This window comes from Mycobacterium sp. NGS24, from assembly GCF_059813065.1.
In genome coordinates, this window is sequence record NZ_JCALDW010000002.1 from 403,095 (window position 1) to 460,765 (window position 57,671).

The following is a 57,671-nucleotide window of genomic DNA, read 5'->3' on the forward strand; positions in this document are numbered from 1 at the left end:
CCTTCTGGTCGGGCAGCATGGCCGCGCGCACGTCGGTGATGCCGGCGGCCCGGCCCACCCGTCGCGCCGCGGGCACGTTGTCGCCGGTCAGCAAGACCGGTGGCGTCGTGGTCAACGCGCTCAGCGCAGCCACCGACACCGCGGCGTCGCCGCGAATCTGGTCGGTGAGTCCGAGCAACCCGACCGCCACTCCGTTGACGACGACGACGGCCGCCGTGGCACCATCCGCCAACATCGCCGCCAGCGCGGCCGGCGGTTCCCCCCGATAGCTGTCCGGACTGCACACTTCGACGAAAGCACCGTCCACGGTCGCCCGCACCCCGCGGCCGGGCAGGGCGCGGAAGTCCTCGGCCGCCGCGATGGCGACCCCACGACGGCGGGCTGCCGTGACGATCGCGCGACCCAGCGGGTGCTCACTGAATTGCTCTGCGCCGGAAGCTAATTCGAGTATTCGGCGCGCGTCCGCCAGCTCCGGCCGCAACACCTCGACGGTACTCAATTGCGGTGTCCCACAGGTCAGCGTGCCGGTCTTGTCCAGCGCGACGACGCTGATGTCGGCGAGATGTTCCATGACCAGCGCGGACTTGACCAGGACACCGTGCCGACCGGCGTTGGCGACCGCGGACAGCAACGGCGGCATGGTGGCCAAGACCACCGCGCACGGTGAGGCCACGATCATGAAAGTCATGGCGCGCAACAGAACTGACTGCAGTGGCAGGCCGATCAACAGTGGGATCACGATCAGGGCGAGGGTGGCACCCACCACGCCCACCGAGTAGCGCCGCTCGATCTTCTCCACGAACAGTTGGGTTTTCGCCTTCGTCGCCGACGCCGCTGCTACCAGCTCGACGATGCGGGCCACCGCACTGTGCGACGGGTCGCGCGTGACGACGACGTGCAACACCCCGGATCCGTTGACCGTACCGGCGAACACCTCATCGCCCGCCGACTTGGCCGCCGGCATGGACTCACCCGTGATGGAGCACTGGTCGACCTCGGATGCGCCGGCCAGCACCGCCCCGTCGGCCGGGATGCGCTCTCCCGGCCGCACCACCACCCGGTCACCGACCACCAGTTCGCCGGCCGGCACTGTCTGTTCGTTGCCGTGCCCGTCGACCACCACAGCCCGGTCGGGCGCCAGGTTCAGTAATCCCTTGACCGAGTCCGCCGTGTGCTTGGTGGCGACCTCGTCGAGCGCCCCCGAGGTCGCGAAAATCACGATCAGCAGCGCGCCGTCGAAGATCTGCCCGATGGCCACCGCGCCCACCGCGGCAACGATCATCAACAGGTCGACGTCGAGCTCCCGGTGACGCAACGCCTGCGCCCCGGCCCACGCCGATCCCCAGCCGCCGGCGAGATAGCACGCCAGGTACAACGACCACCAGATACCCTGCGGCGCACCGCTGAGCTGTGCCGCGAAGCCGGCCGCGAAGAGCAGCAGCGCCACCGCCGCCCAGCGCACGGACATCACCGACCACAGCGCCGCGGGCCAACACAACGGGCCTACCGTCGGGCCACGCTCGGCGGCCGCCGCAGCGGGCGCTTCGACTGCGGACACGGTCATTGCGGCGGCCTCGCGGGGACAAAGTTGGGCTGGATGCACCGAGTGTATTGACGCAGGGATCCGCCCAGGTCTCGGTTCCGTTGCGGTATGTCAATGAATTGGCTTCTGCCACAAATGAAAACGACGGTGTGATGAAGTCCGGTGACCCGCGCAGGTCCCGCTGAATTCGATCCGGAAAAAGTTGGATCCATCGGTGCCGAACAGCGTTAAGCTTCGTAGGTCGCTGTCTCAATGTGGAGGTGCGAAATGTCGTACGTGGTCGCTAACACCGAGTTCGTTTCGCAGGCGGCGGGCGATCTGGCCCGGGTCGGCTCGCTACTCAACGACGCCAACGCGGCGGCGGCAGCACGAACCTCGAACGCGCTGGCTGCCGGGGCCGACGAGGTGTCTCGGGCGGTGGCGGCGGTCTTCGGGTCGCACGCCCAGACCTATCAGTCAATCAGCGCGCAGGCCAGCGCATTTCACGCACAGTTCGTGCAAACCCTGGCCCGCAACGCGGGTGCGTACGCCACCGCCGAAGCCACCAACCTCGGGCCGTTGCAGCCGGTGCTCGACCTGATCAACGCGCCCAGCCGCGCGCTGTTCAACCGGCCGTTCTTCGGCGACGGCCGCACCGGCGCAGCCGGCATGGCCGGTGAGGACGGTGGGATCTTCTTCGGGAACGGCGGTGCCGGCGGTGCCGGTGTCGCCCCGGGACAAGCCGGCGGCAGAGGGGGATCCGCCGGGTTGCTCGGGTTCGGGGGTGCCGGCGGCGCCAGTGGTACGGCCGCGGTCGGCGGCGCCGGCGGAAACGGTGGACTGCTTTACGGCGGGGGCGGCGCCGGAGGTACCGGATTCTTCGGTGGTGGCGCCGGCGGTCGCGCCTGGCTGTTCGGCGATGGTGGGGTCGGCGGGACAGCCACCTCCGCGGGAATCGGTGGCGCCGGCGGTGCCGGCGGATTCTTCATCGGCAACGGTGGCGGCGGCGGCAGCGGCGGCGGGCTCGTGTCCAACGCCAGCGGCGGCCCCGGCGGCCAGTCCGGCTTGATCGGTAACGGCGGCGAGGGTGGCGACGGCGGGGCATTCCCGCCCGGCAACGGCGGCAACGGAGGAAACGCGCTGCTGTTCGGCAACGGTGGCGCCGGCGGTACCGGCACGGCCGTCGGTTCCACTGACGGCCTGGGCGGCACCCGCGGCCTGCTCTTCGGCCAGAACGGCGCCAACGGTTAGTACCCCGTACTTACGGTTGCGTACGTTTTCCGACGTCGGACACACTTGAGACCCACCGGTCTGAGTGGAAGGAACCGCAGTGGGGCACTACATCGCCAACGTTCGGGATCTCGAGTTCAACCTGTTCGAGGTTCTCGACATCGGGGCGGTGCTCGGTGCCGGGCGGTACGCCGATCTCGACCTCGACACCGCGCACACCATCCTGGCCGAGGCGGCACGCCTGGCCGAGGGGCCGCTCGCCGAAACCTTCGCGTTCGCCGACCGCAACCCCCCGGTGTTCGACCCGGCCACGCACAGCATCAGCATCCCGCCCGAGGTGGTCAAGACGTTGCAGGCCATCAAAGACGCCGAGTGGTGGCGGCTCGGCCTGGCCGAGGAGATCGGCGGCATGGCCGCACCTCCGCCGCTGACCTGGGCCGTCAACGAGATGATCTACTGCGCGAACCCGTCGGTGTCCTTCCTGAACTTCGGCCCGGTGTTGTCCCAACCCCTCTTCCTAGAAGGCAACGAGGAGCAAAAGCATTGGGCCGCACTGGGAATCGAGCGCGGCTGGCAGGCCACCATGGTGCTCACCGAGCCTGACGCCGGCTCCGATGTAGGCGCGGGGCGCACCAAGGCCGTCGAGCAGCCCGACGGCACCTGGCACATCGAGGGCGTCAAGCGGTTCATCTCCGGCGGCGACGTCGGCGCCACCACGGAGAACATCTTCCATCTGGTGCTCGCCCGGCCCGAGGGCGCCGGCCCCGGCACCAAAGGGTTGAGCCTGTTCTACGTCCCCAACTATCTGTTCGACTCGGAGACCGGTGAACTCGGCGAACGCAACGGCGTGTACGTCACCAACCTCGAGCACAAGATGGGGCTCAAGACCTCGCCGACCTGCGAGCTGACGTTCGGCGCCACCGACGTCCCCGCGGTCGGCTACCTGGTCGGCGGCGTGCACAACGGCATCGCGCAGATGTTCACTGTGATCGAGCACGCCCGAATGACGATCGGCGTCAAGTCTTCCGGCACCTTGTCCACGGGCTACCTCAACGCGCTGGCCTACGCCAAGGAACGGGTGCAGGGCGCCGACCTCACCCAGATGACCGACAAGACCGCGCCGCGGGTCACGATCATGCACCACCCCGACGTGCGGCGCAGCCTGATGACCCAGAAGGCTTACGCCGAAGGGCTGCGCGCGCTGTACCTCTATGCCGCTGCACATCAGGATGACGATGTCGCACAACATGTTTCGGGAGCAGATCACGACATGGCGCATCGCGTCGACGACTTGCTGCTGCCGATCGTCAAGGGTGTGGGCTCCGAGCGGGCATACGAGATCTTGACGGAATCCCTGCAGACACTGGGCGGTTCGGGATTCCTGCAGGACTACCCCATCGAGCAGTACATCCGGGACTCCAAGATCGACTCACTCTACGAGGGCACCACGGCGATCCAGGCGATGGATTTCTTCTTCCGCAAGATCGTTCGCGACCACGGCCAGTCGCTGACCCACCTGACGAACCAGATCAACACAACCATCGAGAACATCGACGAGTCGCTCAAAGATCAGGCCGAACTGCTGCAGGCCGCGCTGGACGACGTCACCGGCATGACGACCGCGTTGATGGGATACCTGATGTCGGCCGCCCAGCACCCCACCGACATCTACAAGGTCGGCCTGGGATCGGTGCGCTACCTGCTCGCCGTCGGTGACCTGCTGATCGGCTGGCGGCTGCTGGTCCAGGCCGGCGTGGCCCAGGCGGCATTGGCCGGCGATCCGTCACCCGGCGACCAGGCCTTCTATCAGGGCAAAGTCGCGGTTTCGGGCTTCTTCGCCAAGAACGTGCTGCCCAAACTGGCCGGGTTGCGCAGCGTCATCGAGAACACCGACGACGACATCATGCGGATGCCCGAAGAGGCGTTCTGACGCACGGACCGACCGCGGGCGGACGTGCGATTATTACGGCATGGATGTCCGTGTCCGGAACAATGTGCACTTCCTCGGCCCCGAGGAGGCGCCGACGCTCATGCTGGCGCACGGATTCGGCTGCGACCAGGAGATGTGGCGCCGCGTCACCGCGCCGTTGAGCCGGCATTTCCGCGTCGTGCTGTTCGACCACGTCGGCTCGGGCGGTGCTGACCCTTCGGCGTGGGATCCGCAGCGTTACGCCAGCCTGGACGGTTACGCGACGGATATCCTCGAGCTCGTCGACCAGCTGCAGTTGCGCGATCCGGTCTTCGTCGGCCACTCGGTTGCCGCGATGATGGGTGTGCTGGCCGCCGCCGAGCGTCCCGACGCGTTTGCCAAGCTGGTGCTGGTGACGCCGTCACCCTGCTACATCGACGACGCCGACTACCGCGGCGGATTCACCCGCGCCGACATCGACGATCTGCTCGACTCGCTGGACAGCAACTACCTGGGCTGGTCGCACGCGATCGCCCCGACCATCGTGGGCAACCCGGATCGCCCCGAACTGTCCGAGGAACTCGCCGAGACCTTCTGCCGCACCGACCCTGCGTGCGCAAAAGTGTTCGCGCGCACGACTTTTCTTTCCGACAACCGCGCGGACCTGTCCCGGGTGTCACTACCTACGCTGGTGCTGGAATGCGCCGAGGACGCCATCGCCCCCACCGGTGTCGGCGCGTACGTCGCTGAACACATTGCCGGCAGCACCCTGGTCACCCTGGACACGACCGGGCACTGCCCGCAGCTGAGCGCACCCGAGGCCACCGCCGCCCAAATCGCAGCGTTTGCTCAGTGACAGATTTCCAACCCGAAGACTTCTTCGACAACGCGCCCTGCGGTCTGCTGTGCGCGACCACCGACCGGCGCATCACCGCGGTCAATGCCGTGCTGGCCGACTGGCTCGGGTACTCGCCGAACGAGCTGGTCGGCCGGCAGTTCACCGAGCTGTTCAGCGCCGGCGCCCGCATCCATTACGAGACCCATTTCGCACCGCTGCTCCAGGTCAATCTCAGCGTCGCCGAGATGGCGATCGACCTGGTGCGAGCCGACGCGACCCGGCTGCCGGTGTTGATCACAGCAAACGCCAAAGGATCGCCGCAACTCATCCGGATGGCGATCCACGATGCGCGCAAGCGGCGCTCCTATGAACGCGAACTGCTGGACGAACGGCGCCGCGCGGAGGCCGAGCAGGCCCGCGCGGAACTGCTGGCCGCCACCTTGCAGCGGTCGCTGCTCCCGCCGTCTTTGTCCCCGCCGCCGTCCGTGCAGGCCATCGCCCACTATCACGCCGCTACCGGCGAGGTCGGCGGCGACTTCTATGACCTGTTCCCCCTGGCGGGCGACACCTGGGGGTTTTTCCTGGGCGACGTCGCCGGCAAGGGTGCGGCAGCGGCCGCGGTGACCTCGCTGACCCGGTACACCCTGCGGGCTGCGGCGGTGATGTCCACCGCCGACCCGGTGTCGGTGCTGCACACCGTGGACAAGGTTCTCAAACAGCGCGCTCCCCGCGATGCACACACCTTCGCCACCGTCATCGTCGGGACCCTTCGCCCCTCCCCGTCCGGCATTGACGTTCATCTGGCCAGCGGTGGGCATCCACCTGCCCTGTTGCTCGGTTCGGCCGGCGAGGTCCGGGAAGTCTCCACCGCGGGCGGCCAACCCGTGGGCATCCTGGCCAGACCGGACTTCGTGGCCACCCGGCTACGTCTGGTCGCCGGCGACACGTTGCTGCTCTACTCCGACGGGCTGACCGAGGCCCGCACCGGACGGGGCCGTGAACGGTACGACGACGACGGCGCGTTGCTGCGGTTCGCGCAAGCGCACGCTCCGTCGACGGCCGCGGACCTCTTGGCCGCATTGCAAGGATTGCTGACCGACCTCGGCCGTGGCGTCGAAGACGACGTCGCCCTGCTGGCCCTCGGGGTTCCGGCTGGCCAATGACACGACACCGTGCGGCTGTCCGCCCGGAGGGCGGCCAACCACACCGCCGCTGAATCAGACGGTGAAACCCAGCGCCCGGAGTTGCTCGCGGCCGTCTTCGGTGATCTTGTCCGGACCCCACGGCGGATTCCAGACCCAGTTAATGCGCAACTCGTCGACCAACCCGCTGCCGATCAACGCCGAGCGCGACTGGTCCTCGATCACATCGGTCAGCGGGCAGGCCGCCGACGTCAGCGTCATGTCGACCAGAGCGATCGTGCCTTCTTCGCCCTCTTCCAGGTTGAGGCCGTATACCAAGCCCAGGTCGACGACGTTGATGCCCAGCTCCGGGTCGACGACGTCGCGCATCGCCTCTTCCATCTCGGCGAGCAGTTCCTCGTCGGGTGCGCTGTTCTCGCTACCGGGCAGTGCGGTTTCGCTCATCTGTCGACCTCCTCGAAAGCTGCGTGGGCCTGCGCGAGCGCATCTTTGAACGCCATCCAGCCGAGCAACGCGCATTTGACCCGCGCCGGATACTTGGCCACCCCTGCAAACGCTACTCCGTCGCCCAGCACATCCTCATCGCCCTGCACATTGCCCCGCGACGACACCATCGCGCTGAACGCGTCGACGGTCTGCAGCGCCTGCGGCACGCTCTGCCCGATCACCTGATCGGTCAGCACCGAGGTCGCCGCCTGGCTGATCGAACAGCCCTGCCCGTCATAGGAGATGTCGGCGACGGTCTCGCCGTCCTCGGACAGCGCCACCCGCAGCGTCACCTCGTCGCCGCACACCGGGTTGACGTGGAACACCTCGGCGCCGAACGGTTCGCGCAGTCCGCGGTGGTGCGGATGCTTGTAGTGGTCCAGGATCACGTCCTGGTACATCTGCTCGAGACGCAAAGTCAGTCTCTCCCAAAGAAATCCACGGACCGTCGCACGCCCGCTACCAGCCGGTCGACCTCCTCGGCGGTGTTGTACACGGCGAACGATGCGCGGGCGGTGGCGGCCAGACCGAACCTGCGGTGCAACGGCAGCGCGCAGTGGTGTCCGACCCGGACCGCCACACCGTCGTCGTCAAGCACCTGACCCACGTCGTGGGCGTGCACGCCGTCGACGACGAACGAGACCGGCGACCCGCGGTCCTGCATGGATGTCGGACCGACGATGCGGACGCCGTCGATGCGGGACAGGCCGTCGATGGCCTGGGCAACCAGTTCGCGTTCGTGGGACTCGACAGCGTCCATCCCGATGGCCTGGAGATAGCGTGCGGCCGCGGCCAAGCCGACCACCTGTGAGGTCATCGGTGTGCCCGCCTCGAAGCGCTGCGGGGCGGGCGCGTAGCTGGAGGCCGTCATGGTGACCGACTCGATCATCGAACCGCCGGTGAGGAACGGGGGCATGGCGGCCAGCAGTTCACGCCGGCCGTACAGCACGCCGATTCCGTTGGGCCCCAGCATCTTATGTCCGGAGAAGGCGGCGAAGTCGACGCCGTCCGCGTGGAAGTCGACCGGCTGGTGCGGTACCGACTGGCAGGCGTCCAGGACGGTCAGCGCGCCCACCGCGCCGGCGCGGGCGACCAGTTCGGCGACCGGCGCCAAGGCACCGGTGACGTTGGAATGATGGCTGAAGGCAACGACTTTGACGCGTTCGTCGAGCTGCAACGAGTCCAGGTCGATGCGGCCGTCGTTGGTCACGCCGTACCACTTGAGCGTGGCTCCGGTCCGGCGGGCCAACTCCTGCCAGGGGATCAGGTTGGCGTGGTGTTCGAGTTCGGTGGTGACGATCACGTCGCCCGGCCCTACCGCACGCTCGAACCGGCTGTCCCCCAGCACATATGACACCAGGTTGAGCGATTCGGTGGCGTTCTTGGTGAACACCAGTTCGTCGGGGTCGGCACCGACGAAGCCCGCAATGTCGGCCCGACCCTGCTCGTAGGCGTCGGTGGCCTCTTCCATCAACTGATGCGCACCCCGGTGCACGCCGCCGTTGGCGGTCAGCAGAAACTCGCGCTCGGCGTCGAGGACTTGCAACGGCCGCTGCGAGGTAGCGCCGGAATCCAGGTACGCCAACTGATTTCCGCCGCGCATGATGCGCTTGAGGATGGGGAAATCGGCGCGGATGGCCGTCAGGTCCAGCATGTTAGGCCCCGGTGGGTGCTGCTTGCTGAAAGCGCTCGTAACCGTTCTGCTCGAGTTCGTCGGCCAGCTCCGGCCCGCCCGATTCCGCGATGCGACCGCCGACGAACACGTGCACATATTCCGGCCGGATGTAGCGCAGGATGCGGGTGTAGTGCGTGATCAGCAGGACGCCGCCGTGCTCGGCCTGCGCGTAGCGGTTCACGCCGTCGCTCACCACCCGCAGCGCGTCGACGTCCAGGCCGGAGTCGGTCTCGTCCAGGATGGCGATCTTGGGCTTGAGCAGCTCGAGCTGCAGGATCTCGTGGCGCTTCTTCTCGCCGCCGGAGAAACCCTCGTTGACGCTGCGCTCGGCGAAGGCCGGGTCAACCTCCAGGGCGGCCATCGCGGTTTTGACCTCTTTGACCCAGTGCCGCAGCTTGGGCGCCTCGCCGCGGATGGCGGTGGCGGCCGTACGCAGGAAGTTCGACACCGAGACACCGGGCACCTCGACCGGGTACTGCATCGCCAGGAACAGCCCGGCCCGCGCACGTTCGTCGACGCTCATCGCCAGCACGTCCGCGCCGTCCAGGGTGATGGATCCGGACGTGACAAGGTATTTGGGGTGGCCGGCGATGGCGTAGGACAGCGTCGACTTACCGGAGCCGTTGGGGCCCATCAGCGCATGTGTCTCACCGGACTGCACGGTCAGATCGACGCCCTTGAGGATGGGGATCTCGCGCTCCCCAGCCGCGGCATCTTTGTTTTCGACGCTGACGTGCAGGTCTTTGATCTCCAGAGTGGTCATGAGGCTGTGTTCTTCTCCGTGATTTCCAGTTCGTGTTCGATGGCTGCGGTGAGGCGTTCCCGTAGCTCGGGCACCGCGATCTTGGCGATGATCTCACCGAAGAATCCGCGGATCACCAACCGGCGGGCCTGCTCCTCGGGGATGCCGCGGGAGCGCAGGTAGAACAGTTGCTCGTCGTCGAAACGTCCAGTGGCGCTGGCGTGTCCGGCCCCAGCGATCTCACCGGTCTCGATCTCCAGGTTGGGTACCGAGTCCGCGCGGGCGCCGTCGGTGAGCACCAGGTTGCGGTTCATCTCGAAGGTGTTGGTGCCGGTGGCCTCGGCGCGGATCAGCACGTCGCCGATCCAGACGGTGCGCGCGTCGGGTCGCTTGGACGACGGATCTCCTTGCAGCGCACCCTTGTACAGCACGTTGGACTTGCAGTCGGGCTGAGCGTGGTCGACCAGCAGCCGCGACTCGAGGTGCTGACCGTCGTCGGCGAAGTACAGACCCAACAGGTCCGCGTCGCCACCGGGAGCGGCGAAACGCACAGTGGCCGACATCCGCACCACCTCACCGCCCAGCGTGACGGTGGCGTGTTTGAGCACCGCGTCCTTGCCGAGCCTGCCGTGGTGGGCGCTGAGGTGCACCACGTCGTCGGCCCAGTCGGCGATCCAGATGACGGTGAGCCGGGCGGCGTCCGCGACGACGAATTCCACGTTGTCGGCGTAGGTTCCGCTGCCCCGGTGATCGATGACGACGACGGCCTCGCCGAGTTCCTCGACACGGATTTGCAGGTGCCCATAGGCGGTGGCGCCCGCACCGGGACCCGCGACGGTGATGTTGATCGGTTCGGCGATCTGTCGGTCACGGCCGACGGTGACCAGCGTGGCGGAGTTAAACGACGAAAACGCCTGCGCCGCAACCCGGTCAGCGGGGACACCGCCCTGACCGAGGCGTTCGTCGCCGCGGCGCACTTTCTCGGTGGTCACGCCGTCGTGTTCGGTGACGGCAAGTTGCGCGCTGCCGGTGGCTTGCGCGGAGCCGTCGTGCAGGCCGCGCAGCCGCTTGAGCGGGGTGAACCGCCACAACTCGTCGCGACCGTGCGGCACCTCGAAGGCGTCGACATCAAAGGAGGAGAACAGCTCCCCCTTGTTCAGGGCAGCTGCTGCGGTGCCGGCCGTCATCCGACCGCACCCTCCATCTGCAGCTCGATCAGCCGGTTGAGCTCCAGCGCGTACTCCATCGGCAGTTCCTTGGCGATCGGCTCGACGAACCCGCGCACCACCATCGCCATCGCCTCGTCCTCGGTCATGCCGCGGCTCATCAGGTAGAACAGCTGGTTCTCGCTGACCTTGGAGACGGTGGCCTCATGGCCCATCGTGACGTCGTCTTCACGGATGTCGACGTAGGGGTAGGTGTCGCTGCGGCTGATCGTATCCACCAGCAGCGCATCGCATTTCACCGACGAGCGCGACCCGTGCGCACCCTTGTTGACCTGAACCAGACCGCGGTAGGAGGTACGACCGCCGCCGCGGGCCACCGACTTGGACACGATGTTGCTCGACGTGTTGGGCGCCAGGTGCAGCATCTTGGCGCCGGTGTCCTGGTGCTGGTCCTCGCCGGCGAACGCGATCGAGAGCACCTCACCCTTGGCGTGCTCACCGGTCATCCAGACCGCCGGGTACTTCATGGTGACCTTGGATCCGATGTTGCCGTCGACCCATTCCATGGTGGCGCCGGCTTCGGCGCGGGCGCGCTTGGTGACCAGGTTGTAGACGTTGTTCGACCAGTTCTGGATGGTGGTGTAACGGCAACGGCCACCGGGCTTTACGATGATTTCCACCACCGCGGAGTGCAGCGAGTCCGACTTGTAGATCGGCGCGGTGCAGCCCTCGATGTAGTGCACATAAGCGTTCTCGTCGACGATGATCAGCGTCCGCTCGAACTGGCCCATGTTCTCGGTGTTGATCCGGAAGTAGGCCTGCAGCGGGATGTCGACGTGCACGCCCGGCGGCACGTAGATGAAGCTGCCGCCCGACCACACCGCGGTGTTCAGCGCGGAGAACTTGTTGTCCCCGGCGGGAATCACCGTGCCGAAGTACTTCTTGAAGATCTCCGGGTGCTCTCGCAACGCGGTGTCGGTGTCCAGGAAGATGACGCCCTGCTTTTCGAGGTCCTCGCGAATGGAGTGGTAAACAACTTCTGACTCGTACTGGGCGGCGACACCGGAGACCAGCCGCTGCTTCTCGGCCTCCGGGATGCCCAGCTTGTCGTAGGTGTTCTTGATGTCGGCGGGCAGATCATCCCAGGTCGCGGCCTGCTTCTCGCTGGAGCGCACAAAGTACTTGATGTTGTCGAAGTCAATGCCTTCAAGGTTGGATCCCCAGTTCGGCATCGGCTTCTTGTCGAAGATTCCCAGCGCCTTCAGTCGGATGTCCAGCATCCACTCCGGCTCGCTTTTCTTGGCAGAGATGTCGCGCACCACCGCCTCGGACAAGCCGCGCTGCGCACTGGCGCCGGCGACGTCGGAGTCGGCCCAGCCGTAGCCGTAGCGGCCCAGCGAGTCGATCGTCTGCTCCTGGGTCAGCGGCTCTCTAGCTGCTTCGAGGGTCATCAGGACGCTCCTTCATTGCTGGTGGTCGGGCGCGGGCTGGGCGCCAGTTTGAGTGGCACGTGGGTGGTGCAGGCACAGTCACCGTTGACGATCGTCGCCAACAACTGCACGTGGGTGCCGAGCACCTCAGACATCGCCTGCTGCTCGGCTTCGCACAACTCCGGGAATTCCTCGGCCACGTGGGACACCGGGCAGTGATGCTGGCAGATTTGCACACCCTGCACCGGCCCACCCACCCGGGTGGTGGTGGCGACGTAACCGGCCTGCGTCAGCGCCTGCGCAATGCGCGACGCGGCAGCTTCGACAGCGGAATCGTCGGCGCCGTCGGCCGGCGCCACATCGGACAACAGCGCGTCGATACGGCGGCGCGCGAACTTCTGCACCGCAGCGTCGCCGCCGATTTCGCGGAGCTGCCGAATCGCCGCGGAAGCCAGGTCGTCATAGGAATGGTCGAGCTTGGCGCGTCCCGCTGCGGTCAGGCGGTAACGCTTGGCCGGCCGCCCCCGACCCACCTGCTGCCAGGACGCGGCGGCCACGGACTCGGCCTCGCCGGCGTCGATGAGCGCGTCGAGGTGGCGGCGCACTCCGGCGGCCGACAAGCCCAGTCGCTCGCTGATCTCGGTGGCGGTGATGGACCCGGATTCCAGCAGCAGTCGCACGATCGCGCGCCTGGTGTGACCCTCCGACCCGGCAGCGCTGACCGCGGGCACCCCGGCAGGGGCGGCCGCAGACACAGCGGCGCCCAGCTCGGATTGGATTTTCACAACACCAGTGTGTCGCAATTCCCGCCGGCGGTCCAGCAAGGGTGCCCTTACGTGACGAGAGCAACAGCAGCTGCCGTTACGCTGCTCAGATGGCAGCCCGCCACCGCACCTTGAGCTCGTCGATCGCCGCCCTGCACGGCGACGAGCAGACGGTGGGAAAGCCACTCAACGCCACCGAATTCGCGGCACTCAAGCGCACCCGGCTCTTCGGCGCCACCGGCACCGTGCTGATGGCGATCGGCGCCCTGGGCGACGGCGCCCGGCCCGTCGTGCAGGACCCGACCTTCGGCGTCCGGTTGCTCAACCTGCCGTCGCGCATCCAGACCGTCGCGCTGACGATGACCACCACCGGCGCGGTGATGATGGCACTGGCCTGGCTGATGCTGGGCCGGTTCGCGTCGGGCAAGCGGCGGATGTCGCGCGGCGACCTGGACCGCACCCTGGTGCTGTGGATGCTGCCGCTGCTGATCGCTCCCCCGATGTACAGCAAAGACGTCTACTCGTATCTGGCCCAGAGCCAGATCTCGCTGGACGGCCTGGACCCCTACCGGGTGGGTCCGGCGTCCGGCCTAGGCCTGGGCCACGTGTTCACCCTGTCGGTGCCCAGCCTGTGGCGCGAGACCCCGGCGCCCTACGGTCCGCTGTTCCTGTGGATCGGGCGCGGCATCTCCTCGATCACGGGCGAGAACATCGTCGCCGCGGTGTTGTTCCACCGGCTGGTGGTGCTGCTGGGGGTGGCCCTGATCGTGTGGGCCACGCCGCGGCTGGCCCGGCGGTGCGGGGTGGCCGAAGTCAGCGCGCTCTGGCTGGGCGCGGCGAACCCGCTGCTGTTCATGCATCTGGTGGCCGGCATCCACAACGAGGCGCTGATGCTGGGACTGATGCTCACCGGCGCTGAATTCGCGTTGCGGGGCCTGGACTCGACCGGCTCGGACCGCCTGCTGCCGCATTCGTGGCGGATCGGCCCGGACTGGCGCCCGCTGGGGATGCTGGTGTTCGGATCGGTCCTGATCGTGCTGTCGTCACAGGTGAAACTGCCCTCGCTGCTGGCGCTGGGCTTCGTCACCGGCGCGCTGGCCTACCGTTGCGGCGGCAGCATCAAGGCGTTGCTGCTCTCCGGCCTCGGCATGGCGGGGTTGGCGTTGACGGTGATGGGCATCGTCGGATCGGCCAGCGGGCTGGGTTTCGGCTGGATCTACACCCTGGGCACCGCCAACGTGGTGCGCAGCTGGATGTCACCGCCCACGCTGCTGGCGCTGGGGACCGGGCAGGTGGGCATTCTGCTGGGCCTGGGCGATCACACCACCGCGATACTGTCGCTGACCCGTGCCATCGGCGTGCTGATCATCATGGTGATGGTCTGCTGGCTGTTGCTGGCCGTCTTCCGCGGCCGGCTACACCCGATCGGCGGACTGGGCGTGGCGCTGGGGCTGACCGTGCTGCTGTTCCCGGTGGTGCAACCCTGGTACCTGCTCTGGGCCATCATTCCGCTGGCCGCATGGGCGACCCGCACCGGATTCCGCGCCGCGGCTATCGTGATCACGTTGATCGTGGGCATCTTCGGTCCCACCGCCAACGGGGACCGGTTCGCCCTGTTCCAGATCGTCGACGCCACGCTGGCCAGCGCGTTCATCGTGGTGGTGCTCATTTCGCTGACCTATCACCGGCTGCCGTGGCGACCCCTGGACGAGGAGAACCCGGAACCGGCACCTGCCGAGCCGGCGACCGAGATCCAGCCCTCGGCGACGGCCACCACTCCCGACGCCTACGCTGATTCCACGTGAGCTCAGTCCCCCTCGACCGCGAATGCGTGGTGCGGCTGCGCGGGGTGCGCAAACAGTACGGGTCCGTCCAGGCCGTGTCCGGCCTCGATCTGGACGTGCATGCCGCCGAAGTCTTCGCCCTGCTGGGTCCCAACGGCGCCGGTAAGACCACCACCGTCGAGATGTGCGAGGGCTTCGTGCGACCGGACGCCGGCAGCATCGAGGTCCTCGGATTGGACCCGATCGCCGACAACGCGCGCCTGCGGCCCCGGATCGGCGTGATGTTGCAGGGCGGCGGCGGCTACCCGGCGGCGCGCGCCGGGGAAATGCTGGATCTGGTGGCCTCCTATGCCGCCGACCCGCTGGACCCGACGTGGCTGCTGGACATCCTGGGCCTGACCGAAGCGGCCCGCACCACCTACAAGCGGCTCTCCGGCGGCCAGCAGCAGCGGCTCGCGCTGGCCTGCGCCCTGGTCGGCCGTCCCGAACTGGTCTTCCTCGACGAGCCCACCGCCGGGATGGACGCCCACGCGCGGCTGCTGGTGTGGGAACTGATCGACGCGCTGCGCCGCGACGGCGTCACTGTGGTGTTGACCACGCACCAGCTCAAAGAGGCCGAAGAGCTCGCCGACCGGCTGGTGATCATCGACCACGGGACGATGGTCGCGTCCGGCACGCCTGCCGAGCTGATGCGCAGCGGCGCCAAAGACCAGCTGCGGTTCAGCGCGCCGCCGCGCCTTGACCTGTCGCTGTTGAGCTCGGCGCTGCCGGAGGACTACCAGGCCAGCGAGTTGTCCCCGGGCGAGTACCTGGTCGAGGGACCGGTCGGTCCGCAGGTGCTGGCCACCATCACGGCGTGGTGCGCTCAGATCGACGTGCTGGCCACCGACATGCGGGTCGAACAACGCAGCCTCGAAGACGTGTTCCTCGACCTGACCGGCAGAAAGTTGCGGTCATGAGCTTTCCGGCAGGAACCTTCACCCCGGACCCGCGCCCCAGCGCGGTATCCCGGATGCTGGCCGCGCAATTCGGTCTGGAAGCCAAGCTGCTGCTGCGCAATGGCGAGCAGTTGCTGCTGACCATGTTCATCCCGATCACGCTGCTGGTGGGCTTGAGCCTGCTGCCGTTCGGGTCGTTCCGCGAGCCGCGTGCCGCGGTGTTCACCCCCGCCATCATGGCGCTGGCCGTGATCTCCACCGCGTTCACCGGCCAGGCGATCGCGGTGGCCTTCGACCGCCGCTACGGCGCCCTGAAGCGGCTGGGGGCCACCCCGCTGCCGGTCTGGGGCATCATCGTCGGCAAGTCACTGGCTGTGATGTTCACTGTGTTCCTGCAGTCAATCATCTTGGGCGGCATCGGAATTGCGGTCGGCTGGCGGCCGGCGCCGGCTGCGCTGGCCCTGGGCGCGGTGGTGATCGGGCTGGGCACCTGGGCGTTCGCCGCGCTGGGTCTGCTGCTCGGCGGGACGCTGCGCGCCGAGATCGTGTTGGCGCTGGCCAACCTGTTGTGGTTCGTCTTCGCCGGTTTCGGTGCCCTGACACTCGAGACGGACCTGGTCCCGACGGCGATCAAGTGGGCGGCGCGGGTGACGCCGTCGGGAGCGCTGACCGAGGCGCTGTCGCAGGCCATGAGCTTGCGGGTGGACTGGTTCGGGATCGCCGTGCTGACCGTGTGGGGTGCGGTGGCGGCGCTGGCGGCGCGGCGGTGGTTCCGCTTCGTCTGAGCCGTCCGGGGGCGTTGGCTCTGCGCCCGGGGCGGGAAAGTTCGAGTAGCGCGCGCCCTCAGCGCAGTGTCAACGGCCGGGGGCTGCTCTACTACACGACGTAGTCGTCGATACGATCGTTCGGTGACGGTCGGAGGGGCGTTGATGCGGCTGGTGGACCGGCTCCCCGACCCCAGCCTGCGCATCCAACGCTGGATCGCCGCCGCCGTCATCCTCACCCAGGGCGGCATCGCGGTCACCGGCGCGATCGTCCGCGTCACCGCCTCGGGCCTGGGCTGCCCGACCTGGCCGCAGTGCTTTCCGGGCAGCTTCACCCCCGTCGCCCACGCCGAAGTGCCGCGCATCCACCAGGCCGTCGAGTTCGGCAACCGGATGATCACCTTCGCGGTCGTCGTCACCGCCGCGCTGGCCGTACTGGCGGTCACCCGGGCGCGACGCCGCCGCGAGGTGCTGGTCTACGCGTGGCTGATGCCGGCCTCGACCGTGGTGCAGGCGGTCATCGGCGGCATCACCGTACGCACCGGGTTGCTGTGGTGGACCGTCGCGATCCACTTGCTGGCGTCGATGACGATGGTGTGGCTGTCGGTGCTGCTCTACGTCAAGGTCGGCGAGCCGGATGACGGTGTGGTCCGGGTTCGGGTGCCCCGGCCGCTGCGCCTGCTCACCGTGCTCAGCGCTCTGAATCTGGCCGCGGTTCTGGTGACCGGCACGCTGGTGACCGCGGCCGGCCCGCATGCCGGCGACAAGAGCCCCAGCCGCACGGTCCCGCGGCTCAAGGTCGAGGTCACCACCCTGGTGCACGCCCACTCGTCGCTGCTGGTGTCCTATTTCGCGCTGCTGGTGGGCCTGTGCTTCGGGCTGGTGGCGGTGCACTCTTGCCGGGACACCCTGCGGCGGCTCGGCGTCCTGCTCGCGCTGGTGACCGCCCAGGCCGCCGTCGGCACCGCCCAGTTCTACACCGGGGTCCCCGCGGTGTTGGTCGCCCTCCACGTGGCCGGCGCGGCGGCGTGCACCGCGGCTACCGCGGCGTTATGGGCGTCGATGCGAGAACGGGCCGAGCCCGAGACCTTCGCAGGCTGACTCCACGGCCAGCGCGAACTGCCGCTGAGCCTGCTCACGGGTCTGGGTGTCCAGGCGCAGCCAGCCCAGCGCCGGGTCGATCAGCTGCAGTTCGAGCACCCGGTGACCGACCAGATGAACCCGTGCATACAGCAGCTCCCCCGGTGCGGCGGCCAGCGCGGCGGCGCCGACGTCCCAGAGTTCGAAGTCCACCTCCCCCTGATGCAGGGTGTCGCCCCGCGGGACGAACGCGTGCGACGGCCTGCCACCGAGAAATACCAGCACCGTTTCCGGGCCAGAGCCCGCCTGGACGAACACGGTCCGGCCGGCGCGGTGTTGCTCGTCGACTTCAGTGCGGGCCGCTGCCGGAACGCTGAATCGCCGCGTCCCGGTGCCGACGACGGGTCCGACGAAGATGTGGCCCTCGCGCGGCAACCGGGCCCGCTCGCCGGGCGCGCACGTCGAGCCCGGCATCGTCGGCACCCCCCGAGCCGCCAGATCGTCCAGGTAGCGCCGATCGGCGTTCCAGGCGACGACGGCGGGCGGGTTGAGCACCTGCTGCGCACCGTGCGCCCAGGTCAGGAACTCGTCGAGCCGGGTGGCGTAATCGTGGGTGGCCCGCAGGATCACCAGGTGTGCCGCGGCGACCTCCGGGTCGTCCCAGGACAACCATCGGGCCTGCAGACCCCGGTGTCGCAGCGCGGCCACCAGCCCCGCGTCGTCGCCGTCGCCGGCGGGACGCTGAGGACTGCCCGCCAGCACGATGCGCGGATGGAAGACGTCCGGTCGGGCTAGTTTCATGCCCGGGCATGATATCCCCCATGCGTGCGATCGAAGTCAGCGAAACCGGCGGTCCCGAGGTCCTGAACTACACCGAGGTGGCCCAGCCCGAGCCCGGCCCCGGCGAGCTGCTGATCAAGGCGGAGGCCATCGGCGTCAACTACATCGACACCTACTTCCGTTCCGGCCAGTACCCGCGCCCGCTGCCCTTCGTGCTGGGCTCCGAGGTGTGCGGAACGGTGGTCGCGGCCGGCCCCGAAGCGGGCGACGACATTGCCGTCGGCGACCGGGTGGTGAGCCCGTCAGCCAACGGCGGGTACGCCGAATTCTGCACTGCCCCAGCATATTTGACCGCCAAGGTGCCCGACGCAGTCAGCTCCGAGGTCGCCGCGTCGGCACTGCTGAAAGGCCTGACCGCGCAGTATCTGCTCAAGTCGGTGTATGCGGTGCAGAGCGGCGAGAGCATCCTGATCCACGCCGGCGCCGGTGGGGTGGGCCTGATCCTGACGCAGTGGGCCACCGCACTGGGAGCGCGGGTGATCACGACGGTGTCGACGCCGGAGAAAGAGGCGCTGTCGCGGCAGGCCGGGGCCGCCGAGGTGCTCCCCTACCCCGACGACGCCGGTCAGTTCGGTCAGCGAATCCGCGCGCTCACCGACGGTGCGGGGGTGGCTGCGGTGTACGACGGCGTGGGGGCGACCACCTTCGACGCGAGCCTGGCCAGCCTCTCGGTGCGCGGCACGCTGGCCCTGTTCGGCGCTGCCAGCGGACCCGTCGCGCCCGTGGACCCGCAGCGGCTCAACCACGCCGGTTCGGTGTACCTGACCCGGCCCTCACTGGCCCACTTCATCCGCACTGGACCCGAATTCAGTTCGCGCGCAGCCGCATTGTTCGAGGTGATCGAGAGCGGGGCGGTGCGGGTCGAGGTCGGCCACAGCTATCCGCTGGCCGACGCCGCGCGTGCGCACATCGATCTGCAGGGGCGGAAGACGTCCGGCTCGATCGTGCTGCTGCCCTAGGTCCAGCGTCCTCAAAATGCCGGTGCCGCACGGCGTGTCGACGTACATTTCGGGACGCTCGGCGCAGAGAGTCGAGGGTCAGAACAACGTCGGCAGCGCGATCACCGAGTCGATGGCCAGCGCGCAGAACACCAGCGCCAAGTAATTGTTGGACTGCAGAAACAGCCGCAGCGGCTTGATCTCCTCGCCGGCGCGCACGCCTGCGTACAGCTGGTGGGCCATCGCCAGGAACCAGACCCCGGCCACCACCGCGACCGCCGCATACAGCCACCCGGCGGCCAGCGCGAGCGCCAGCGTCGACAGCACCGTCAGCCAGGTGTAGATCAGGATCTGCTTGGTGACCTGACGCTCGGTCGCCACCGCGGGCAGCATCGGCACGCCGGCCACTTTGTAGTCTTCTTTGTACCGCATCGCCAGCGCCCAAGTGTGCGGCGGCGTCCAGAAGAAGATCACCGCGAACATTGCCAGCGCCGGCCACCCGATGGTGCCGGTGACCGCCGACCAGCCGATCATCACCGGCATGCAACCGGCCGCCCCGCCCCACACCACGTTCTGCGAGGTGCGCCGCTTGAGCAGCAATGTGTAGACGAACACGTAGAACGCGATGGTGGCCACGGCCAGCAGGCCGGAGAGCAGGTTGGTGGTCCACCACAGCCAGCCGAACGAGCCCGCGCTGAGCACCAGGCCGAAGATCAGCGCGTTACGCCTGGGCACCGCCGCCCTGGCCAGCGGCCGGCGCGCGGTCCGCTTCATCACCTTGTCGATGTCGGCGTCGGCCACGCAGTTCAGCGTGTTGGCGCCGCCCGCCGCCATGATGCCGCCCAGCAGCGTGTTCAGGATGAGCAACGGCTCGACGGCGCCACGGTGCGCCAGCAGCATCGCCGGAATCGCGGTGACCAACAGCAGCTCGATCACCCGTGGCTTGGTCAACGCCACATAGGCCAGCACCTTGCCGACGACCCGGCCCTGCAACAGGCCTTCGGTCCGGCCCGGCGCCACGATATCTGGGCGCCCGCGAACGCTCACGCATTAACTCCTCGGTGAAATCGCAGCCGCGCGCAGCTTCTACTACGCACGATGGTAGACGGCGCGAGCGCGCCCGCGGACCCGCAGGGGTCGATTCGGCGGTTTCGCGGTGCTGAACCCCAACGAAATATTTTCACACCGGCTTCATTGGGTACACCCCATTCTGGACCTGCTACCGGCCGCCAACCGGCACTAGGGTGAAATTGATCAGTTTTATGACCCCCGACTGTGGACTGGACTGAGGACTGAATTAGTGACCACTGCCGAAGAGATCTCCGAGCTCACTCAAGCGCACCACCCCGACGACTGGACCGAGATCGATTCGGCTGCGGTCGACACCATCCGGGTTCTGGCCGCCGACGCCGTGCAGAAGGTCGGCAACGGCCATCCCGGAACCGCCATGAGCCTGGCCCCGCTGGCCTACACGCTGTTCCAGCGGGCCATGCGCCACGATCCCAGCGATGTCCACTGGCTGGGCCGCGACCGGTTCGTGCTGTCGGCCGGGCACAGCAGCCTGACGTTGTACCTGCAGCTCTACCTGGGCGGGTTCGGTCTGGAGCTCTCCGACATCGAATCGCTGCGCACCTTCGGCTCCAAGACCCCCGGGCACCCGGAGTTCCGGCACACTGAGGGCGTCGAGATCACCACCGGCCCGTTGGGCCAGGGATTGGCCTCGGCGGTCGGGATGGCGATGGCGGCGCGCTATGAGCGCGGTCTGTTCGACCCCGACGCCGAACCGGGCAGCAGCCCGTTCGACCACCACATCTACGTGATCGCCTCCGACGGCGACATCGAGGAGGGCGTGACGTCCGAGGCGTCGTCGCTGGCCGCGGTGCAGCAACTGGGCAACCTCATCGTGTTCTACGACCGCAACCAGATCTCGATCGAGGACGACACCAACATCGCCCTGTGCGAGGACACCGCGGCGCGCTACCGCGCCTACGGATGGCATGTGCAAGAAGTCGAGGGCGGCGAGAACGTCGTCGGCATCGAAGAAGCGATCGCCAACGCCAAGGCCGAGACCGGCCGGCCGTCGTTCATCTCGTTGCGCACCATCATCGGCTTCCCCGCGCCCAACCTGATGAACACCGGCAAGGCGCACGGCGCGGCCCTGGGCGACGACGAGGTGGCCGAGACCAAGAAGATCCTCGGGTTCGACCCCGACAAGACGTTCGAGGTGCGCGACGACGTGATCGCGCACACCCGCAAGCTGGTCGAGCGCGGTAAGGCTGCTCACGAGAAGTGGCAGACCGACTTCGACGCGTGGGCCGAGCGCGAACCCGAGCGCAAGGCGTTGCTGGACCGCCTGACCGCGCAGGAGTTGCCCGACGGCTGGGACGCCGACCTGCCGAGCTGGGAGCCGGGCGAGGACGAGATCGCCACCCGCAAAGCCTCCAACAAGGTGCTGGATGCGGTGGGACCGAAGCTGCCGGAGCTGTGGGGCGGATCGGCCGACCTGGCGGGCAGCAACAACACCACCATCGACGGCGCCAAATCCTTCGGTCCGCCGTCGATCTCCACCAAGGACTACCAGGCCGACTGGTACGGCCGCACCCTGCACTTCGGTGTGCGCGAGCACGCGATGGGCGCGATCCTGTCCGGCATCGTGCTGCACGGACCCACCCGCGCGTACGGCGGCACGTTCCTGCAGTTCTCCGACTACATGCGTCCGGCGGTGCGGTTGGCGTCGCTGATGGACATCGACACCATCTACGTGTGGACGCACGACTCGGTCGGACTCGGCGAGGACGGTCCGACGCACCAGCCGATCGAGCACCTCTCGGCGCTGCGCGCGATACCGAACCTGTCGGTGGTGCGACCGGCCGACGCCAACGAGACCGCGTACGCGTGGCGCACCGTGTTGGCCCGGGGCAATGGCAGCGGCCCGGTGGGGCTGATCCTGACCCGCCAGAACGTTCCCATCCTGGCCGGCACCGACGCCGACGGGGTGGCGCGCGGCGGCTACATCCTCGGCGACGACGGCGGCGACGAGCCCGACGTGGTGCTGATTGCCACCGGCTCCGAGGTCCAGCTCGCCGTCGAGGCGCAGAAGTTGTTGGCGGACAAGGACATTATCGCGCGGGTGATTTCGATGCCGTGCGTGGAGTGGTTCGAGTCGCAGCCGGCCGACTACCGCGACAAGGTGCTGCCGCCGTCGGTGTCGGCGCGGGTGGCCGTCGAAGCCGGTGTCGCCCAGTCCTGGCACAAGCTCGTCGGCGATACCGGCAAGATCGTGTCCATCGAGCACTACGGCGAATCCGCCGACTACAAGACGCTGTTCAAGGAGTACGGCTTCACCGCGGAAGCCGTCGCCGACGCGGCGGAAGAAGCACTCGATAACTGAGAAAAGGTGATTCAAGATGACCCAGAACCCGAATCTGGCTGCACTGAGCGAGGCGGGGGTATCGGTATGGCTGGACGACTTGTCCCGCGACCGAATCCGGTCCGGCAATCTGCAGGAGCTGATTGACACCAAGAGTGTCGTGGGAGTCACCACCAACCCGTCCATCTTCCAGAAGGCGTTGGCCGACAGCGACACCTACGACGACCAGATCGCTGAGCTGGCCGAGCGTGGCGCCGACGTGGACGCCACCATTCGTACGGTGACCACCGATGACGTGCGCGACGCGTGTGATGTGTTGCGGCCGCAGTGGGAATCCTCCGACGGCGTGGATGGCCGGGTGTCGATCGAGGTGGACCCGCGGCTGGCGCACGACGCGGACAAGACCGCGCAGCAGGCGATCGAGCTGTGGAAGATCGTGGACCGGCCCAACCTGTTCATCAAGATCCCGGCCACTGAAAAGGGCATCCCTGCCATCACTTCGACTCTGGCAGAAGGCATTTCGGTCAACGTCACGTTGATCTTCTCCGTCGAGCGCTACCGCGCGGTGATGGACGCCTACCTGGAGGGGCTGGAGAAGGCCAAAGAGGCCGGCCACGATTTGTCCAAGATCCACTCGGTGGCTTCGTTTTTCGTGTCCCGGGTGGACACCGAGGTCGACAAGCGGCTGGAGAAGATCGACTCCGAGGACGCGCGAGCGCTGCTCGGGCAGGCCGCGGTCGCCAATGCCCGCCTGGCTTATGCCGCGTACCAAGAGGTCTTCGAGGGCGGTGAGCGTTTCGAGGCGCTCAAGGCCGACGGAGCCCGGGCGCAGCGGCCGCTGTGGGCGTCCACCGGGGTCAAGAACGAGGACTATTCCGACACCCTGTACGTCACCGAACTGGTGGCCCCCAACACGGTGAACACCATGCCGGAGAAGACGCTGAACGCCGTCGCCGACCACGGTCAGATCAGCGGCGACACGGTCACCGGCACCGCCGCGGAGGCCCAGCAGGTGTTCGACAAGCTCGACTCCATCGGCATCGATCTAGACGACGTGTTCATCGCGCTGGAGAAAGAAGGCGTGGAGAAGTTCGAGGACTCCTGGAAGGAACTGCTCGAGGAAACTCAGGCGCAGCTCGACTCCGCCGACAAATGAGTCAGGAGTCCTGGCAGAACCCGCTGCGCGACAAGCGCGACAAACGACTCCCCCGCATCGCCGGCCCGTGCGGCATGGTGATTTTCGGTGTCACCGGCGATCTGGCCCGCAAGAAGGTGATGCCGGCGATCTACGACCTGGCCAACCGCGGTCTGCTGCCGCCGACCTTCTCCCTGGTGGGGTTCGCGCGCCGGGACTGGAGCTCACAGGACTTCGGTGACGTGGTGTACCAGGCCGTCAAGGAGCACTGCCGAACTCCGTTCCGCCAGGAGAACTGGGACCGGCTGGCCGAGGGATTTCGTTTCGTGCCAGGCTCTTTCGACGACGACGACGCATTCGGTCGGCTCGCCGAGACGCTGGAGAAGCTCGATGCCGAACGGGGCACCGGCGGCAATCACGCGTTCTACCTGGCGATTCCGCCGAAGTCGTTTCCAGTGGTGTGCGACCAGCTGCACAAGTCCGGACTGGCCCGCCCGCAGGACGACCGGTGGAGCCGGGTGGTGATCGAGAAGCCCTTCGGCCACGACCTGCACAGCGCTGAGGAACTCAACAAATCCGTCAACGCGGTCTTTCCCGAGGACGCGGTCTTCCGCATCGACCACTACCTGGGCAAAGAGACAGTGCAGAACATCATGGCGCTGCGGTTCGCCAATCAGCTGTTCGACCCGATCTGGAATTCCCACTACGTCGACCACGTGCAGATCACCATGGCCGAGGACATCGGATTGGGCGGTCGCGCAGGCTATTACGACGGCATCGGCGCGGCCCGGGATGTGATCCAGAATCATCTGATGCAACTGCTGGCGCTGACCGCGATGGAAGAGCCGGTCAGCTTCACCCCGAAGTCGTTAGAGTCGGAGAAGATCAAGGTCCTCTCCGCGATCAGGCTCGCCGAGCCGCTGGACGAGACCACCAGCCGCGGCCAGTACACGGCCGGGTGGCAGGGCGGGGAACGGGTGGTCGGCTTGCTCGAGGAGGAGGGCTTCGCGACGGATTCCACCACCGAGACATTCGCGGCCATCACCCTGGAGGTCGACACTCGTCGCTGGGCGGGCGTGCCGTTCTATCTGCGGACCGGAAAACGGTTGGGCCGCAGGGTCACCGAGATCGCGCTGGTGTTCAAGCGCGCCCCGCATCTGCCGTTCGACGCCACCATGACCGATGAACTCGGCGCCAACGCCATGGTGATCCGGGTGCAGCCGGACGAGGGCATCACGTTGCGGTTCGGCTCCAAAGTTCCCGACACCGCGATGGAGGTCCGGGACGTCAACATGGACTTCTCCTACGGCTCGGCGTTCGCCGAGGAATCGCCGGAGGCCTACGAGCGGCTGATCCTCGACGTGCTGCTCGGTGAGCCGTCGCTGTTCCCGGGCAACGAAGAGGTCGAATTGGCCTGGCAGATACTCGATCCCGTGCTCGACAACTGGGCGGCGCACGGCAAGCCGGAGCCCTATGCGGCCGGCACCTGGGGTCCGGAGTCGGCGTTCGAGATGCTGCGCCGCACCGGCCGGGAATGGCGGCGGCCATGATCGCCGGCGAGGAGGGGCGGCGCGGATGATCGTCGAAGTACCGGAAACCACCACCACCGCGGTCAACAAGAAACTCGACGAACTGCGCGAAGAGGCCGGCATCGTGACGATGGGCCGGGTGCTGACGCTGATCATCGCACCGGACAGCGACGCCGTGCTGGAAGAGTCGGTCCAGGCCGCCAACGACGCCAGCCACGAACACCCCAGCCGCATCATCGTGGCGATGCGCGGCGACCCGTACGCGGACAAGCCCAAGCTGGACGCCGAGATCCGGGTCGGGCGCGACGCCGGCGCCGGCGAGGTGCTGATTCTGCGCCTGTCCGGCGCGCTGTCCGGGCATGCCGACAGCGTCGTGGTGCCCTTCCTGCTGCCCGACATCCCGGTGGTGGCCTGGTGGCCGGACATCGCTCCCGAGGTGCCGGCACAGGATCCGTTGGGCAAGTTGGCAATTCGCCGCATCACCGACGCCACCAACGGCGAAGACCCGCTGTCGGCGATCAAGAGCAGGCTGGCCGGGTACACCGCCGGCGACACCGACCTGGCCTGGAGCCGCATCACCTATTGGCGCGCGCTGCTGACCTCGGCCGTCGATCTGCCACCCCACGAGCCGATCGAATCGGCGCTGATCTCCGGGTTGCGGACCGAGCCCGCGTTGGACGTGCTGGCCGGGTGGCTGGCCAGCCGGATCGACGGACCGGTACGCCGCGAAGTCGGCGACCTGAAGGTGGAGCTGGTGCGCGCGAGCGAGACCATCACGCTGAGTCGGCCCCAGGACGGCACCACCGCCACGCTGAGCCGCACCGCGAAGCCCGACGCCCGGGTTCCGTTGCCGCGCAGGGTGACCGGTGAATGCCTGGCCGAAGATCTGCGCCGGCTCGACGCTGACGAGATCTACCTGTCCGCACTGGAAGGGATCAAGAAAGTGCAGTACGCATGAGCACCGAGATCCAGACGTTCGCCGACGGCGACGCCCTGGCCGAGGCGGCCGGCCAGCGACTGATCGGTGCCGTCCGGGACTCGATCGAGGCGCGCGGTCAGGCGCTGATCGTGTTGACCGGCGGCGGCAATGGCATCGGGTTGCTGCGCTACCTGGCGACCCGGGCGGATCAGATCGACTGGTCGAAAGTGCACATCTTCTGGGGCGACGAACGCTACGTCGCCGAAGACGACGACGAGCGCAATGAGAAGCAGGCGCGCGAGGCGCTGCTCGACCACGTCGACATTCCGGCCAGCCAGGTGCATCCGATGGCCGCCGACGACGGCGAGTTCGGCTCCGACATCGACGCCGCCGCGCTCGCCTACGAGCAGGTGCTGGCCGCCAACGCCGCAGCGGGTGACACATCGCCCAGCTTCGACGTGCACCTCCTGGGCATGGGTCCGGAAGGCCACGTCAACTCGCTGTTCCCGGACACCCCGGCGGTGCGCGAAACCAGCCGCATCGTGGTCGCGGTCGAGGACTGCCCGAAGCCGCCGCCGCTGCGAATCACCTTGACACTGCCCGCGATCCAGCGTTCGCGGGAAGTCTGGCTGCTGGTGTCCGGCGAAGGCAAGGCCGACGCGGTGGCCGCCGCGGTCAACGGCGCCGAGCCGGTGTCGTTGCCGGCTGCCGGTGCTGTCGGCCGCGAGGCCACGGTGTGGTTCCTGGACGAAGGTGCGGCCAGCAAGCTTTCCCGGGGGTAGGTGGCTTCGCCTGCGGGAGTAATAATGACCTCCATGGCAGACACAAGCGGCACCCGACCGAAGCCGGCTCGGCAAAGAGTGAAGACGCTGACCCAGGCGGCCCTGAACGCCGACAAGACGGTGGAGCAGGTCGAGGATGTGCTGGACGGCTTGAGCACTTCCCTGGTGGAGCTGAACAAGTCGTTGAAGGCGCTCAATGCCACGGTCGAACGGATGGAAGACGCTTTGAACCATCTGGACCGCACCCTGTCCAGCCTCGATGACCTCGCCAAGCGGCTGCTCGGCGTACTGCAGCCGGTGGAAGCCATTCTGGAGCGGATGGACAACATCGTCAGCTGGGGCGAGACGATGATGGCGCCGATCAACGTGACCGAGCACATGATGCGCGGCGTGCTGGACAAGCTCCGCAACAGAAGCGTGTGACCCGCCCGGACGGCGCCCGCGCCAGCGCCGCGTCCACCGTCGTGGCGTTTCACGCACATCCGGATGACGAGGTCATCCTGACCGGCGGCACCCTGGCCAAGGCCGCGGCCGCCGGACACCGCGTGGTCGTGGTCAGCGCCACCGACGGGCGGATGGGCTCCGACGCCGACGACACTCGCTTGGACGAATTGCGTTCGAGTGCAAGGACTCTGGGCGTCCACCGGGTGGAATGCCTGGGTTATGCCGACAGTGGGTACGGGTCGGACTTCTATCCGGACCCGCCGGGGCGGGTGCGGTTCGGCCGCGCCGACGTCGAGGAGGCGGCGGCGCGGCTGGCCGACATCCTGCGCGCCGAAGACGCCCAGCTGCTGATCAGCTATCAGCCCAACGGCGGCTACGGTCACCGCGACCATGTGCAGGTGCACCACGTGGGCAAGCGCGCCGCTGAATTGGCCGGTACGCCACGGCTACTCGAGGTGACGATGCCCCGGGAACTGCTGCGCCGTGTCAGCGACCTGTGCCGACTGTTGCGGCTGCCGGCGCCGTACGAGCCGGAGATCATCGACAGCTCCTATGCGCCGCGGGTCACCATCACCCACCGGGTCAATGTGCGACGGTTCGCGCGGCAGAAGCGAGATGCCTTCGCCGCGCACCGTTCCCAGCTCGGTGACGGACTGGCCGCCCGGCTGTACGGGGTGTTGATGCGGTTGCCCCCGCAGGTATTCGGCGCGGTGTTCAGTTACGAATGGTTCGTCGACCCGGCGGCAGCTCCGGGCCCGCTGCTCGACGACATCTTCGACAGCGGTGCGCAGCCCTCACATCTTGGTCGATCGGGCCAGCACGAAACTGAACAGACCGTAGGTGATGATCCCGAGGCCGGCGGCGATCAGCAGGGCTGAACCGAAGGGTTGCGCCCCCAACGTGCGCAGGGCGCCGTCGAGACCGGTGGCCCGGCTCGGCTCGGAGCGCCACGCGGCTACGACCACCAGCAGGCCCGCGGCCGCGAGCACCACACCCTTGCCGACGTAGCCCGCCACCCCGAGGTGGCGGACCACCTTGCCCGACGTGCCGTTGAGGTCGTCGACGAACTTGCGCGCCGCCCCTTTGTAGATGTGGTACCCCCCGATTGCGACCACCGCCACCCCGGCGGCGACCAGCGCGATGGTGCCCGCCGTGGACTGCATCAGGCGTGCACTCATGGTCGAGCTCTGTTCGCTCGAGGCCCGGCCCGCACCGCGCGCGAAACCCCATGCGGAATAGGCGAATCCGAGATACACCGCCGCCACCCCGAAAGCCTTGGCCCGGTCCAGCAATCCCGGCGACGAGTCCGACGACTCGCGGTCGACCGCACGTCCGAGAAACGTCTCGATCAATCGCCACAGGCCCAGCGTCAACAGCAGGCCGGTGGCGACCCACAGCGCGGCCGGACCGCCGGGCTGGTCCGCCAGGGTAGCGAGCGCCCCGGACTGGTCCGCGGTACCGCCGTCGCCGAGTGCGATCCGGATGGCCAGGTAGCCGACGATCAGATGCAGCAGGCCGGAGACGACGAACCCGGCGCGCGCGAACTTTTCGAACACCTCGTTCTGCGCGACCTGCACCCCGCTGACCGACCGTGCGTTCTCGAACATGGAACCCCCTCGGTACCGGGGATGCCCGTTATCCGCTGTTGCGTAACGCGCTGGCCAGCCCGTTCATCGTGAGCAGAATGCCGCGCTGCACCAGTTCGTCGTCCTCCCCGGAGCGGTAGCGGCGCAACAGTTCGACCTGCAGGTGGTTCAGCGGTTCGAGGTAGGGGAACCGGTTGAACACCGAACGCGCCAGCGACGGGTTGTCGGCCAGCAGATCTTCCTCACCGGTGATGCGTTTGTACATCGTGATGGTGCGCTTGTGTTCGTCGACGATCTTGTCGAAAACGCGGTTGCGCAGGGCCTCGTCGTCGACCAGCTCGGCGTAGCGGGCCGCCAGGCCCAGATCGCTCTTGGCCAGCACCTGCGCCATGTTGGACAGCACGCTGCGGAAGAACGGCCACCGCTCATACAAGTCGTGCAGCACCGCAAGCCGGTCCGCTTCGCTGTCCGGGCCCGCGGCGATCCACTGCTCGAAGGCCGCACCGGTGCCGTACCAGCCGGGCAACATCACCCGGGACTGGCTCCAGGCCAGCACCCAGGGGATGGCGCGCAGGTCCGCGATGGACTCCGTCGGCTTGCGTGAACTCGGCCGGCTGCCGATGTTGAGCGACCCGATCTCACTGACCGGCGTGGAGGCTTTGAAGTACTCCACGAAACCGTCTGTGTGATGGACCAATTCGGCGTATGCCCGCTGGGCCAGGGCGGCGATCTCGTCGAGCACCCGGTAGGCCGGTTCCGCGTCGTCGCCGAGACCTTCGACGTCGAGCAGCGTGGACTCCAGCGTCGCGGCCAGCAGGCTCTCCAGGTTGCGCCGGGCCATCTGCGGTTCGGCGTACTTCGCCGCGATCACCTCGCCCTGCTCGGTCAGCCGCAGCGAACCGTTCACCGCCCCGGGCGGCTGCGCCAGGATCGCCTGATAGCTCGGGCCGCCGCCGCGGCCCACCGTGCCGCCGCGACCGTGGAACAGCCGCAACCGGATTCCGCCTTTGCGGGCTGCGTCCACCAGGGCCAGCTCGGCGCGGTAGACCGCCCAGTTGGCGGCCAGATATCCGCCGTCCTTGTTCGAGTCGGAGTAACCCAGCATCACTTCCTGCATGTCACCGCGTGCGGCGACCATGCCGCGGTACAGCGGAAGCTCCAGCATCGCCTGCAGAATGGCCGCGCCGTTGTGCAAGTCGTCGATCGTTTCGAACAGCGGCGATATCCCCACCGGACAGTAGGATTCGTCGCCGGAGGCGTCGAGCAGGCCCACCTCTTTCATCAGCAGGGCCGGTTCCAGGATGTCGGACACCGACTGGCACATCGAGATGACGTAGTTGGGAACCGCTGCGGGACCGTAGGTTTGGACCGCGTGGGTGGCGGCGCCGACGATGTCGAGTTCCTTGCGCGCCAGCGCGGACAACCTGGCCCGGTCGCCGACCAGTGGCCGGCGGGTGCTCAACTCGGCCACCAGCAGTTCGACCCGCTCGTCTTCGGGCAGCGAGGCGTAGTCCGGGTGCACACCGGCCCAGGCCAGCAGTTCGGCGACCACCTCCTCGTGCACGTCGGAGTTCTGGCGCAGATCCAGACCGCTCAGGTGAAAACCGAAGACGTGCACGCTTTCTCGCAGCAGCGCAAGGCGGTCGTCGGCCAGCAGCGCGCTGCCGTGCGTGCGCAACGACGCGTCGATGGTGTCCAGGTCCGCGCGCAACTCCCCCGGTGTGGCGTAGGCCGGCAGACCCAGGTCCAACAGATGCAGCGGCTCCTGATCCAGGATCGCGGTCGCGGTCGCGGTCAACCGGGACCGGATCACTCGCAACGCGCGGCGGTACGGCTCGTCGTCGCGCGCTTTGTCCTGGCATCCCTGGGCCAGCTCGGCCAGTTCGGGAGTCACCGCGAGCAGCCGCGAGGACATCGACAGCTCCTGCTCGAGGTGGTCGAGTTCGGCGAGGTAGTGCGCCAGCGCGGTGTAGGCAGCGCTGCCGGTGGCCAGCCGGACCACGTCGGCGGTCACGTTCGGGTTGCCGTCCCGGTCGCCGCCGATCCAGGAGCCCGGCTGCAGGATCGGACCCGACAGCAGGTCGGCGTCGGGCCAGCGGGCCCGCAGCGCGTCCCGCACTTCGGCGTTGACCTTGGGTAGCACCTCGAAGAAGGCGGACGCGTAGTAGCGCAGCCCGACCGCGATCTCGTCGCTGATCTGCAGCCGGGACAACCGGATGATCGCGGTCTGCCACAAGGTGAGGATCTGGCGGCGCAACTCGAGTTCGACGCTGCGTCCGCTGTCGGTCTCGGTGTGCCCCTCGGAGTGCAGCCTCATCAACTCGGTGATGCGGTGCTGGGTGACGAAGACCGTGCGCCGCCGCGTCTCGGTGGGATGGGCGGTGATCACCGGGGCCACCAGCGCGCCTTGCAGGGCCTGCGCCACCGTCGCCGAATCCAGGTCAGCGTCGTCGAGCTTGGCGTAGGTGGCGGCCAGGCTGCTGTCCTGCGGGGGTTCGCCCGCCTCGACGTGGACGTTGCGCCGGCGTTCGCGATGGATGTCTTCGGCCACGTTGGCCAGCAGTGCGAAATGGGTGAACGCGCGGATGACCGGGATGGCCTGATGGATGTCGATGCCGTCGAACATGCGCGAGACCTCGGCGCGGTCGATCTCCGAACGCCGGACCCGGAAGGATTCCACCCGCGCCCGCTCTACCAGATCGAACACCTCGTCGCCGTTCTGCTCGCGCACGGTGTCGCCGAGGATGGCGCCCAGCAGCCTGATGTCGGCGCGCATCGGCTCGGTCGCGTCGCGACCCACCTTCGTGCGGTGCACGTCGCCGATGGGTTCCAGGGCGGTGTCAGAGGCCTCGACCATCGTCCCAGTATCGGTGCCGACCGGCTTGACGGCCATTTGGCAGCGTTTAGGCAGTCGGGGCCCGGGTAAAGAAGGCCATCCCGGCCGTCGGTCGCGGACGGCTTGAGTTGACCGGCCCCCTGACTGCGCTAGCCCCTATCGAAGGACTCCACATGTTTTTCCCGAATGGCTGTCACGTGCCTGCGTCGCCGGGGTCGCGGATTCGCCGCCACCTCCTGGTCTTTGCCTTCGTCCTGTTCCTCGCCGGATTCGGTGTCGGCGCGCCGGAGGCATCGGCGGGACTGCTCGACGGGGTGAAGACGGCACCGAGCCTGGTCGTCGACACCACCCGGGTGGAGCCAGGTGTGGTGCGCATCGACACCGCCATCCCGTTCGAACGTGCGACGGGAACCGGCACGGGCATCGTGCTGAGTCCGGACGGCATCGTGCTGACCAACAACCATGTCATCCGCGGCGCCACCGACATCACTGTCACCGATATCGGCAACGGCCAGGCCTACCCTGCTGACGTGCTCGGGTACGACCGCAAGAGCGACATCGCCGTCCTGCAACTCCGCGGCGCGGCGGACTTACCCGTCGCCCCTACCGCCGACTCGGCGAGTGTGCGCGTGGGCGACCCGGTGACCGCCGTCGGATTCCCCGAGGGCGGCGGACTGTCGCCCGCGGGCGGCGCTGTCCAAGCGCTGGGCCAGAGCATTGTCGCCACCGACCAGAGCACCGGCAGCACCGAGCAGCTGTCCGATCTGATCGCGTTCGGCGCCAACGTTCGTCCCGGGAATTCGGGTGGGCCGCTGGTCGACAACAGCGGCCGCGTCGTCGGGATCGTCACCGCCGCTTCGGAGACCTACCGAATGGTCAGTACCGGAGGCTTCGCCATCCCGCTGAATCGGGCGTTGACCATCGCGGACGCCATCCGATCCGGCACCCCGAGCGGTTCGGTGCACGTCGGTCCGACGGCCATCCTGGGCGTCGGCGTCAGCAACGACGGCGGCTCCGGAGGTGTCCCGGTGCAGGGTGTCCTGCGCGGCTCGCCTGCCGAGGCGGCGGGGCTGGCGGGCGGCGACGTCATCACCGCGATCGACGGCACGCGGGTCCCGGACGGGACCGTGCTCACCGATGTGCTCGACCGGCACCGTCCCGATGACGTGGTGATGGTGACTTACCTCGACCGAGAGCGGATCACCCGCACCGTGCCCGTCACCCTGGCGGCCGGTCCGCCGAACTGAGCCTTGCGACTGCCGGTCCCGGGTCTTCGGGTCAGGTTAGGTAGGCTCCCCGGTATGGAATTGGCCCTGCAGATCACTCTGGTGGTCACCAGCGTGCTCGTGGTGTTGCTGGTGCTGCTGCACCGCGCCAAGGGCGGCGGCCTGTCGACACTGTTCGGCGGGGGTGTGCAGTCCAGCTTGTCCGGGTCCACGGTGGTCGAGAAGAACCTGGACCGGTTGACGCTGTTCATCACCGGTATCTGGCTGGTGTCCATCGTCGGTATGGCGTTGTTGATCAAATACAAGTGACGCTCGGGTAGACGGCTACTGCTTGAACAGTTCGGCGGCAGACATCGGCTTCGCGAAATGCCAGCCCTGCGCTGCGTCGCAGCCGAAGGCGCGCAGCCGTGCCGCCTGACTGGCGGTCTCGACCTGCTCGGCAGTGACGCTGAGGCCCAGAGTATGGGCCAGATCGATCATTGCTCGGGTGATCTGCTCGTCGGCCAGCCGGCCCTGGATATTGCCCCCGAGATTCTTGATGAACTCGCCCGCGAGTTTGACTATGTCGACCGGCAGATTGCGCAGGTAGGCCAGGCTGGAGAAGCCGGTGCCGAAATCGTCGATCGCGATCGCGACGCCCATCGCCGACAGCTGCTGCAGCCTGGTGATCGACGTCTCGTCCTTGCCCAGGATCGCGTTCTCAGTGAGCTCCAGGTGCAGCGAGTGCGGCGGCAGACCCGACCCGGCCAACCCGTTCTTGATGACCGAGATGAAACCGGAGTCGCAGATGTTGCGGACGGAGACGTTCACGCCGACGAACGGCGGCGGGTCGGCCGTCGCGTTCAGGCGCCAATCCTGCAGGTCACGGAAAGCCTGCTCGATCACGAAAGTGGTGAGCGGAACGATCATCCCGTTGCGCTCGGCCAGGCTGATGAAGCGCTCTGGAAGCAGGGTGCCCAGCGTGGGGTGCGCCCAGCGGAGTAACGCCTCGGCACCGATGATGCAGTTGTCGGCGAGCCGCACGATCGGCTGGTAGAGGACGAAGAACTCGCCTCGTTCCAGCGCCTTCGAGATCGGGGTGTTGTCGTGGTCGCGATCGTAGAGGGCCCACCGGTTGCGGCCGGCTTGCTTAGCGCGGGCCAACGTGATGTCGGCCCCTTTCATCAGGTCGACCTGGGACATCTCGGCGACTTCTTGTTCCATCACGCCTACGCTGGCCGAGATGCTGATCGAATGCCCGTCGATGTCGAAGGGCGACTCGAGGACACGCAGCACCGAGTCGGCGAGGTCGGTGACTTCGTTGGCGCCGCCCGGTTGCGGGACGAAGAAGACGAACTCATCGCCACCCAACCGGGCGACCATCTGGTCGGGCCGCTGCAGGCACAACGCCAACCGGTCGGCCACCCGGACGAGGACCTTGTCACCGATGTCGTGGCCGAGCGTGTCGTTGACGTCTTTGAAGCAGTCGAGGTCGATGTAGCAAATGCCGACGCGCGACTGCGGATCTTCGAATGCCGCGTCGAGACGCTCGAAGAACTGCGTCCGATTCGGCAGTCCGGTCAGCGGGTCGTAGAGGGCTTGATGACGCAATTGCTGTTCCAGCTCGTGCCGATCGGTCACGTCCTCGAACAACGCGAGGGTGTGAATGGGTACGCCATTCGCATCTCGGATCAGCGAGACGTTGACACTGTTCCAGATGGTGCGTCCGTCGCGGTGCAGGTGCGGTTTCTCCAAACTGACCCGGTCGACGTCACCTCGCATCAGCGCGCCGTACTGCTCCCACACCTCCGACGTGTCGTCGGGGTGGTTGAGATCGGTGATGTGCAGTTTGATGAATTCTTCGACCTCGTAGCCGAACATGCGCGCGAACGCGGCATTGACCACCAGGATCTTGCCGGACATATCGGAAAGACCGACACCGATGCCCGACTGCGCGAATACCGCGCGCAACAATTCCGCGTCCCGCCCACTCGCGCCGCCGGCGAGCATCGACGCAATCACGCCGTCCTCGTCCGTTGCCTCCTGAGCGGCCTCCGCCGGCACGCCGCTCACGTCGCGCATTCCGCTCATGTCGTCGCGACCCTCCCTCCCCATCACGACCAAGCTCGGCTCTCGACCCCTACCGCGACCCGACCCCGCGGCGGGACAAATCCCGATCGCAACCTACTACTATTCAACAGCTGTTAGCAGCGACAGCTAACTCTCGCACGGAAGGACCGAAAAAGGGCGCACGGGGCGCAGGTAATTCCCCGGGACCGTCGACCGAATCGGGTTGCGAACGCTGACGGGTGTTGGGCGAGCGTATAATTAGCGCGACTTCGGAAAGGCTCGTGGACCCAGAACGCCTTCGCGATCAGTAATGGATGGCCTTGCAATGAAACACGTGATGCAACTGCGGGATGCGCGACAAGAGGCGGTGCGTCGGCACCCCTTTTTCGCGTGGTTGTCCAGCGACAGAGTGCCGGCGCAGGATCAGCTTGCCATCGGACCGGCCGGCGCCCTGTTCATCATGCAATTTCGCGACATGAACCGCTGGGTATTGCGGTTCCCCGAACCACACACCGAGTACGAATGGGTGATCAATCTCGGCACGCTCGAAGACGAGAAGCACTCCAAGATGTTCCTGGACGACTGGCGCAAGCTCGATCTCGATGCCCGACTGGGCTGGCGCACCAGTGACACCCTGTGGTGGTTGTTCCTGTCCCCGGACCAGGAACCGTTCCGCCGCAGCGGAATTGATTTCATCCGGCTTGTTGTCGACGACGGTGACGACGCGTTCATCCGGTTCGGTCACTCGGAGGCCGGTGAAGCCACCGGCCACGTCATGCTCAGCAATACCGCCCGCGTCGCGGCCAGGCTATCCAGCCAGACCGGGCTCGAATACAGCTATTTCGGCCCCTACCACCTTGACCTGGAATCCGGTCACGTCGGCAACACCGAAGGCGTATTCGAGACCGTCGAGCTCGACCCGGCGCGTCGCGAGCGCGCAGCCGAGGCCTGCCAGCGGATGTTCGGCATTTTCGATCGCATCTTCGACGGATTTCTGCACTACGCCAACACCTATCTGGAGTCCGGCACCGTCCCGCGCCGTCCGCCACTGCAGAGTGTGGCGCGCGACGATTGGACGGCCCCCGCCCTGGTGGTCGACCCGAACGACGATCACGACAGCGAGATGCTGCGCTATCTCGAGGAGCGCAAGGACAGGTTGCGCGCGCACCCCTTCTACGAATGGCTGCGCAGCGACGATCGAAGCGCTGCGGACAAACTTCGTCAGTTCATCCCGATGTGGGTGATGGACATCCTCGGTTACCGCGACCTGACCAAGTACGCCGTGACATTTCCCGAACCGGCGACCCCCGAACAGGAAGCGGTCAACACATGGGCCTCGCGGCTCTCCGAACACAGCGGGTTATTCCTGTCCGACTGGGATGCGCTCGGCCTCGACGACGTGCTGGACCATAGCGGTAGCCGGGCGCTGGAGTGGCTCTTCTTCGATGCCGACATGGATCTGCATCGGGAGAACATGATCGAGTTCGCCAAAATCGCACTGCGGCACGATGATCCGGTGCTGCGGTGGTGGATGTTGGTGGCCCTGGAATCCACCGGCGAAGAATTCTTCGCCCAGACGAAGCCGCTCGCCCTGGCCGCGGAGGCCGAAACCGGGGGCCGGCTGGACTATCTGGCCGGTCGGCACGACCCGCCGATCGCCCCGGCCGCCGATCGTGTCCACATCAGCGCGCCGGCGCCGTTGTCCGCCGAGCAGTTGCAGCTTGCCAAATCGATTGCGGCGCATGTGTTCGACTCGATGGAGCGGCAATTGTGGCGATCGTACGCGATCGTCCGGGCCGGAAAATACGTCGGCTTGGCCACAATAGCCCCAGCCGTCACCGTCCAAGGATAGCGATCCCGGTGCCCGCCTCATAGCGACTTGCCCACGCAGGCGCGACTTTTCGGGCACACCGCACGTGCCGATCTACGGCAGCGGACCCCCGGCGAGCTACGGCAATGGCCCCCCGGCGGCGATCGCTGCGAGCGTGGCGAACTGTTCCCCGTCCAGCGACGCGCCGCCGACCAGTCCCCCGTCGATGTCCTGCTGCGCGACCAGGTCGCCGACGTTCTTGGCGTTCACCGACCCGCCGTAGAGCACCCGCACCGATTCGGCGATCTGTTTAGACGCCAGCTCGCCGAGCTCCACGCGAATCGCCGCGCACACCTCTTGCGCATCGGCGGAACTGGCGACCCGCCCGGTGCCGATCGCCCACACCGGTTCGTAGGCGATGACGACCTTTTCGATCTGTTCGGCAGACAACCCGGCCAGCGAGCCGCGCAGCTGTTCGACGTTGTGCGACACGTGATTTCCGGCCTCACGAACCTCGAGGTGCTCGCCGATGCAGACGATCGGGGTGAGCTCGTGCTTCAGCGCGGCAGCGGCCTTGGCGGCCACCAGTGCGTCGTCCTCGTCGTGGTAGGTGCGCCGCTCGGAGTGTCCGACGACGACAAAGCTGCAACCCAGCTTGGCCAGAAAGGCTCCGCTGATCTCCCCGGTGTAGGCGCCGGAGTCGTGTTGCGACAGGTCCTGGGCACCGTAGGTGAGCCGCAACTTGTCGCCGTCGACCAGGGTCTGCACGCTGCGCAGGTCGGTGAACGGTGGGATGACGGTTACGTCGACCTTGTCGAAGTACTTGTCCGGCAACGCGAATGCGATCTTCTGAACCAGCGCGATCGCCTCGAAGTGGTTGAGGTTCATCTTCCAGTTGCCGGCGATCAGCGGCTTGCGGCTCACGAGTCTGCTCCTGGTTGCTCACTTGTCAGCACTTCGATGCCCGGAAGCGACTTGCCTTCCAGGTATTCCAGCGACGCGCCGCCGCCGGTGGAGATGTGCGAGAAGGCGTCCTCCGGAATCTTCAACGCCCGCACCGCCGCTGCGGAGTCACCCCCGCCGACCACGCTGAAACCGCCTTTCTTGGTCGCGGTGACGATGGCCTCGGCGACCCCGCGGGTGCCCTCGGCATAGGCGGGAAACTCGAATACGCCCATCGGACCGTTCCAGAACACGGTCTTGGCATTGGAGAGCAGCGTGGTGAACCTCTTCACCGAACCGGGTCCGATGTCCAGGCCGATCAGGTCGTCGGGAATCTCGTCGGCCGCCACGGTCTGCGGCGGCGAGTCGGCATCGAACTTCTCGGTCGCCACGATGTCGACGGGCAGGCGCAGGACGTCGTGGTAGGTCTCCAACAGGTTCTTGCAGGTGTCCACCATCTCTTCTTCGAGCAGCGACTTACCCACCGAATATCCTTGTGCGGCAAGGAATGTGAAGCACATGCCGCCACCGATGACGATGCTGTCGGCTTTGGTCGCCAGCGACTCGATGACACCGAGCTTGTCCGAGACCTTCGATCCGCCCAGCACCACCGCGTAGGGCCGCTCTGTGGAACTGGTCAACTGTTCGAGCACCTCGATCTCGTCGGCGACCAGTTTGCCCGCGTAGTGCGGCAGCAGCGTGGCGACGTCGTACACCGAGGCTTGCTTGCGGTGCACCACTCCGAAGCCGTCCGAGACGAAAGCGCCTCCCGGCGAGACCAGTTCGGCGAGCTGCTTGGCCAGCGCGCGGCGTTCGTCATCGTCCTTGCTGGTCTCGCGCTTGTCGAAACGGATGTTCTCCAGCAGCAGGATGTCACCGTCGGTGAGACCCTCGGCCCGGGCCAGTGCGTCACTGCCGACGACATCCCCGGCCAACTGCACGTGCCGGCCCAGTTGCTCGCCCAACGCTTCGGCGACCGGCGCCAGCGAGTACTTCGGGTCGGGTCCGTCCTTCGGGCGCCCCAGATGAGCGGTGACCACCACTTTGGCGCCGGCGTCGAGTAGCGCCTTCAACGTCGGCACCGACGCGGTGATCCGGCCGGGATCGGTGATGGTGCCGTCATCGTCGAGCGGGACGTTCAGGTCGGAGCGGACCAGCACACCGCGGCCCGAAACACCTTCGGCGAGAAGGTCTTCGAGTGTCGGGACGCTCATGGTTAGAGCGACTTGCCGACGAGTTCGACCAGGTCGACGAGGCGGTTGGAGTAGCCCCATTCGTTGTCGTACCAGGACACCACCTTGGCCTGATTGTCGATGACCTTCGCCAGGCCCGAGTCATAGATCGAGCTGTGCGGGTCGGTGACGATGTCGGACGACACGATCGGCACGTCGTAGTACTTCAGGATGCCTTTGAGCGGCCCGTCGGCGGCGGCCTTGAACGCAGCGTTGATCTCGTCGGCGGTGGCCGACTTCTTCAGCTCTGCGGTGAGGTCGGTGACCGATCCGGTCGGGATCGGAACCCGCAGGGCATACCCGTCGAGCTTGCCCTTGAGTTCGGGGAGCACCAGGCCGATGGCTTTGGCGGCGCCGGTGGACGTGGGCACGATGTTGAGCGCGGCAGCCCGCGCCCGGCGCAGGTCCTTGTGCGGGCCGTCTTGCAGGTTCTGGTCCTGGGTGTAGGCGTGGATGGTGGTCATCAGGCCCTTGACGATGCCGAACTCGTCGTTGAGCACCTTGGCCAGCGGCCCGAGGCAGTTGGTGGTGCAGGAGGCGTTGGAGATGATGTTCTGGCTGCCGTCGTATTTGTCGTCGTTGACGCCCAACACGATGGTGATGTCCTCGTCGGTGGCCGGCGCGGAGATGATCACCTTCTTGGCCCCGGCGTCGAGGTGGCCCTTGGCTTTGGCGGCGTTGGTGAAGATGCCGGTGGACTCGACCACGACGTCGACACCCAGGTCTCCCCAGGGCAGCGCGGACGGGCCTTCCTTGATCGCGAGGGCTTTGATCTCGTCCTTGCCGACGACGATGGTGTCGTCGCCGTCGAGGCTGACGTCGGCGGGCAGGCGGCCCAGGATCGAGTCGAACTTCAGCAGGTGAGCCAGCGTGGCGTTGTCGGTGAGATCGTTGACAGCCACCACCTCGATGTCGGCCTTGCCAAGGTCGCGCTGGGTCAACAGGGCGCGGTAGAAGTTGCGTCCGATGCGACCGAACCCATTGATGCCTACTCGGACCGTCACGTGTCTCTCCTCGTCTTGGTTCGTGTCCGCTGATAAGCGCTCGTCGTCAGCCTAGAGCAGTGCGGACGGCATCGCTGTGGCTGGTAAGAGTGCCGGCCGCCGGCGGCGCGTTGTTGTGATGCCGCTCACCGGGGCGGACCGGGCGAATCCCTACCGATAAATAACGGACCAGTCTCCATTCAGTAGGTAAGTCCTAGCGAACGTCACCATTTGGAAACGACGCGGTGCGGCGCGTCATGCGCCACACAACAGCACCCAACAATTGCGCCGGTGTACAAGAAGGACTCGGGTTGGCCGTGCGGCCTGCTTGCGTCCACAGAAACTTATGAGCGTGATTAAAGGAGTTGACGTTGATGACGATCTTTGATCGATTCAACTTCAAGGCATTTGTCGCCGGTGCCGGGTTGCTGGGTGCCGCGGTATCGCTGAGTCCGGCCGCGGCTGCCGTCCCGCTGATCACCGGTGGCGGCCACGCGTGCATTCAGGGCATGTCGGGGATGGCCGACGGTGCGGGAGCACCCGCGGGGGCGGCTGCCCTATCGGCATGCTGTGCATACGGCGGAGCGGGCGGCGCGGGTGCGCCAGCCCCCACCGGTGCGGGAGGCGCTGCCGGCGGCCCCGAGGGTGCACCAGCACCTGCCGGCGCCGCACCTGCGTGCTGTGCGTACGGCGGCGGCGGCGCGGGCGGCGCGGGTGCTGGGGGCGGGTCGACACCGGGCGGGCCGGGGACCGCCGGGGGACCCGCAGCACCAGCGATGTGCGGCCCGGCCAGCGCGGCAGTCACTGACATGGCCGGTGTCCCGGTGGTGGTACCTGGGCCGGTGCCGATCGGCGCACCGATCCCGGTCGCGGCGCCCATCCCGGTGGGAGCCCCCGTACCCATCGGAGCCCCCGTGCCCATCGGCGCACCCGTGCCCATCGGCGCACCCGTGCCCATCGGCGCACCCGTGCCCATCGGCGCACCCGTCCCGATCGGCGCACCCGTCCCGATCGGCGCACCGGTTCCGGTCGGAGCACCGGTCATCGCAGCGGGTACTCCGCTGATCGCGCTCGGGCCAGAAGGTGCCGGGCTGCCGGCCGCGCCGATCACCGACATGTCCCGGACCGGGAAAGGCGACCCGTCGCGTCCGGCTCCCACCGGTGGGCCAGTACCGGGTCAGCCATTTGCACCCGGTCCGACCGGGTGAACCAGACGGCTGGACCGTTTCAGTGATCCGCTATTTCGGGTGACCTGAATATCAATGTTCCATGCGCTGAATAGCGCGCAGAATATTGCCGTGCGCCTGCCAAATAATGCATTGCCGGCAGGCGTTATTCACAACGCTCAACACCTTATTCCGTGACTTGCTGAAAAGTCGTCCAGCTGGCACGTCTTTAGGTTGGAAGGGTGTGTACCACCACCAGTCGGCGCGTTCGCCGAGGGGTCCTTGGCAGGGTGGGACATCCGGTGGTGGTGTGGTGGGGGGTCGGGCCAGTGATCCGGGTGCGGCCGGTATTGACGTCGTGGAGGTCACCCGCGCGGTCAAGTCCACCCGGGCGGCTCAGAGGCAAGTCTGGTCCACTAGATGCCTACAGCGCCGCCCGCACTGCGCTGGCCGGCGACGGGCTCGCCATCCCGAAGGACGATGCGACCAGTGGGTTGCGAGCTCTGCACATCGCCCGCCGCTCGGCGGTCAAACATCGCACCGCGGTGATCAATCAGCTCAAGGCGATGCTGGTATCGGCGCCCCGAGAACATCACCGTCACTGCGGCGGCCAACCACTTCGGCGTCTGGCCCACCGTCATCTCCCGCATCGAACGGGGTCTACAACGCGACGACACCCTCGCCGACCAATACAGAAACTGGCTCAAAGCCGCTTGACACCAATAGCAGCATCAACCCGGCCGCCGAACTAACCGCGCCGCAGCCAGCGCAACCCGGCTTCGGCGGCGTGATACCCACACAGCCCGTGTATCCCGGCGCCGGGCGGGGCGGACTGCGAGCACAGGTAGACACCCGGCACGCCGATCGCATAGGGATCCACCGCGATCCGCGGCCGGAACAGGATCTGCAACCGGTCGTTCGCGCCACCGATGATGTCACCGCCGATCAGGCTGGGGTTGCGGGCCTGCAGCTCGCTGGTGCTGGTGGAAACGGTCGAGATGATGCGATCGCGGAAACCGGGTGCGAACCGTTCGATCTGGTCGACGATGGCGGCGGTCGCGTCGCCGGTATAGCCGAACGGGACATGGGCGTAGGCGTAGATCGGGTTGATGTTGCCGGCTGAACGGGACGGGTCGGCCAGGTACTGCTGCCCGAGTAGCACAAACGGCCGCTGCGCCATCTTCCCTTGCGCCCGTTGCAATTCGGTGTCAGCGATCTCCGCAAAACTGCCACCCAGGTGCACGGTGCCCGCCCGCCCACAGTCGGGATTGGTCCAGGGGATGTCACCCTCGATCGCGAAGTCGACCTTGAACGCAGACGAACCCGCGCGGAACCGCCGATAGGACCGCCTGATCCGCGTCGGCATCGCATCGCCGTAGAGCTCGAGCACCTGGGCGGGGCTCAGGTTGAGCATGACGAGGTCGGCAGTCGGGATGTCGCGGCGGCTGGTGACGGTGACGCCGGTGGTGATGCGCCCACCGTGCGCCTGCAGCGCCGCACCCAGCGCACGGGTGATCGACCCGGACCCGCCTTCGGCGACCGGCCACCCGTATCGGTGGCCACTGGCCAGGATCATCAACCCCAGCGACGCGGTCAGCGGCCGATCCAACCGGGTATAGGCATGGGCGGCCGCGCCGCCGTACAGGGCGCGGGCCTGGTCGGTGCGGAACCAGCTCGCTACCGCGGCGGCCGGCAGCACCGCGCGCGGACCGAACAGCGCCAGCCGCAGCGGATGGTGCGGAAGGGCCAGCACCGGTCGCAGCAGATCCTCGGCCAGGTCGTCGAACCCCTTCGCCAGCCCGCCGACCGCCGCCTGCCATCGTCGGCGATCGGCCCCAAGTCCTTTGGCGGTCTTGCTGATCGACTGATACAACAAGCCGGCGGTGCCGTCGTCGAGGGGATGCGCGCAATCGATCTCCGGCCATTTCCACGACAGGCCGTAGCTGTCGAGTCCGATCTCCTTCCAGAACGGTGATCCGACGCCGAGCGGGTGAAACGCCGAGCAGTGGTCGTGAATGACGCCGGGCACCGTCAACTCACCCGAGCGGACTCCCCCGCCGATGGTGTCGTCGGCCTCCAGCACGTGCACATCGAGGCCCTGGCGGGCGAGGTGGATGGCGGCGGCCAATCCGTTGGGCCCGGCGCCGACGACGACCGCGGTCGTCATGCGCCGGCTGCGGTGGTCACGTGGACCGGGAAGTGGTCGCCCGGCTCCGGCCAGGGCTGACGGGTCAGCATTTCCGCGACGTCGACATAACCGGCTTCGATGAGGCCGGTTTTGGCGTCGAAGATGCGGTACCACTGCTTCTGATGCTGGATCGGCTGGCCTTCGAGGACAATGACCCGAACATCACCCTCGGCGAAGTTGCACCTGCGCTGCACCGCCTCGAGCAGTTGCTCGTTGTGCAGGTGCCCTTCGCCGAAGTTCCACCCGACCAGCGGTCCGGCCACGATCTCACCCTCGCGGATCTTGTAGTCGGCTTCGTCTTCGATGGCGCGGGGCAGCAATCCGTTCAGCGCGCGGCCGTGGGTGTGCATCGCACGAAACGCGGCGGTCTTGTCGGCCATGATCTCCGCGGTAGCCGGGTCGTACAGCTTGGCCAGCTGATTGATCACCAGCGCAGAGCTTTTCACCACATCGGTTTCGATCTTGTCCTCGGCGCCGGAACGGAAGCACCACACGCTGGTGGCCCAGTTTCCCGCGTAGTAGCGCATGCCGGGCAGGAACGAAATCTTCGCCGGGAAGAGGTTTCCCGCGACGGCGACCGCGGCCGCCGCCAACACCAGGGCCAACAGCAGCGGCGACCGCAGGTCGATCGCGCGGATCGAACCGTAGTGCCCGAACAGATAGAACAGCGAAAAGATGAAAAAGACGTTCCACTCCAACGGAACTCCCATCGGGAGGTTGGACAGGATGTTGAGGTGGAAGATGACCATGAATCCGATCAGGAACCACCGCCACGGCTGATCGCCGGCGACGAACACCAGAATGGTGGGCACCACGAACTCCGCGGTGGTGCCCCCGACGTGGGCCATCAGCTTCGGTATCAGGGTGGGCCGCAGATCGTCGAGGTGGTCGCGGTACATCTTGCGTTTGAGCGGGGTGAACAACGCGCTGCGCAGCAACGCGTTGTTGCTCGTCATCACCGAAACCACATAGGGGAAGTGATGATTGAGCTTGGAGGTGGCCGCGCCCCACCACAGCAGCAACATGATGAGCTTGTAGGCCGCGACCTGATCGGCGAACGGGAAGAAGAACACGAAGAGTTTGAGCCAATAGTGTTCGCCGCGGGCCGCCAGGAACACCGTCTTGTCACGCAAGCCCAGCAGCGCCAGAGCCACGATGATCGGGACCACCAGCAGTGGATCGAGCAGGCCGACGTCGCCGGCGGAGGTGACCGGACCGCCCCCGGGCGCCAACAGCGCCCACCCGCAGCTGAGCAACACCACCGCGTAGAGCGCGACGTCGACGATGCTGCGAGAATCACCCCGGGTGAAGGGGACCTTGTCCCCCCAGGGCGGCAGCCGAATTGTCTTGGGGCGCAACCAGTACAGGACCCCGCCGATCGGCGGGGTGAAGCGACCGGTCAGCGGACCCGACCCGCACCCCAAACCGAGCACTTCGAACAGCAGCGTGAAGACGATCAGCTTCTGATAGACGATCGGCTGCGTCCACCAGGTCGAAATGTCGCCGAGGGAACCCAGGCCGGGGGTCAACGAGATGATTGCGGCGGGAGCGGCGAGGTAGAGCGCGATTTTCAGCAGATAGATCAGGTACACCGCGTACGGTGTGCCGAAGCCGTTCTCCGCCCAGTGCCGGGTCACGACCTGCAGGCGCGTGGCCCGCGGCAAACTCGACCAGGTGTCGCGATCGACATCCGGTAGGTCTGGTGACATGAACCCCATGACGGCCCCCGTTCCCGCTGCTGACTCCAGCGAGACCAAATGTATCGGGCCGGGCCCTGGCAGCGGAGCGCCACCCGCGGGCCGATCAGAAGGACTTTTCGGTCCCCGGCGGCGCGAAACGACGGCGCAGGTTCGCGATCATCACCTCGACAGCCTGACGTTCCTGCTGCTCGAGTCGCAGCAGGTCGCGGAAGCCGATCACGTTCTCGATGTCACCGGCGGCCTGCGAAAAGGCGATCGCGGCCCGGCACTTTTGGTCCGGTGGTCGACGCGCTGCAGGTTCAGCTTGAGCAGCGCCATGAAGTATTCGGCCTGGCGGCGGTCCCCGGCCACGGCTTCGGCGGCGTAGCGGGGAACACCGGCACCGGTCGGCGGTTTCGGTTGCATGAATTTACTTCTCGGATAACGCTTCTCGTTGCCCATCCGGTGTTGGCGGGGGCGGACACCGCGATCGGGGACCGCCCGTGACAGCGGCATGCCGGGCAGTGCGGTGACGTCCATAGGTGAACGATAACGTTCCTAATTTGCCGATACCATGTGCCGCGGCGCCGAAGCTCACCGCCGGCTTTGTGCGCTGCGCACGAACACCGTCAGGCCGTAGGCGTGACCGCGCGCGGCACGACCGGACCCATCCACCGGCGGACCTCCAGCGCCAGCTGTACCTTGAACACCGCGTCGGGATCGTCGAAGTTCTGCCCGCAACGTTCCATCGCCTGCACCACCCGATATTGAATAGTGTTGCGGTGCAGCATCATTGCTTCGGCAGTGGCGACATAACTGCGGTTGCGGGCCAGGAACTGCCGCAGCGTCTCCCGCAGCCAGCGATTGCGCTCGTCGTGCACATCGAGGTCGCCCAGCGTGTCGGCGACGAACCGCCGCAGCTCCTCGGGGTCGCCGGCCATCAGCGCAACCGGCGCGACATCGGCATAGAACACCACCCGGTGGCGGGGGTGGTCGCCACCGGCAAGGGCTACCGCCTTGGCGCGTTCGGCCTGTTTCAACGAGGCACGAAAGCCGTCCAGCCCCTGTTCGACCCGGCCGAACGCCAATCGTGCGTCCAATCCGGCCGAGGTGCAGGCCGCGCGCACCCGCTGCGGATCCACGACCGTCGCGTCCCGGCCGGCCGACGGCGAAAACCACAGCCGCGCTTCGCGCTCGTCGGTCGGGACCATCAGCGACCGCCCCACCGCCCGCAGCTCCCCCGCCAGCAGCGCCGCTGTCTTCTCGAACAGCGCCGCGACGTCACGCGCGGAGGTGGTGTCGTCCGCCCACAACACCGCGGCGACGTGCGGCCCGTCCAGCTGATAGCCCAGCACCGTTTCGGCACGTTGGACGTCGATCGGCGCCCCGGCGAGCAGGTCGGTGACCCACTGTTGTTGCAGGCCGCTGCGCCGGCTGACCCAGCGGTCGTGTTCCTGTTCGTAGGCCATGATCAGCTGGTCGCCGATCACGTCGACAAAGCGCGAACAGCGGCTCACCAGCTCGATCATCGCCGGCACCCGCTGTGCGGCGGACAACAGCGACACGAACGGCATTGCCTGCTGCAGGAATCGCGCATGTCCGATCCGATGGGCCCGAACCAGCGCCGACAACGGGATGTCTCGCTGAGCCGCCGCCCGTGCGTAGGCCAATCCCGCGGCCGGGGCCTCCAGGAACGGTTCCGGTGGATCCCGCTCCAGATAGTGAATGCCCGCCACCACGTGCTCGGTGAGGCTGCTCCGCCACAACGACAGCATCCGGCTGTCGTAGTTGAGGCCCTGAATGTCCTTCTTCATCGCCGCGAACACCTCGGTGATGAATTCATCGCGAATGGCACTCATCTGCCGGGCGATCACCGCAAGCTGACCGCGGGCCTCGGCTTCGGGCTGGGCCACCTCTGGGATCCTTCCGCAGAGCGAAGCCGTCCCGCAACACCCTCAGGTGGCGAGCATGCCGCCTTCGACCGGCAGCGTGACACCGGTGATATAGCTACTGGCGTCGCTGGCGAGGAAAATCAGTGCAGCACTGAGCTCTTCGACCCGGCCGATGCGGCCGGCCAGGGTACGCGGGACCACGGTGCTCTCCAGATAGCCGGCCGGCAATTCGTCGGTCATCTCCGACTCGAAGAACCCCGGTGCCAGCGCGTTGACCCGAATGCCCCTGCGCCCGGTCCACTGCTGGGCGAGATCGCGCGTCAGACCGATGACGCCGGCCTTCGACGCCGCATAGGCGGCCTGCGGCAGGCCCCCGGTGGTGAGCCCCAACACGCTGCTGATGTTCACGATCGAACTGCCGGGTTGCATGACCTGCGCACACGCCTGCGCCATCCAGTAGCAACCGTTCAGGTTCAGGTCGATGACCGACCGGAACTGCTCGGGTGTCTCGCGCAGCGCCGGGACGGCGGTTCCGACGCCGGCGTTGTTGACCAGGATGTCGACCCGCCCGAAACTTTCCACCGCCGCCCGGACCAGGTGCTGGCAATCGCCGGGGTCGGTCACGTCGGTGCGCACGGCGACGGCCCGGCGGCCCGCCGCCTCCACCAGTTCCCGGGTGCGGGCCATGCGTTCCTCGCGCCGCGCGCCGAGCACCACGTCGGCTCCCGCTTGTGCCAGGGCGGCGGCGAACCCGACGCCCAGGCCACTGGACGCGCCGGTGACGATCGCGACGCGGTCGTCGAGTCGGAAGCTGTCGAGGATGGCCATCGGGAGTCCCTTCGGGTGAGCTCTGTCGCGTTGCAGCATATGTAGGCACCCGCCGCAGTGCGTCGAGGGTTCGGATCGACGGTCGAGGCTGCTCGCTACGATCAAGGAACTCGTCGGCAAAGGAGCCTCAGTGAGCGAAGACGACATCGGCAAATTCGACCCCGGCATGACCCAGCGGATGATCTCGGTGCTGCGCCCGATGTTGAAGACGTACTTCCGTAGCGAGGTGCACGGACTGGACGGGTTCCCGCCGGGCGGCGCGCTGGTGGTCGCCAACCACTCGGGTGGTCAGTTCCCCATGGACGTGCCGATCTTCAGCGTCGACTTCTACGACAAGTTCGGCTATGACCGGCCGGTGCTGACCCTGAGCCACGACATCTTGTTCATGGGGCCGACCGCGGACTTCTTCCGAAAGACCGGCTACATCCGGGCCAACCGGGAGAACGCCGCCAAAGCCCTGCGCTCCGGCGGCGTGGTGGTGGTGTTCCCCGGCGGCGACTACGACGCCTACCGGCCGACGGCCGCGGAGAACGTCATCGACTTCAACGGCCGAAAAGGCTACGTCAGCACCGCGATCGAAGCCGGCGTACCCATCGTGCCCATGGTCTCCATCGGTGGCCAGGAAACCCAGCTCTACCTGACCCGCGGCACCTGGCTGGCACAGCGGCTGGGCCTGAAACGGTTGCTGCGCAGCGACATCCTGCCGCTGTCCATCGGGTTCCCGTTCGGGCTGACCAGTCCGATTCCGCCGAATCTGCCGCTGCCTTCCAAGATCGTCACCCAGGTGCTCGCACCGATCGACATCGTCGCGGAATTCGGTGCCGACCCCGACGTCGATGCCGTCGACAAACACGTCCGCTCGGTGATGCAGGCCGGCCTGAACGAACTCGCCGCCAAGCGCCGCTTCCCGATCCTGGGCTGAGCCATGGCATCTCGCGTCGAAGACATTCTCGGAGTCATCCGCACCATGCGGCGTGCCGGCTTGATCGCGCCGCTGCGCCCGGACCGCTACGTGAAAATGATCGCGGCCATGCGCCGCGAAGGCATGGGCATGACAACAGGTTTCGCCGGAGCACCGCAGCGCTGCCCGGACCGTCCCGCCCTGATCGACGAGCTGGGCACGCTGACCTGGCGTGAGCTCGACGAGCGGATCAACGCCCTGGGTGCTGCCCTGCAGCAGTTGCCTTCCGGCGCGCCGAAAGTGGTCGGCGTGATGTGCCGCAACCATCGCGGCTTCATCGAAGCGGTGGTGGGCGCCAACCGGATCGGTGCCGATATCCTGTTGCTCAACACATCATTCGCCGGTCCGGCCCTGGCCGAGGTGGTGAACCGCGAGAACGTCGACACGGTGATCTACGACGAGGAGTTCACCGACACCGTCGAGCGCGCGCTGGCCGACCGGCCCGATGCCACCCGAATCCTGGCCTGGACCGACTCCGCTGAGCCGGGCCGGCACAAGGTCGAGGAACTGATCACCGCGCACGCCGGCCAGCGGCCGCAGCGCGGTGCGGCCAAGGGCAACATCATCCTGCTCACCTCCGGTACCACCGGAACACCCAAGGGCGCCAAGCAGTCTGGCGGCAACGCCGGAATAGGTACGCTCAAGGCGATCCTGGACCGCACCCCGTGGCGGGCCGAGGAAACGATCGTGATCGTCGCGCCCATGTTCCACGCCTGGGGTTTCTCGCAGCTGATTTTCGCCGCATCGATGGCCTGCACCATCGTCACCCGGCGCAAATTCGACCCGGAAGCGACGCTGGACCTGATCGACCGCTACCAGGCGACCGGCCTGGCGGTGGTACCGGTGATGTTCGACCGGATCATGGACCTGCCCGACGAGGTGCGCAACCGCTACAGCGGGAAATCGCTGCGGTTCGCCGCGGCCTCGGGTTCACGGATGCGTCCCGACGTCGTGATCTCGTTCATGGACCAGTTCGGCGACGTGATCTACAACAACTACAACGCCACTGAGGCCGGCATGATCGCCACCGCGACGCCCGAGGACCTGCGCGCGGCCCCCGACACCGCGGGCAAGCCGGCGGGTGGTACCTCGATCCGCATCCTGGACAAGGACTTTCACGAATTGCCCACCGGTGAGACCGGGACCATCTACGTGCACAACGACACTCAGTTCGACGGTTACACCGAGGGGTCGAAGCAGAAGGATTTCCACGCCGGCTACATGTCGTCGGGTGACGTCGGCTACCTCGACGAGAACGGCCGGCTGTTCGTGGTGGGCCGCGACGACGAGATGATCGTCTCCGGCGGGGAGAACATCTATCCGATCGAAGTGGAGAAGACGCTGGCATCCCATCCCGAAGTCGCCGAAGCGTCGGTGATCGGCGTGGACGACGAACAGTACGGCCAGCGATTGGCGGCTTTCGTGGTCCTGACACCCGGCGCCCGTGCCACCGACGAGACCCTCAAACAGCATGTCCGGGACAACCTGGCCAATTACAAGGTGCCTCGTGCGATCACGGTCCTCGATGAATTGCCGCGCGGCAGCACCGGCAAGATCCTGCGCAACGAACTCAAGGCCCGGGTGAGCGACTCATGAACCTGCGCCCACTGCTCAGGCAGCTGCGCCGGCCGCGGCCGCTGACCCGTGCCGCGGTGGAATTCGTCAACGCCGCCAACGGATTACGGCCGATCACCCGCAACTCGTGGGCAGCCCCGACGGTGTTCTGGTTCGGCTGGCCCACCTCCGAGGTGCCGGCGCTGTATGCGGGGGTGTCCGTGCTGGACGCGGTGCGCCGCGGGCGGCGCGGTGACTTCGCCGGCCCCAAGGGCAAGGTGGCGCTGGCGCTGACCGGCGCGGCGTGGGCGATGCTCGGGGTAATCGGCTACCGCGGCCTGGTCACCCCCGGCCCGGTGCTGGAGTCGGCGCTGACCGATCAACTCGGCCCCGACTACACCGAAGAATTGCAGGAATTGCCCACCCAGCCCACGCAATCCGGTCGGCGCAACCCGCCGCTGCGCACCACGATGGCACGCCGGCGTTTCGTCGACAAAGAGAACATCGTGTCCTACGGTCCGCACGGTCGCGCCAACCGGGCCGACATCTGGCGTCGGCGCGATCTGGACCGGGACGGCAAAGCGCCGGTGCTGCTGCAGGTGCCGGGCGGCGCCTGGATGATCGGGATGCGCCGTCCGCAGGCGTATCCGCTGATGGCGCATCTGGTTTCGCGCGGCTGGGTGTGTGTGTCGATGGGTTACCGCGTATCCCCGGTGCACACCTGGCCGGACCACATCGTCGACGTCAAACGCGCGCTGGCCTGGGTGAAGGAGAACATCGCAGCCTACGGTGGGGACCCGAATTTCGTTGCGATCAGCGGTGGTTCGGCCGGCGGTCACCTCTCGGCGCTGGCTGCGCTGACACCCAACGACCCCAAGTTCCAGCCGGGTTTCGAAGACGCCGACACCTCGGTGGTGGCCGCCGTGCCGTTCTACGGTCGCTACGACTGGTTCTCCACCGAGGCGCCGGGGCGCGCGGAATTCGTCGAGATCCTGGCCCGAATGGTGGTCAAGAAGAAGTTCAGCACGCACCGCGATATCTACGTCGACGCCTCCCCGGTCAGCTACGTGGGACCCGACGCGCCACCGTTCTTCGTGCTGCACGGCGAGGATGATTCGCTGATCCCGGTGGAAGAGGCCCGCGAGTTCGTCGACGAACTGCGCGCGGTGTCGAAGTCGCCGGTCGCCTACGCCGAATTACCGAACGCGCAGCACGCTTTCGACATCTTCGGCTCGCCGCGGGCACACAAGTCGGCCGACGCGGTGGCCCGGTTCCTGTCCTGGGTCTACGTGACGAACCCGCCGAGCACATAGCGCACTACAGCGCTTCGGCGGCGCGCTCCAACTCCTTGAGCGCCGGCTCGATGGCTCGGGCCATGTCGTCGATGTCGTTGGCGACCTCCGGTGTGGTCACGAAACCGAAGTCGAGGCACTGGTCGTAGGAGAAGCAGGTGATGTTGAGCGCCACGTCCATCACCGGTGGGCCGAGCGGAACCAGCGACTCCAACTTGGCGCCGGCCATGTACAGCGGGACCGACGGGCCGGGGACGTTGGAGACGACCATGTTGATCGGCGCGAAGTTGCGCGACAACCCGCTGACCGTGTAGGCGCGGGCGGCCAACTGCAGCAGCCCGGGCGGCGTGGTCTCGGTGAGCCCCATGATCTGGTGCGCGGACAGAGCTTTGGCCATTTCCTTTGCGTTGCGGGTACTTTCGTGGATCGCCAGCAGCCGCTCGCCCGGGTCGTCGATGTCGGTGGCCAGCGACGCCGTCATCGAACTGATCTGGTTGCCGATGTTGGATTTGGACTCGTCGGTGCGGGTGGACACCGGGATCTGGGCGATCAGCGGCTTGTACGGCAACTCGTCGCGCTTGAGCAGGTACTCGCGCGCCGCCCCCGCGACCAGCGCGAGCACCACATCGTTGAGCTTGACCCCGAACGCATCCTTGACGGCCTTGGCCCGCTTCAACTCCACGCGCGCGCCGGTGATGCGCCGGTGCGGCGACACGGGGGCATTGAACCGGGTCTTGGGTGCCTCGAAATAGCGGGGCGGCTTGCCGGCGACACCGAGCGCCGCGATCTGTTGGCGGACCGTCTGTTCCAGCAGTCTGGTGATGCGAAACGGTGTCTTGACGGCCACGTTGATCAGCGCACCGATCGCGCGCCGCTCCAGCCCGGGGATCTGGAAGCCGACGAAACCGACTGTTTCCTTCTGCGGGGGGCGCGGCTCGGGGGTGACGTCCAGCAGGATCTCGCCGAGCCCGGCGCCGGAAACCCCGTCAACGATGGCGTGATGCATCTTGGTCAGGGTCGCGATGCGGCCACCCTTGACGCCCTCGATGACCCACAGTTCCCACAGCGGACGCGAGCGGTCCAGCTTGTAGGACATCAGCCGGCCGACGAGTTCGTCGACCTCTTTGCGCCCGCCGGGGGCGGGAACGCCGATGCGTCGCACGTGGAAATCGATATCGAGTTCGTCGTCCTCGACGAACCACGGGCGGTCCAGGCCCAGCGGAGCGCCGGTCACCTTCCAGCGCAGCTGCGGAATCTCCGGCAACCGCTCGATCAGCAGTTCGCGCAGCCGCTGGAAGCTGTAGTCGGGCGCGTCGGTGGGGTCGCAGATTGCCAGCGCACCGACGTGCATGTGCCAGCCTGCGGTTTCCGCGGACCAGAACGCCGCATCAACACTAGAGAGCCGTTGCATTCCCCGACCGTAGCGTCCGTCCACCCAGCGAAGCCAGCAACCCGGAGAATCTCACAGCCCGGTGTTACGCGTCCTCCAGCAGATCGGGGGTCACCGCCGACTCGGTGTCGGGAATGCCGTCCACCTTCGCCTTACGATCGGCCATCGACAGCAACCGCCGAATACGGCCTGCCACAGCATCTTTGGTCATCGGCGGGTCGGCGAGCCGACCCAACTCCTCCAGCGAGGCCTGGCGGTGCTCGACCCGCAGCCGGCCCGCCGTGGCCAGATGTTCGGGCACGGTGTCGGCGAGAATCTCCAGGGCCCGTTCCACCCGCGCCGCCGCAGCCACCGCCGCGCGCGCCGACCGGCGCAGGTTCGCGTCGTCGAAGTTGGCCAGCCGGTTGGCCGTGGCCCGGACCTCGCGGCGCATCCTGCGCTCCTCCCAGACCTGCCGGCTGTCCTGGGCGCCCATCCGGGTCAGCAGCGCGCCGATCGCCTCGCCGTCGCGCACCACCACCCGGTCGGCGCCACGCACCTCGCGCGCCTTGGCGCTGACCCCGAGTCGGCGCGCCGCACCGACGAGCGCGAGCGCCGCCTCCGGGCCCGGGCAGCTGACCTCCAGCGCCGAGGACCGGCCCGGCTCGGTCAGCGAGCCGTGCGCCAAAAAAGCTCCCCGCCAAGCGGCTTCGGCGTCGCCGACGCTGCCGCCGACGACCTGCGCCGGCAGGCCGCGCACCGGACGCCCGCGCATGTCGAGCAGGCCGGTCTGGCGGGCCAGCGCCTCGCCGTCACTGGCGACCCGCAGCACATAGCGGGTGTTCTTGCGAATTCCACTGGCCGACAACACGTGCACCACCGCGTTGTAGCCGTACAGGTCGAAGATGTCCTTGCGCAGCCGGCGCGCGATGCTGCTCAGATCCACCTCGGCTTCGACGACCACCCGCCCGGACACGATCTGCAACCCGCCGGCAAACCTGAGCAGCGAGGTGACCTCCGCGCGGCGCGCACTGACCGACTTGACCACCAGACGGCTCAGTTCGTCCTTGACTTCGGTCGTCATCGCCACGCGTCGTCACCCCTTGGTTCGTTCCCGACGGCCACCGTCGATCGGTATCTCTTCGGTAGCCGTCACCGCGGGCTCCCCTAAGCCCCCAGGACGAGCACTGCCACGTTGCCGCACCCCGTCCAGGACCGCCGCCAGCTTGCCCGGGTCATGTAAAGGTGTACCAGGTCGGGCCACGTCGGCGAAGTGGACCTCCGCCTGCAGCAGCGTTGCGGTGCGGCGCAGTTGGTCGCGTTCGCGATCGCTCGGCACCCGGTCGGTGTCGATGATGATGTCGTCCACCGTGAAGTCCGGCGCGTGCTGGACCAACACATGAAGGTGGCGTTCCACCGAGAAGCCGGCCGTCTCCCCCGGCTCGGCCACCAGATTGAGCACCAGCGCCTTGCGCGCGGTGGTGGCCCGCAACGCAGTGCGCAGACCGGGCACCAGCACATGCGGGATCACACTGGTGAACCACGAGCCCGGCCCCAGCACCACCTGGTCGGCGGCCATGATCGCGTCGACGGCCTGCCGGGTGGCCGGCGGGTCGGCGGGCAGCAACCGTACCCGGCGCACCGTGCCCGGCGTGGTGGCGACGGCGACCTGCCCCCGGATCAACCGGAACATGCGCGGATCGGACTCCAGCCCGGACACGTCGGCCTCGATCTGCAGGGCGATCGGGCACATCGGCAGCACCCGCCCCTTGACACCCAGGATGTGCCCTACCTCGTCGAGTGCCGCGACCGGATCGGCCAGCACCTCAGACAGGCCCGCCAGCAACAGGTTGCCGATCGGATGCCCGGCCAGCGCTCCCGTGCCACCGAACCGGTGCTGCATGACGGTCGCCCAGAGCCGCCCGTGCGGACTGTCAGATGCCAAGGCCGCCAACGCCATTCGCAGGTCACCGGGGGGCACCACGTCGAGTTCCCCGCGCAGCCGGCCCGACGAGCCGCCGTCGTCGGCGACGGTCACGATGGCGGTGACGTACGGCGTCAGCCGGCGCGCGGCCGACAGCGTCGCATGCAGGCCGTGCCCGCCGCCCATCGCGACGATGCTCTGGCTCACCGAGGAATTCATTCGCGGCCCAGATCCCGGTGCAACGCCCGCACCGTGAGCAGCGGATCCGACCCCAGCAGTTCCATCAACGTCTCTGCGATCGCGACGCTGCGGTGCTTACCGCCGGTGCAGCCGACCGCGACGGTCATGTAGCGCTTGCCTTCCCGCCGGTACCCGTCGACCACCAGGGCCAGCAACCGGTGGTAGGTCTGCAGAAAATCCACCGCGCCGGGCTGACTCAGGACGTAGTCGCGCACCGCGCTGTGCTGGCCGGTGAGCGGACGCAGCTCGTCGACCCAGTGCGGGTTCGGCAGGAAACGAACGTCCATCACCATGTCGGCGTCCATCGGCAGGCCGTATTTGAAGCCGAACGATTCCACGGTGACGCTGGTGGTTGCGGCGGCGGTGCTGCCGAACGCGCGCTCGATGGTCTCCCGCAGCCCGCGCACCGACAACGTCGAGGTGTCGATGATCAGGTCCGCCGTGGCCCGAACCGAAGCCAGCATCCGGCGTTCGGCGGCAATACCTTCGGCCAGGGTCTGCTCGCCCTGCAGCGGGTGGCTGCGGCGATTGTTCTCATAGCGGCGCACCAGCATGTCGTCGGAAGCCTCCATGAACACCACACGCGGGGTGATGTCGCGGGTGGCCAACTCGTTGCGCACCTCGTCCAGGTCACCGGTGAAGCCGCGGGACCGCACGTCCATCACCACCGCGAGCTGGGTGATCCGCGAGCCGGCGGCCAACCCGAAATCCACCATGCGGGTGATCAGCTGCGGCGGCAGGTTGTCGGCCACATACCAGCCGAGATCCTCGAGCACCTTGGCGGCGGTGCCCCGTCCCGCGCCCGAGAGCCCGGTCACCAGCACGACGTCGATGCCGGCGGGGACCTCGTTGCCGGTCATTCGGTGACTCCCGTCGACTCGGGCCGCAGCGCGTCCAGCACGGCGGTGGCCGTGGCTACTCCGATGCCGGGGACGGCCGTGATCTGCTCGACGGTGGCCTCCTTGAGGCGGGCTATCGATCCGAAGTGGGTGACCAGCGCCTTGCGTCGGTGCTCACCCAGTCCGGGCACGGAATCCAGCGCCGACGCCGTCATCCGTTTGGATCTTTTGCTGCGATGGTAGGCGATGGCGAACCGGTGCGCTTCGTCGCGCACCCGCTGCAGCAGATACAGTCCCTCGCTGTTGCGCGGCATGATGATCGGGTCCGGTTCGGCCGGCACCCAGATCTCTTCCAGCCGTTTGGCCAGACCGATCACCGCGACGTCGGTGATGCCGAGCTCCTCGAGCACGGCACTGGCCGCGTTGACCTGGGGCGCGCCGCCGTCCACGACGTAGAGGTTGGGCGGGTAGGCGAATCGGCGCGATTTACCTTCCGGGGAAAGCAGATTCGGATCGCTCTGGTCGCTGAGATGACGCAGGAACCGGCGCCGGGTCACCTCGGCGATGGAGGCGACGTCATCCGACCGCCCCTCGCCCGCGGCCTCGCGAATCCCGAAGTGCCGGTAGTCCGATTTGCGCGGCAGACCGTCCTCGAAGACCACCAGCGAGCCGACGACGTCGGTGCCCTGCACGTGGCTGATGTCGACGCACTCGATGCGCAGCGGGGCGTCCGCCAACCCGAGTGACTCCTGAATGTTCTGCAGCGCAGCGGATCTGGCGTTGAAGTCGCCGGCGCGTTTCAGCTTGTGTTGCTGTAGAGCATCTTTGGCGTTGCGTTCCACGGTGTCGGCGAGCGCGCGTTTGTCACCACGCCGGGGCACCCGCAGTGCGACCTTCGCACCACGCAGACCGGACAGCCAGGCGACCAGCTCGTCGTGGTTGGCCGGCAGGCAGGGCACCAGCACTTCGCGGGGCACCGGGTTGACGGATTCGTCGGCCGCTTGGCTGGTTTCCAGACCCAGTTCGGCCTGATCGCCGTAGAACTGCGTGACGAACTGCTCGACCAGCTGCTCGGCGCCGGAATCCCCGGCTTCCGCGGATTTCTCCACGACCCAGCCGCGCTGGCCGCGGACCCGCCCGCCGCGCACGTGGAAGACCTGCACCGCGGCCTCGAGGTCGTCGTCGGCGAATGCCATCACGTCGGCGTCGGTGCCGTCGCCGAGTACCACGGCCTGCTTCTCCATCGCACGCTTGAGCGCACCGAGGTCGTCGCGCAGCCGCGCGGCCCGTTCGAAATCCAGCTGTTCGGACGCGGCGTGCATCTGCTGCTCCAGCTCGCGCGCGTAGCGGTCGGTCTTGCCGGACAGGAAGTCGCAGAAATCGAGCACGATCTGACGGTGCTGCTGGGCACTCACCCGGCCGACGCAGGGCGCCGAACATTTGTCGATGTAGCCGAGCAGGCAGGGCCGGTCGATCTGGCTGTGTCGCTTGAAGACTCCGCCCGAGCAGGTCCGCGCCGGGAAGACCCGGGTGAGCAGGTCCAGCGTCTCGCGGATGGCCCAGGCATGCGAATACGGTCCGAAATAGCGCACCCCCTTGCGCCGGGGCCCCCGGTACACCATCAACCGCGGGAACTCTTCGTTGAGGG

47 protein-coding genes and 6 pseudogenes (2 of these 53 cut by a window edge) are annotated in these 57,671 nt (G+C 67.3%); 24 read left to right on the forward strand and 29 right to left on the reverse strand.

Features of this window, described 5'->3' with window-relative positions:
• On the reverse strand, window positions 1-1,564 hold the 5' portion of the coding sequence (locus AC5Y6Y_RS04685) for a heavy metal translocating P-type ATPase (RefSeq protein ID WP_473139594.1). The gene continues 452 nt to the left of window position 1, outside the view; the window shows 1,564 of its 2,016 coding nt (coding positions 1-1,564); it begins with the start codon at window positions 1,562-1,564; the stop codon falls past the left edge of the window.
• Between the two features lie 246 nt (window positions 1,565-1,810).
• Between AC5Y6Y_RS04685 and AC5Y6Y_RS04690 the strand changes: the two genes are divergently transcribed.
• From AC5Y6Y_RS04690 to AC5Y6Y_RS04705, 4 genes are all read left to right on the forward strand, one after another.
• Window positions 1,811-2,773 carry a PE family protein gene (locus tag AC5Y6Y_RS04690; RefSeq protein ID WP_473139593.1) on the forward strand — a complete coding sequence of 321 codons (963 nt, stop codon included), beginning with the start codon at window positions 1,811-1,813 and terminating at the stop codon, window positions 2,771-2,773.
• 79 nt (window positions 2,774-2,852) lie between these two features.
• A complete protein-coding gene (locus AC5Y6Y_RS04695; protein WP_473139592.1) occupies window positions 2,853-4,682 on the forward strand; it encodes an acyl-CoA dehydrogenase in 1,830 nt (609 codons plus the stop codon).
• Between the two features lie 40 nt (window positions 4,683-4,722).
• Complete coding sequence (locus AC5Y6Y_RS04700; RefSeq protein WP_463825078.1) at window positions 4,723-5,517, forward strand: alpha/beta fold hydrolase; 795 nt, start codon at window positions 4,723-4,725, stop codon at window positions 5,515-5,517.
• Window positions 5,514-6,662, forward strand: a complete 1,149-nt coding sequence (locus tag AC5Y6Y_RS04705) for a PP2C family protein-serine/threonine phosphatase (protein WP_473139591.1) — start codon at window positions 5,514-5,516, stop codon at window positions 6,660-6,662. Before AC5Y6Y_RS04700 ends, AC5Y6Y_RS04705 begins: the two co-directional genes overlap by 4 nt.
• A 54-nt stretch (window positions 6,663-6,716) precedes the next feature.
• On the opposite strand, the gene AC5Y6Y_RS04710 is transcribed toward AC5Y6Y_RS04705, so the two are convergent.
• From AC5Y6Y_RS04710 to AC5Y6Y_RS04740, 7 genes and pseudogenes are all read right to left on the reverse strand, one after another.
• A complete protein-coding gene (locus AC5Y6Y_RS04710; protein WP_463825076.1) occupies window positions 6,717-7,085 on the reverse strand; it encodes a metal-sulfur cluster assembly factor in 369 nt (122 codons plus the stop codon).
• Window positions 7,060-7,549 (reverse strand): annotated as a pseudogene (gene sufU, locus AC5Y6Y_RS04715) (Fe-S cluster assembly sulfur transfer protein SufU). Before sufU ends, AC5Y6Y_RS04710 begins: the two are co-directional and overlap by 26 nt.
• Window positions 7,546-8,781, reverse strand: coding sequence for a cysteine desulfurase (locus AC5Y6Y_RS04720; protein WP_463825075.1), 1,236 nt, complete (start codon window positions 8,779-8,781; stop codon window positions 7,546-7,548). The pseudogene sufU and the gene AC5Y6Y_RS04720 overlap by 4 nt, the downstream one beginning before the upstream one ends.
• A gap of 1 nt (window position 8,782) precedes the next feature.
• Window positions 8,783-9,565: a Fe-S cluster assembly ATPase SufC gene (gene sufC / locus AC5Y6Y_RS04725; protein WP_463825074.1), complete on the reverse strand. Its 783-nt coding sequence runs from the start codon at window positions 9,563-9,565 to the stop codon at window positions 8,783-8,785.
• The gene (sufD, locus tag AC5Y6Y_RS04730; protein WP_473139590.1) at window positions 9,562-10,731 is read right to left on the reverse strand and encodes a Fe-S cluster assembly protein SufD; all 1,170 of its coding nucleotides are present in this window, start codon (window positions 10,729-10,731) and stop codon (window positions 9,562-9,564) included. The genes sufC and sufD overlap by 4 nt, the downstream gene beginning before the upstream one ends.
• Entirely contained in the window at window positions 10,728-12,161 is a 1,434-nt protein-coding gene (gene sufB / locus AC5Y6Y_RS04735; protein WP_463825072.1) for a Fe-S cluster assembly protein SufB, read from the reverse strand. Before sufB ends, sufD begins: the two co-directional genes overlap by 4 nt.
• Window positions 12,161-13,021, reverse strand: coding sequence for a helix-turn-helix transcriptional regulator (locus tag AC5Y6Y_RS04740; RefSeq protein WP_473139672.1), 861 nt, complete (start codon window positions 13,019-13,021; stop codon window positions 12,161-12,163). Before AC5Y6Y_RS04740 ends, sufB begins: the two co-directional genes overlap by 1 nt.
• On the opposite strand from AC5Y6Y_RS04740, the gene mptB reads away from it, so the two are divergent.
• The 4 genes from mptB to AC5Y6Y_RS04760 all read left to right on the forward strand — a co-directional run bounded on the left by mptB (window position 13,015) and on the right by AC5Y6Y_RS04760 (window position 17,491).
• Window positions 13,015-14,709, forward strand: coding sequence for a polyprenol phosphomannose-dependent alpha 1,6 mannosyltransferase MptB (gene mptB / locus AC5Y6Y_RS04745; protein ID WP_473139589.1), 1,695 nt, complete (start codon window positions 13,015-13,017; stop codon window positions 14,707-14,709). The genes AC5Y6Y_RS04740 and mptB overlap by 7 nt on opposite strands.
• Window positions 14,706-15,647, forward strand: coding sequence for an ABC transporter ATP-binding protein (locus AC5Y6Y_RS04750; protein WP_463825070.1), 942 nt, complete (start codon window positions 14,706-14,708; stop codon window positions 15,645-15,647). Before mptB ends, AC5Y6Y_RS04750 begins: the two co-directional genes overlap by 4 nt.
• Window positions 15,644-16,411, forward strand: coding sequence for an ABC transporter permease (locus AC5Y6Y_RS04755; protein ID WP_463825069.1), 768 nt, complete (start codon window positions 15,644-15,646; stop codon window positions 16,409-16,411). Before AC5Y6Y_RS04750 ends, AC5Y6Y_RS04755 begins: the two co-directional genes overlap by 4 nt.
• A gap of 144 nt (window positions 16,412-16,555) precedes the next feature.
• Window positions 16,556-17,491, forward strand: coding sequence for a COX15/CtaA family protein (locus tag AC5Y6Y_RS04760; RefSeq protein WP_473139671.1), 936 nt, complete (start codon window positions 16,556-16,558; stop codon window positions 17,489-17,491).
• Here the strand turns inward: AC5Y6Y_RS04760 and AC5Y6Y_RS04765 are convergent.
• The gene (locus tag AC5Y6Y_RS04765; protein WP_473139588.1) at window positions 17,441-18,271 is read right to left on the reverse strand and encodes a DcsG N-terminal domain-containing protein; all 831 of its coding nucleotides are present in this window, start codon (window positions 18,269-18,271) and stop codon (window positions 17,441-17,443) included. The genes AC5Y6Y_RS04760 and AC5Y6Y_RS04765 overlap by 51 nt on opposite strands.
• Before the next feature lie 20 nt (window positions 18,272-18,291).
• Here AC5Y6Y_RS04765 and AC5Y6Y_RS04770 point away from each other — a divergent pair, with 20 nt between their 5' ends.
• Window positions 18,292-19,269 carry a quinone oxidoreductase family protein gene (locus AC5Y6Y_RS04770; RefSeq protein WP_473139587.1) on the forward strand — a complete coding sequence of 326 codons (978 nt, stop codon included), beginning with the start codon at window positions 18,292-18,294 and terminating at the stop codon, window positions 19,267-19,269.
• Window positions 19,270-19,347: 78 nt separating this feature from the next.
• Here AC5Y6Y_RS04770 and AC5Y6Y_RS04775 read toward each other — a convergent pair whose 3' ends face one another.
• Window positions 19,348-20,295 (reverse strand): heme o synthase, encoded by a 948-nt coding sequence (locus AC5Y6Y_RS04775; RefSeq protein WP_473139586.1) that lies wholly within the window; start codon window positions 20,293-20,295, stop codon window positions 19,348-19,350.
• A gap of 253 nt (window positions 20,296-20,548) precedes the next feature.
• Between AC5Y6Y_RS04775 and tkt the strand changes: the two genes are divergently transcribed.
• Genes tkt through AC5Y6Y_RS04810 form a run of 7 tightly spaced genes read left to right on the forward strand, consistent with a single transcriptional unit; the run spans window position 20,549 to window position 28,305 of the window.
• Window positions 20,549-22,639: a transketolase gene (gene tkt / locus AC5Y6Y_RS04780; protein ID WP_463825065.1), complete on the forward strand. Its 2,091-nt coding sequence runs from the start codon at window positions 20,549-20,551 to the stop codon at window positions 22,637-22,639.
• A gap of 16 nt (window positions 22,640-22,655) precedes the next feature.
• A complete protein-coding gene (gene tal, locus AC5Y6Y_RS04785; RefSeq protein WP_473139585.1) occupies window positions 22,656-23,774 on the forward strand; it encodes a transaldolase in 1,119 nt (372 codons plus the stop codon).
• On the forward strand, window positions 23,771-25,303 hold the full coding sequence (zwf, locus tag AC5Y6Y_RS04790; protein WP_463825063.1) for a glucose-6-phosphate dehydrogenase: 1,533 nt from the start codon (window positions 23,771-23,773) through the stop codon (window positions 25,301-25,303). Before tal ends, zwf begins: the two co-directional genes overlap by 4 nt.
• Before the next feature lie 25 nt (window positions 25,304-25,328).
• Window positions 25,329-26,240, forward strand: a complete 912-nt coding sequence (gene opcA, locus AC5Y6Y_RS04795) for a glucose-6-phosphate dehydrogenase assembly protein OpcA (protein WP_463825062.1) — start codon at window positions 25,329-25,331, stop codon at window positions 26,238-26,240.
• Window positions 26,237-26,983, forward strand: coding sequence for a 6-phosphogluconolactonase (gene pgl / locus AC5Y6Y_RS04800; protein ID WP_473139584.1), 747 nt, complete (start codon window positions 26,237-26,239; stop codon window positions 26,981-26,983). Before opcA ends, pgl begins: the two co-directional genes overlap by 4 nt.
• A gap of 24 nt (window positions 26,984-27,007) precedes the next feature.
• Window positions 27,008-27,406 carry a magnesium transporter CorA family protein gene (locus AC5Y6Y_RS04805; protein WP_463825060.1) on the forward strand — a complete coding sequence of 133 codons (399 nt, stop codon included), beginning with the start codon at window positions 27,008-27,010 and terminating at the stop codon, window positions 27,404-27,406.
• Window positions 27,403-28,305 (forward strand): PIG-L deacetylase family protein, encoded by a 903-nt coding sequence (locus AC5Y6Y_RS04810; protein WP_473139583.1) that lies wholly within the window; start codon window positions 27,403-27,405, stop codon window positions 28,303-28,305. Before AC5Y6Y_RS04805 ends, AC5Y6Y_RS04810 begins: the two co-directional genes overlap by 4 nt.
• Here AC5Y6Y_RS04810 and AC5Y6Y_RS04815 read toward each other — a convergent pair.
• Entirely contained in the window at window positions 28,222-29,034 is an 813-nt protein-coding gene (locus AC5Y6Y_RS04815; protein WP_463825059.1) for a DUF1206 domain-containing protein, read from the reverse strand. The genes AC5Y6Y_RS04810 and AC5Y6Y_RS04815 overlap by 84 nt on opposite strands.
• 28 nt (window positions 29,035-29,062) lie before the next feature.
• On the reverse strand, window positions 29,063-31,870 hold the full coding sequence (gene ppc, locus AC5Y6Y_RS04820; RefSeq protein ID WP_473139670.1) for a phosphoenolpyruvate carboxylase: 2,808 nt from the start codon (window positions 31,868-31,870) through the stop codon (window positions 29,063-29,065).
• A gap of 152 nt (window positions 31,871-32,022) precedes the next feature.
• Here ppc and AC5Y6Y_RS04825 point away from each other — a divergent pair, with 152 nt between their 5' ends.
• Window positions 32,023-33,096 carry a S1C family serine protease gene (locus AC5Y6Y_RS04825; RefSeq protein ID WP_473139582.1) on the forward strand — a complete coding sequence of 358 codons (1,074 nt, stop codon included), beginning with the start codon at window positions 32,023-32,025 and terminating at the stop codon, window positions 33,094-33,096.
• 54 nt (window positions 33,097-33,150) lie between these two features.
• Window positions 33,151-33,384, forward strand: a complete 234-nt coding sequence (gene secG / locus AC5Y6Y_RS04830; RefSeq protein ID WP_085252171.1) for a preprotein translocase subunit SecG — start codon at window positions 33,151-33,153, stop codon at window positions 33,382-33,384.
• Between the two features lie 15 nt (window positions 33,385-33,399).
• Here secG and AC5Y6Y_RS04835 read toward each other — a convergent pair whose 3' ends face one another.
• Together AC5Y6Y_RS04835 and AC5Y6Y_RS04840 are read right to left on the reverse strand one after the other, a co-directional pair.
• Entirely contained in the window at window positions 33,400-34,695 is a 1,296-nt protein-coding gene (locus tag AC5Y6Y_RS04835) for a putative bifunctional diguanylate cyclase/phosphodiesterase (protein ID WP_463825446.1), read from the reverse strand.
• Window positions 34,675-35,169 (reverse strand): annotated as a pseudogene (locus AC5Y6Y_RS04840) (PAS domain-containing protein); the annotation flags it as partial. The gene AC5Y6Y_RS04835 and the pseudogene AC5Y6Y_RS04840, both read right to left, overlap by 21 nt.
• A 280-nt stretch (window positions 35,170-35,449) precedes the next feature.
• Here AC5Y6Y_RS04840 and AC5Y6Y_RS04845 point away from each other — a divergent pair.
• Window positions 35,450-36,976, forward strand: a complete 1,527-nt coding sequence (locus AC5Y6Y_RS04845) for a hypothetical protein (protein ID WP_473139581.1) — start codon at window positions 35,450-35,452, stop codon at window positions 36,974-36,976.
• A 96-nt stretch (window positions 36,977-37,072) separates the two neighbouring features.
• Here AC5Y6Y_RS04845 and tpiA read toward each other — a convergent pair whose 3' ends face one another.
• Genes tpiA through gap form a run of 3 tightly spaced genes read right to left on the reverse strand, consistent with a single transcriptional unit; the run spans window position 37,073 to window position 40,112 of the window.
• Entirely contained in the window at window positions 37,073-37,858 is a 786-nt protein-coding gene (tpiA, locus tag AC5Y6Y_RS04850; RefSeq protein ID WP_463825056.1) for a triose-phosphate isomerase, read from the reverse strand.
• Entirely contained in the window at window positions 37,855-39,090 is a 1,236-nt protein-coding gene (locus tag AC5Y6Y_RS04855) for a phosphoglycerate kinase (RefSeq protein ID WP_473139580.1), read from the reverse strand. The genes tpiA and AC5Y6Y_RS04855 overlap by 4 nt, the downstream gene beginning before the upstream one ends.
• A 2-nt stretch (window positions 39,091-39,092) precedes the next feature.
• The gene (gene gap, locus AC5Y6Y_RS04860) at window positions 39,093-40,112 is read right to left on the reverse strand and encodes a type I glyceraldehyde-3-phosphate dehydrogenase (protein WP_473139579.1); all 1,020 of its coding nucleotides are present in this window, start codon (window positions 40,110-40,112) and stop codon (window positions 39,093-39,095) included.
• 353 nt (window positions 40,113-40,465) lie between these two features.
• On the opposite strand from gap, the pseudogene AC5Y6Y_RS04865 reads away from it, so the two are divergent.
• Together AC5Y6Y_RS04865 and AC5Y6Y_RS04870 are read left to right on the forward strand one after the other, a co-directional pair.
• A pseudogene (locus tag AC5Y6Y_RS04865) lies at window positions 40,466-40,609 on the forward strand (hypothetical protein); the annotation flags it as partial.
• A gap of 273 nt (window positions 40,610-40,882) precedes the next feature.
• A pseudogene (locus AC5Y6Y_RS04870) lies at window positions 40,883-41,299 on the forward strand (beta-xylosidase); the annotation flags it as partial.
• A 177-nt stretch (window positions 41,300-41,476) separates the two neighbouring features.
• Here the strand turns inward: AC5Y6Y_RS04870 and AC5Y6Y_RS04875 are convergent.
• From AC5Y6Y_RS04875 to AC5Y6Y_RS04905, 7 genes and pseudogenes are all read right to left on the reverse strand, one after another.
• Window positions 41,477-41,599, reverse strand: a pseudogene (locus AC5Y6Y_RS04875) (hypothetical protein); the annotation flags it as partial.
• 74 nt (window positions 41,600-41,673) lie between these two features.
• A complete protein-coding gene (locus tag AC5Y6Y_RS04880; protein WP_499923889.1) occupies window positions 41,674-41,898 on the reverse strand; it encodes a hypothetical protein in 225 nt (74 codons plus the stop codon).
• A gap of 107 nt (window positions 41,899-42,005) precedes the next feature.
• A complete protein-coding gene (locus AC5Y6Y_RS04885) occupies window positions 42,006-43,424 on the reverse strand; it encodes a phytoene desaturase family protein (protein ID WP_473139577.1) in 1,419 nt (472 codons plus the stop codon).
• Complete coding sequence (locus tag AC5Y6Y_RS04890) at window positions 43,421-45,163, reverse strand: DUF3556 domain-containing protein (protein WP_473139576.1); 1,743 nt, start codon at window positions 45,161-45,163, stop codon at window positions 43,421-43,423. Before AC5Y6Y_RS04890 ends, AC5Y6Y_RS04885 begins: the two co-directional genes overlap by 4 nt.
• A gap of 198 nt (window positions 45,164-45,361) precedes the next feature.
• Entirely contained in the window at window positions 45,362-45,664 is a 303-nt protein-coding gene (locus AC5Y6Y_RS04895) for a hypothetical protein (protein WP_499929458.1), read from the reverse strand.
• Between the two features lie 89 nt (window positions 45,665-45,753).
• Complete coding sequence (locus AC5Y6Y_RS04900; protein WP_463825445.1) at window positions 45,754-46,983, reverse strand: PucR family transcriptional regulator; 1,230 nt, start codon at window positions 46,981-46,983, stop codon at window positions 45,754-45,756.
• Between the two features lie 96 nt (window positions 46,984-47,079).
• Window positions 47,080-47,844, reverse strand: a complete 765-nt coding sequence (locus AC5Y6Y_RS04905) for an SDR family NAD(P)-dependent oxidoreductase (protein ID WP_463825048.1) — start codon at window positions 47,842-47,844, stop codon at window positions 47,080-47,082.
• Window positions 47,845-48,010: 166 nt separating this feature from the next.
• Here AC5Y6Y_RS04905 and AC5Y6Y_RS04910 point away from each other — a divergent pair, with 166 nt between their 5' ends.
• The 3 genes from AC5Y6Y_RS04910 to AC5Y6Y_RS04920 are packed head-to-tail and all read left to right on the forward strand — an operon-like array spanning window position 48,011 to window position 51,672.
• Window positions 48,011-48,766, forward strand: a complete 756-nt coding sequence (locus tag AC5Y6Y_RS04910; protein ID WP_473139668.1) for a 1-acyl-sn-glycerol-3-phosphate acyltransferase — start codon at window positions 48,011-48,013, stop codon at window positions 48,764-48,766.
• 3 nt (window positions 48,767-48,769) lie between these two features.
• Window positions 48,770-50,401, forward strand: a complete 1,632-nt coding sequence (gene fadD12 / locus AC5Y6Y_RS04915; protein WP_473139574.1) for an acyl-CoA ligase FadD12 — start codon at window positions 48,770-48,772, stop codon at window positions 50,399-50,401.
• Complete coding sequence (locus AC5Y6Y_RS04920) at window positions 50,398-51,672, forward strand: alpha/beta hydrolase fold domain-containing protein (RefSeq protein WP_473139573.1); 1,275 nt, start codon at window positions 50,398-50,400, stop codon at window positions 51,670-51,672. The genes fadD12 and AC5Y6Y_RS04920 overlap by 4 nt, the downstream gene beginning before the upstream one ends.
• Before the next feature lie 4 nt (window positions 51,673-51,676).
• On the opposite strand, the gene AC5Y6Y_RS04925 is transcribed toward AC5Y6Y_RS04920, so the two are convergent.
• The 5 genes and pseudogenes from AC5Y6Y_RS04925 to uvrC all read right to left on the reverse strand — a co-directional run.
• Entirely contained in the window at window positions 51,677-53,062 is a 1,386-nt protein-coding gene (locus AC5Y6Y_RS04925) for a WS/DGAT/MGAT family O-acyltransferase (RefSeq protein ID WP_463825045.1), read from the reverse strand.
• A 64-nt stretch (window positions 53,063-53,126) separates the two neighbouring features.
• Entirely contained in the window at window positions 53,127-54,104 is a 978-nt protein-coding gene (gene whiA, locus AC5Y6Y_RS04930; RefSeq protein WP_463825044.1) for a DNA-binding protein WhiA, read from the reverse strand.
• Window positions 54,101-55,151: pseudogene (yvcK, locus tag AC5Y6Y_RS04935) on the reverse strand (uridine diphosphate-N-acetylglucosamine-binding protein YvcK). Before yvcK ends, whiA begins: the two are co-directional and overlap by 4 nt.
• A gap of 8 nt (window positions 55,152-55,159) precedes the next feature.
• The gene (gene rapZ, locus AC5Y6Y_RS04940) at window positions 55,160-56,044 is read right to left on the reverse strand and encodes an RNase adapter RapZ (RefSeq protein WP_473139572.1); all 885 of its coding nucleotides are present in this window, start codon (window positions 56,042-56,044) and stop codon (window positions 55,160-55,162) included.
• Window positions 56,041-57,671 carry the 3' portion of an excinuclease ABC subunit UvrC gene (uvrC, locus tag AC5Y6Y_RS04945; RefSeq protein WP_473139571.1) on the reverse strand. It continues 325 nt past the right edge of the window, so 1,631 of the gene's 1,956 nt are visible here — the last part of the coding sequence; its start codon lies beyond the right edge, outside the window — the gene reads right to left on this strand; the stop codon is at window positions 56,041-56,043. The genes rapZ and uvrC overlap by 4 nt, the downstream gene beginning before the upstream one ends.

Coding starts and splice junctions, on each gene's coding strand:
- AC5Y6Y_RS04920 (WP_473139573.1), top strand. CDS start 50,398: ATGAACCTGCGCCCACTGCTCAGGCAGCTGCGCCGGCCGCGGCCGCTG.
- AC5Y6Y_RS04925 (WP_463825045.1), bottom strand. CDS start 53,062: ATGCAACGGCTCTCTAGTGTTGATGCGGCGTTCTGGTCCGCGGAAACC.
- AC5Y6Y_RS04815 (WP_463825059.1), bottom strand. CDS start 29,034: ATGTTCGAGAACGCACGGTCGGTCAGCGGGGTGCAGGTCGCGCAGAAC.
- tal (WP_473139585.1), top strand. CDS start 22,656: ATGACCCAGAACCCGAATCTGGCTGCACTGAGCGAGGCGGGGGTATCG.
- AC5Y6Y_RS04910 (WP_473139668.1), top strand. CDS start 48,011: ATGACCCAGCGGATGATCTCGGTGCTGCGCCCGATGTTGAAGACGTAC.
- AC5Y6Y_RS04900 (WP_463825445.1), bottom strand. CDS start 46,983: ATGAGTGCCATTCGCGATGAATTCATCACCGAGGTGTTCGCGGCGATG.
- pgl (WP_473139584.1), top strand. CDS start 26,237: ATGAGCACCGAGATCCAGACGTTCGCCGACGGCGACGCCCTGGCCGAG.
- rapZ (WP_473139572.1), bottom strand. CDS start 56,044: ATGACCGGCAACGAGGTCCCCGCCGGCATCGACGTCGTGCTGGTGACC.
- AC5Y6Y_RS04855 (WP_473139580.1), bottom strand. CDS start 39,090: ATGAGCGTCCCGACACTCGAAGACCTTCTCGCCGAAGGTGTTTCGGGC.
- AC5Y6Y_RS04755 (WP_463825069.1), top strand. CDS start 15,644: ATGAGCTTTCCGGCAGGAACCTTCACCCCGGACCCGCGCCCCAGCGCG.
- fadD12 (WP_473139574.1), top strand. CDS start 48,770: ATGGCATCTCGCGTCGAAGACATTCTCGGAGTCATCCGCACCATGCGG.
- whiA (WP_463825044.1), bottom strand. CDS start 54,104: ATGACGACCGAAGTCAAGGACGAACTGAGCCGTCTGGTGGTCAAGTCG.
- AC5Y6Y_RS04845 (WP_473139581.1), top strand. CDS start 35,450: ATGAAACACGTGATGCAACTGCGGGATGCGCGACAAGAGGCGGTGCGT.
- AC5Y6Y_RS04720 (WP_463825075.1), bottom strand. CDS start 8,781: ATGCTGGACCTGACGGCCATCCGCGCCGATTTCCCCATCCTCAAGCGC.
- mptB (WP_473139589.1), top strand. CDS start 13,015: ATGGCAGCCCGCCACCGCACCTTGAGCTCGTCGATCGCCGCCCTGCAC.
- AC5Y6Y_RS04805 (WP_463825060.1), top strand. CDS start 27,008: ATGACCTCCATGGCAGACACAAGCGGCACCCGACCGAAGCCGGCTCGG.
- ppc (WP_473139670.1), bottom strand. CDS start 31,870: ATGGTCGAGGCCTCTGACACCGCCCTGGAACCCATCGGCGACGTGCAC.
- opcA (WP_463825062.1), top strand. CDS start 25,329: ATGATCGTCGAAGTACCGGAAACCACCACCACCGCGGTCAACAAGAAA.
- AC5Y6Y_RS04825 (WP_473139582.1), top strand. CDS start 32,023: ATGTTTTTCCCGAATGGCTGTCACGTGCCTGCGTCGCCGGGGTCGCGG.
- AC5Y6Y_RS04885 (WP_473139577.1), bottom strand. CDS start 43,424: ATGACGACCGCGGTCGTCGTCGGCGCCGGGCCCAACGGATTGGCCGCC.
- AC5Y6Y_RS04890 (WP_473139576.1), bottom strand. CDS start 45,163: ATGGGGTTCATGTCACCAGACCTACCGGATGTCGATCGCGACACCTGG.
- AC5Y6Y_RS04765 (WP_473139588.1), bottom strand. CDS start 18,271: ATGAAACTAGCCCGACCGGACGTCTTCCATCCGCGCATCGTGCTGGCG.
- AC5Y6Y_RS04710 (WP_463825076.1), bottom strand. CDS start 7,085: ATGAGCGAAACCGCACTGCCCGGTAGCGAGAACAGCGCACCCGACGAG.
- secG (WP_085252171.1), top strand. CDS start 33,151: ATGGAATTGGCCCTGCAGATCACTCTGGTGGTCACCAGCGTGCTCGTG.
- sufD (WP_473139590.1), bottom strand. CDS start 10,731: ATGACGGCCGGCACCGCAGCAGCTGCCCTGAACAAGGGGGAGCTGTTC.
- sufB (WP_463825072.1), bottom strand. CDS start 12,161: ATGACCCTCGAAGCAGCTAGAGAGCCGCTGACCCAGGAGCAGACGATC.
- AC5Y6Y_RS04880 (WP_499923889.1), bottom strand. CDS start 41,898: ATGACGGTGGGCCAGACGCCGAAGTGGTTGGCCGCCGCAGTGACGGTG.
- AC5Y6Y_RS04905 (WP_463825048.1), bottom strand. CDS start 47,844: ATGGCCATCCTCGACAGCTTCCGACTCGACGACCGCGTCGCGATCGTC.
- AC5Y6Y_RS04700 (WP_463825078.1), top strand. CDS start 4,723: ATGGATGTCCGTGTCCGGAACAATGTGCACTTCCTCGGCCCCGAGGAG.
- AC5Y6Y_RS04690 (WP_473139593.1), top strand. CDS start 1,811: ATGTCGTACGTGGTCGCTAACACCGAGTTCGTTTCGCAGGCGGCGGGC.
- zwf (WP_463825063.1), top strand. CDS start 23,771: ATGAGTCAGGAGTCCTGGCAGAACCCGCTGCGCGACAAGCGCGACAAA.
- AC5Y6Y_RS04760 (WP_473139671.1), top strand. CDS start 16,556: ATGCGGCTGGTGGACCGGCTCCCCGACCCCAGCCTGCGCATCCAACGC.
- sufC (WP_463825074.1), bottom strand. CDS start 9,565: ATGACCACTCTGGAGATCAAAGACCTGCACGTCAGCGTCGAAAACAAA.
- AC5Y6Y_RS04770 (WP_473139587.1), top strand. CDS start 18,292: ATGCGTGCGATCGAAGTCAGCGAAACCGGCGGTCCCGAGGTCCTGAAC.
- AC5Y6Y_RS04895 (WP_499929458.1), bottom strand. CDS start 45,664: ATGGACGTCACCGCACTGCCCGGCATGCCGCTGTCACGGGCGGTCCCC.